The 57,671-nt window shown below is 52.7% G+C and carries 54 protein-coding genes and 4 tRNA genes (2 of these 58 cut by a window edge); 21 read left to right on the top strand and 37 right to left on the bottom strand.

From position 1 onward, the window contains the following. From motB to cspE, 7 genes are all read right to left on the bottom strand, one after another. Positions 1-71 carry the beginning of a flagellar motor protein MotB gene (gene motB, locus X965_RS14170; protein WP_036418548.1) on the bottom strand. It extends 931 nt beyond the left edge of the window, so 71 of the gene's 1,002 nt are visible here — the first part of the coding sequence; it begins with the start codon at positions 69-71; its stop codon lies off the left edge, out of view. Between the two features lie 7 nt (positions 72-78). Further along, positions 79-966: a flagellar motor stator protein MotA gene (gene motA, locus X965_RS14165; RefSeq protein ID WP_004240017.1), complete on the bottom strand. Its 888-nt coding sequence runs from the start codon at positions 964-966 to the stop codon at positions 79-81. A gap of 99 nt (positions 967-1,065) precedes the next feature. Then, positions 1,066-1,647, bottom strand: coding sequence for a flagellar transcriptional regulator FlhC (gene flhC, locus X965_RS14160; protein ID WP_004236866.1), 582 nt, complete (start codon positions 1,645-1,647; stop codon positions 1,066-1,068). Between the two features lie 5 nt (positions 1,648-1,652). Continuing rightward, a complete protein-coding gene (flhD, locus tag X965_RS14155) occupies positions 1,653-2,006 on the bottom strand; it encodes a flagellar transcriptional regulator FlhD (protein ID WP_004240016.1) in 354 nt (117 codons plus the stop codon). Positions 2,007-3,719: 1,713 nt separating this feature from the next. After that, positions 3,720-4,415 carry an MgtC family protein gene (locus X965_RS14150; protein WP_004240015.1) on the bottom strand — a complete coding sequence of 232 codons (696 nt, stop codon included), beginning with the start codon at positions 4,413-4,415 and terminating at the stop codon, positions 3,720-3,722. Between the two features lie 349 nt (positions 4,416-4,764). Continuing rightward, positions 4,765-4,959 (bottom strand): protein DsrB, encoded by a 195-nt coding sequence (dsrB, locus tag X965_RS14145; RefSeq protein WP_015422621.1) that lies wholly within the window; start codon positions 4,957-4,959, stop codon positions 4,765-4,767. Positions 4,960-5,062: 103 nt separating this feature from the next. Beyond that, positions 5,063-5,275, bottom strand: a complete 213-nt coding sequence (gene cspE, locus X965_RS14140) for a transcription antiterminator/RNA stability regulator CspE (protein ID WP_004240014.1) — start codon at positions 5,273-5,275, stop codon at positions 5,063-5,065. A gap of 460 nt (positions 5,276-5,735) precedes the next feature. On the opposite strand from cspE, the gene X965_RS14135 reads away from it, so the two are divergent. The 5 genes from X965_RS14135 to X965_RS14115 all read left to right on the top strand — a co-directional run bounded on the left by X965_RS14135 (position 5,736) and on the right by X965_RS14115 (position 7,304). Then, the gene (locus X965_RS14135; RefSeq protein WP_004240013.1) at positions 5,736-6,245 is read left to right on the top strand and encodes a YlaC family protein; all 510 of its coding nucleotides are present in this window, start codon (positions 5,736-5,738) and stop codon (positions 6,243-6,245) included. A gap of 129 nt (positions 6,246-6,374) precedes the next feature. Beyond that, positions 6,375-6,450 (top strand) — tRNA-Asn (locus tag X965_RS14130). A gap of 157 nt (positions 6,451-6,607) precedes the next feature. Then, positions 6,608-6,683 (top strand) — tRNA-Asn (locus X965_RS14125). 243 nt (positions 6,684-6,926) lie between these two features. Next, positions 6,927-7,002: transfer RNA gene (locus X965_RS14120), tRNA-Asn, on the top strand. Positions 7,003-7,228: 226 nt separating this feature from the next. Further along, positions 7,229-7,304 (top strand) — tRNA-Asn (locus X965_RS14115). Positions 7,305-7,353: 49 nt separating this feature from the next. On the opposite strand, the gene X965_RS14110 is transcribed toward X965_RS14115, so the two are convergent. Continuing rightward, positions 7,354-7,656, bottom strand: coding sequence for a helix-turn-helix domain-containing protein (locus X965_RS14110; protein WP_036418546.1), 303 nt, complete (start codon positions 7,654-7,656; stop codon positions 7,354-7,356). Positions 7,657-7,880: 224 nt separating this feature from the next. Between X965_RS14110 and pyrC the strand changes: the two genes are divergently transcribed. Both pyrC and bssS read left to right on the top strand, forming a co-directional pair. Then, entirely contained in the window at positions 7,881-8,933 is a 1,053-nt protein-coding gene (pyrC, locus tag X965_RS14105; RefSeq protein WP_032098583.1) for a dihydroorotase, read from the top strand. Between the two features lie 233 nt (positions 8,934-9,166). Beyond that, positions 9,167-9,424, top strand: coding sequence for a biofilm formation regulator BssS (gene bssS / locus X965_RS14100; protein ID WP_004236879.1), 258 nt, complete (start codon positions 9,167-9,169; stop codon positions 9,422-9,424). Between the two features lie 144 nt (positions 9,425-9,568). On the opposite strand, the gene ttrA is transcribed toward bssS, so the two are convergent. From ttrA to ttrB, 3 genes are read right to left on the bottom strand one after another with little or no spacing between them, the layout of a single operon-like run. Beyond that, a complete protein-coding gene (gene ttrA, locus X965_RS14095; protein WP_036418543.1) occupies positions 9,569-12,649 on the bottom strand; it encodes a tetrathionate reductase subunit TtrA in 3,081 nt (1,026 codons plus the stop codon). After that, a complete protein-coding gene (gene ttrC, locus X965_RS14090) occupies positions 12,642-13,706 on the bottom strand; it encodes a tetrathionate reductase subunit TtrC (RefSeq protein WP_036418542.1) in 1,065 nt (354 codons plus the stop codon). Before ttrC ends, ttrA begins: the two co-directional genes overlap by 8 nt. Continuing rightward, entirely contained in the window at positions 13,706-14,443 is a 738-nt protein-coding gene (gene ttrB, locus X965_RS14085; RefSeq protein WP_004236883.1) for a tetrathionate reductase subunit TtrB, read from the bottom strand. The genes ttrC and ttrB overlap by 1 nt, the downstream gene beginning before the upstream one ends. A 220-nt stretch (positions 14,444-14,663) precedes the next feature. On the opposite strand from ttrB, the gene ttrS reads away from it, so the two are divergent. From ttrS to X965_RS14060, 5 genes are all read left to right on the top strand, one after another. Next, positions 14,664-16,418, top strand: coding sequence for a tetrathionate respiration histidine kinase TtrS (gene ttrS, locus X965_RS14080; protein ID WP_036418540.1), 1,755 nt, complete (start codon positions 14,664-14,666; stop codon positions 16,416-16,418). After that, positions 16,409-17,020, top strand: coding sequence for a tetrathionate respiration response regulator TtrR (ttrR, locus tag X965_RS14075; protein WP_036418538.1), 612 nt, complete (start codon positions 16,409-16,411; stop codon positions 17,018-17,020). The genes ttrS and ttrR overlap by 10 nt, the downstream gene beginning before the upstream one ends. A 91-nt stretch (positions 17,021-17,111) precedes the next feature. Next, complete coding sequence (locus X965_RS14070) at positions 17,112-18,053, top strand: Kdo(2)-lipid IV(A) acyltransferase (protein ID WP_004236886.1); 942 nt, start codon at positions 17,112-17,114, stop codon at positions 18,051-18,053. Between the two features lie 24 nt (positions 18,054-18,077). Continuing rightward, positions 18,078-19,310 (top strand): multidrug efflux MFS transporter MdtG, encoded by a 1,233-nt coding sequence (mdtG, locus tag X965_RS14065; RefSeq protein ID WP_024473894.1) that lies wholly within the window; start codon positions 18,078-18,080, stop codon positions 19,308-19,310. Between the two features lie 394 nt (positions 19,311-19,704). Beyond that, positions 19,705-21,228, top strand: coding sequence for a peptide MFS transporter (locus X965_RS14060; protein WP_004236888.1), 1,524 nt, complete (start codon positions 19,705-19,707; stop codon positions 21,226-21,228). Between the two features lie 38 nt (positions 21,229-21,266). Here X965_RS14060 and X965_RS14055 read toward each other — a convergent pair whose 3' ends face one another. From X965_RS14055 to X965_RS14045, 3 genes are all read right to left on the bottom strand, one after another. Further along, a complete protein-coding gene (locus X965_RS14055) occupies positions 21,267-21,986 on the bottom strand; it encodes an AraC family transcriptional regulator (protein WP_036418535.1) in 720 nt (239 codons plus the stop codon). A 43-nt stretch (positions 21,987-22,029) separates the two neighbouring features. Next, positions 22,030-22,371 (bottom strand): tRNA-binding protein, encoded by a 342-nt coding sequence (locus tag X965_RS14050; RefSeq protein ID WP_004241460.1) that lies wholly within the window; start codon positions 22,369-22,371, stop codon positions 22,030-22,032. Between the two features lie 116 nt (positions 22,372-22,487). Then, positions 22,488-23,189, bottom strand: coding sequence for a FecR family protein (locus X965_RS14045; protein WP_004241462.1), 702 nt, complete (start codon positions 23,187-23,189; stop codon positions 22,488-22,490). A 651-nt stretch (positions 23,190-23,840) separates the two neighbouring features. Here X965_RS14045 and X965_RS14040 point away from each other — a divergent pair. After that, positions 23,841-24,488, top strand: a complete 648-nt coding sequence (locus X965_RS14040; protein ID WP_004236892.1) for a LysE family translocator — start codon at positions 23,841-23,843, stop codon at positions 24,486-24,488. Positions 24,489-24,492: 4 nt separating this feature from the next. Here the strand turns inward: X965_RS14040 and X965_RS14035 are convergent, their stop codons facing one another. Beyond that, on the bottom strand, positions 24,493-25,077 hold the full coding sequence (locus X965_RS14035) for an NAD(P)H-dependent oxidoreductase (protein WP_004236893.1): 585 nt from the start codon (positions 25,075-25,077) through the stop codon (positions 24,493-24,495). Positions 25,078-25,204: 127 nt separating this feature from the next. Next, complete coding sequence (locus tag X965_RS14030) at positions 25,205-26,092, bottom strand: AraC family transcriptional regulator (protein WP_004236895.1); 888 nt, start codon at positions 26,090-26,092, stop codon at positions 25,205-25,207. A 368-nt stretch (positions 26,093-26,460) separates the two neighbouring features. On the opposite strand from X965_RS14030, the gene X965_RS14025 reads away from it, so the two are divergent. From X965_RS14025 to X965_RS14010, 4 genes are all read left to right on the top strand, one after another. After that, the gene (locus X965_RS14025) at positions 26,461-26,847 is read left to right on the top strand and encodes a YkgJ family cysteine cluster protein (RefSeq protein ID WP_004236896.1); all 387 of its coding nucleotides are present in this window, start codon (positions 26,461-26,463) and stop codon (positions 26,845-26,847) included. An 82-nt stretch (positions 26,848-26,929) separates the two neighbouring features. Further along, the gene (locus X965_RS14020) at positions 26,930-27,112 is read left to right on the top strand and encodes a DUF2526 family protein (protein WP_004236897.1); all 183 of its coding nucleotides are present in this window, start codon (positions 26,930-26,932) and stop codon (positions 27,110-27,112) included. Between the two features lie 399 nt (positions 27,113-27,511). After that, the gene (locus X965_RS14015; protein ID WP_004236898.1) at positions 27,512-28,087 is read left to right on the top strand and encodes a class I SAM-dependent methyltransferase; all 576 of its coding nucleotides are present in this window, start codon (positions 27,512-27,514) and stop codon (positions 28,085-28,087) included. Positions 28,088-28,157: 70 nt separating this feature from the next. Further along, on the top strand, positions 28,158-28,610 hold the full coding sequence (locus X965_RS14010; protein WP_004236899.1) for an acetyltransferase: 453 nt from the start codon (positions 28,158-28,160) through the stop codon (positions 28,608-28,610). Positions 28,611-28,614: 4 nt separating this feature from the next. Here X965_RS14010 and cysM read toward each other — a convergent pair whose 3' ends face one another. From cysM to X965_RS13975, 7 genes are all read right to left on the bottom strand, one after another. Beyond that, positions 28,615-29,496 (bottom strand): cysteine synthase CysM, encoded by an 882-nt coding sequence (gene cysM / locus X965_RS14005; RefSeq protein ID WP_036418534.1) that lies wholly within the window; start codon positions 29,494-29,496, stop codon positions 28,615-28,617. A gap of 78 nt (positions 29,497-29,574) precedes the next feature. Next, positions 29,575-30,657 (bottom strand): ATP-binding cassette domain-containing protein, encoded by a 1,083-nt coding sequence (locus X965_RS14000; RefSeq protein WP_036418531.1) that lies wholly within the window; start codon positions 30,655-30,657, stop codon positions 29,575-29,577. Next, positions 30,647-31,489 (bottom strand): sulfate/thiosulfate ABC transporter permease CysW, encoded by an 843-nt coding sequence (cysW, locus tag X965_RS13995; protein ID WP_036418529.1) that lies wholly within the window; start codon positions 31,487-31,489, stop codon positions 30,647-30,649. Before cysW ends, X965_RS14000 begins: the two co-directional genes overlap by 11 nt. Continuing rightward, positions 31,482-32,309 carry a sulfate/thiosulfate ABC transporter permease CysT gene (cysT, locus tag X965_RS13990; protein ID WP_004236904.1) on the bottom strand — a complete coding sequence of 276 codons (828 nt, stop codon included), beginning with the start codon at positions 32,307-32,309 and terminating at the stop codon, positions 31,482-31,484. Before cysT ends, cysW begins: the two co-directional genes overlap by 8 nt. 1 nt (position 32,310) lies before the next feature. Beyond that, positions 32,311-33,342, bottom strand: coding sequence for a thiosulfate ABC transporter substrate-binding protein CysP (cysP, locus tag X965_RS13985; RefSeq protein WP_036418526.1), 1,032 nt, complete (start codon positions 33,340-33,342; stop codon positions 32,311-32,313). Between the two features lie 380 nt (positions 33,343-33,722). Then, complete coding sequence (locus X965_RS13980) at positions 33,723-34,619, bottom strand: Dyp-type peroxidase (protein ID WP_036418524.1); 897 nt, start codon at positions 34,617-34,619, stop codon at positions 33,723-33,725. Between the two features lie 102 nt (positions 34,620-34,721). Further along, entirely contained in the window at positions 34,722-35,315 is a 594-nt protein-coding gene (locus X965_RS13975; RefSeq protein ID WP_036414390.1) for an RpoE-regulated lipoprotein, read from the bottom strand. A gap of 183 nt (positions 35,316-35,498) precedes the next feature. On the opposite strand from X965_RS13975, the gene X965_RS13970 reads away from it, so the two are divergent. Further along, the gene (locus X965_RS13970; protein ID WP_004236908.1) at positions 35,499-35,912 is read left to right on the top strand and encodes a YgiW/YdeI family stress tolerance OB fold protein; all 414 of its coding nucleotides are present in this window, start codon (positions 35,499-35,501) and stop codon (positions 35,910-35,912) included. Here the strand turns inward: X965_RS13970 and X965_RS13965 are convergent. Next, positions 35,909-36,340, bottom strand: a complete 432-nt coding sequence (locus X965_RS13965) for a GNAT family acetyltransferase (protein ID WP_036418522.1) — start codon at positions 36,338-36,340, stop codon at positions 35,909-35,911. The two genes, X965_RS13970 and X965_RS13965, sit on opposite strands and share 4 nt — an antisense overlap. Before the next feature lie 113 nt (positions 36,341-36,453). Between X965_RS13965 and hemF the strand changes: the two genes are divergently transcribed. Together hemF and X965_RS13955 are read left to right on the top strand one after the other, a co-directional pair. Next, on the top strand, positions 36,454-37,359 hold the full coding sequence (hemF, locus tag X965_RS13960) for an oxygen-dependent coproporphyrinogen oxidase (protein ID WP_036418520.1): 906 nt from the start codon (positions 36,454-36,456) through the stop codon (positions 37,357-37,359). 101 nt (positions 37,360-37,460) lie between these two features. After that, positions 37,461-38,561: a M4 family metallopeptidase gene (locus tag X965_RS13955; RefSeq protein ID WP_004236911.1), complete on the top strand. Its 1,101-nt coding sequence runs from the start codon at positions 37,461-37,463 to the stop codon at positions 38,559-38,561. Positions 38,562-38,609: 48 nt separating this feature from the next. Here X965_RS13955 and der read toward each other — a convergent pair whose 3' ends face one another. The 8 genes from der to X965_RS13915 all read right to left on the bottom strand — a co-directional run bounded on the left by der (position 38,610) and on the right by X965_RS13915 (position 47,424). Continuing rightward, a complete protein-coding gene (der, locus tag X965_RS13950) occupies positions 38,610-40,115 on the bottom strand; it encodes a ribosome biogenesis GTPase Der (RefSeq protein WP_015422614.1) in 1,506 nt (501 codons plus the stop codon). 148 nt (positions 40,116-40,263) lie between these two features. Then, positions 40,264-41,436, bottom strand: a complete 1,173-nt coding sequence (gene bamB / locus X965_RS13945) for an outer membrane protein assembly factor BamB (RefSeq protein WP_004236914.1) — start codon at positions 41,434-41,436, stop codon at positions 40,264-40,266. 14 nt (positions 41,437-41,450) lie between these two features. After that, positions 41,451-42,068 carry a tetratricopeptide repeat protein gene (locus X965_RS13940; RefSeq protein WP_004241983.1) on the bottom strand — a complete coding sequence of 206 codons (618 nt, stop codon included), beginning with the start codon at positions 42,066-42,068 and terminating at the stop codon, positions 41,451-41,453. Positions 42,069-42,078: 10 nt separating this feature from the next. Further along, positions 42,079-43,359 carry a histidine--tRNA ligase gene (gene hisS / locus X965_RS13935; RefSeq protein ID WP_015422613.1) on the bottom strand — a complete coding sequence of 427 codons (1,281 nt, stop codon included), beginning with the start codon at positions 43,357-43,359 and terminating at the stop codon, positions 42,079-42,081. 148 nt (positions 43,360-43,507) lie between these two features. Next, a complete protein-coding gene (gene ispG, locus X965_RS13930; protein WP_004236917.1) occupies positions 43,508-44,632 on the bottom strand; it encodes a flavodoxin-dependent (E)-4-hydroxy-3-methylbut-2-enyl-diphosphate synthase in 1,125 nt (374 codons plus the stop codon). A 79-nt stretch (positions 44,633-44,711) separates the two neighbouring features. After that, on the bottom strand, positions 44,712-45,680 hold the full coding sequence (gene rodZ, locus X965_RS13925; protein ID WP_036414380.1) for a cytoskeleton protein RodZ: 969 nt from the start codon (positions 45,678-45,680) through the stop codon (positions 44,712-44,714). Between the two features lie 143 nt (positions 45,681-45,823). Beyond that, positions 45,824-46,174, bottom strand: coding sequence for a tetratricopeptide repeat protein (locus X965_RS13920; RefSeq protein WP_036418517.1), 351 nt, complete (start codon positions 46,172-46,174; stop codon positions 45,824-45,826). Between the two features lie 71 nt (positions 46,175-46,245). Further along, positions 46,246-47,424: a bifunctional tRNA (adenosine(37)-C2)-methyltransferase TrmG/ribosomal RNA large subunit methyltransferase RlmN gene (locus X965_RS13915; protein WP_004241977.1), complete on the bottom strand. Its 1,179-nt coding sequence runs from the start codon at positions 47,422-47,424 to the stop codon at positions 46,246-46,248. Between the two features lie 297 nt (positions 47,425-47,721). On the opposite strand from X965_RS13915, the gene X965_RS13910 reads away from it, so the two are divergent. Next, positions 47,722-48,165, top strand: coding sequence for a universal stress protein (locus X965_RS13910; protein WP_004236922.1), 444 nt, complete (start codon positions 47,722-47,724; stop codon positions 48,163-48,165). An 86-nt stretch (positions 48,166-48,251) separates the two neighbouring features. Here X965_RS13910 and ndk read toward each other — a convergent pair whose 3' ends face one another. The 5 genes from ndk to pepB all read right to left on the bottom strand — a co-directional run. Then, positions 48,252-48,677 carry a nucleoside-diphosphate kinase gene (gene ndk / locus X965_RS13905; protein ID WP_004236924.1) on the bottom strand — a complete coding sequence of 142 codons (426 nt, stop codon included), beginning with the start codon at positions 48,675-48,677 and terminating at the stop codon, positions 48,252-48,254. 212 nt (positions 48,678-48,889) lie between these two features. Then, entirely contained in the window at positions 48,890-51,199 is a 2,310-nt protein-coding gene (gene pbpC / locus X965_RS13900; RefSeq protein ID WP_004236925.1) for a peptidoglycan glycosyltransferase PbpC, read from the bottom strand. 116 nt (positions 51,200-51,315) lie between these two features. Further along, positions 51,316-56,340: an alpha-2-macroglobulin gene (locus X965_RS13895; protein ID WP_036418515.1), complete on the bottom strand. Its 5,025-nt coding sequence runs from the start codon at positions 56,338-56,340 to the stop codon at positions 51,316-51,318. A gap of 141 nt (positions 56,341-56,481) precedes the next feature. Continuing rightward, on the bottom strand, positions 56,482-56,904 hold the full coding sequence (locus X965_RS13890) for an enhanced serine sensitivity protein SseB C-terminal domain-containing protein (RefSeq protein ID WP_004236928.1): 423 nt from the start codon (positions 56,902-56,904) through the stop codon (positions 56,482-56,484). A gap of 102 nt (positions 56,905-57,006) precedes the next feature. Further along, a protein-coding gene (gene pepB, locus X965_RS13885; protein WP_015422612.1) for an aminopeptidase PepB crosses the window boundary here: on the bottom strand, positions 57,007-57,671 show its 3' portion. It continues 631 nt past the right edge of the window; 665 of the gene's 1,296 nt are visible here — the last part of the coding sequence; its start codon lies off the right edge, out of view; the stop codon is at positions 57,007-57,009.

The following is a 57,671-nucleotide window of genomic DNA, read 5'->3' as shown; positions in this document are numbered from 1 at the left end:
CCGTGTCCGCCGCCGTGCCCGTGACCGCCCCGCTTTTTGACGCGGATAACATGCGTATTGCCCGGTTTCATCGTCGGTTTACTCCCCGTCCTGTGCTTCGGTACGGTGGCTGACTTTTACTTCACGGACTTTGTCTTCCAGCTCGGTAAAGGAAGGACGGTCGGCGCTGAACAGGACTTTACGGCCGAATTCAACCGCGATTTGCGGCGGATAACCCTGTAAGGATGAAAGGAAAGTGACTTTGATACATTCCAGCATTTTCAGCTGTTCACCACTGCGCAGACGAATCAGTGACGCCAGCGGTAAAATAAAGCCATACGCGACGAGAATACCGAGGAATGTCCCGACCATCGCATGCGCAATCAGCGCCCCCAGCTCACCGGCCGGACGGTCAGCAGAACCCAGCGCATTAACCACCCCGAGAACGGCGGCAACAATACCGAATGCCGGCATGGAATCCCCGACCATATTCAGGCCGGAAGCCGGCACTTCGCTCTCCTGACGGAAGGTTTCCAGTTCCTCATCCATCAGGGCTTCAATTTCGTGGCTTTGCAGGTTACTGGTGATCATCAGACGCAGATAATCCACCAGAAACATCAGTGCAGCCGGATCTTTGAGAATGCGCGGGTACTGGGAAAAAATATCGCTTTCCTGCGGATTTTCGATATCTTTTTCCAGGGCAAGCAGCCCCTGCTGGCGGGATTTATTGAGCAACTGGAACAACAGCGCCATCAGATCCATTGACATCGCTTTGTTGTAGGAGGAGCGCCGGAACAGACGCGGCAGTACTTTACCCAGGGCAACAATGGATTTTCCGCTGTTACCGACGACAAATGCACCAAAACCGGCACCTAAAATAATAACAAATTCAGCGGGTTGATAAAGTGCGCCCATATGGCCGCCAACCATCAGATAGCCGCCGATGACCGTGCCCGTAACAATGATGTATCCGATGAGTATTAACACACTATTCCCTTTAACTCAGTTAGGTATCGGATGGCAGTCAAAGGGAATTTTCAGGAAGGACAGGCAAAACGGATTTGCCTGTTTACCAAATCAATCCAGTCACATTACCGCTTTGGCAATGCCATCCTCTCGATATAGCGTAATATCGGCGGGAAGCGCGGAAAGTTTACGTTTTTTTATTGCCCGTGACGGCGGCTGGCACAAACTGCAGGTAAAACTGTTTTCAGGGATGTGCGCGTAGGTAACAAATGACCCGCTGCAGCAACTGCAGACCGAGCGCTGAAGCATCCCGCTCTCCACAAAACGCACCAGGGTCCAGGCGCGGGTCAGTGCCAGCAGCGGCTCTTCACCGGGCGCCGGAGGACACTGCTCCAGGTACAGCCGGTAAGCCTTTACTATCACATCAACACCGGTGCACTGTCCGCTGTTCATCAGAAACTCATAGGCGTTATAAAACATGGAGGCGTGAATATTTTGTTCCCACGTCATAAACCAGTCGGTGGAAAACGGCAGCATACCTTTCGGGGGCGGACATCCGCGCAGCTCTTTGTAGAGGCGGATCAGGCGTCCGCGGCTGATTTGCGTTTCGCTTTCCAACATCTGAAGACGAGCACCCAGAGAGATTAATTCCATCGCGAGACGGATATCCTGAGCCTCTTTGATGATACTTTTTTCGGCCATGATACTTATCTTTTTCTTGCGTGTGAGTCAGTGCCAGCCGCGCCGTGCGTTTGCAGCAGACGGGTTGACAGTAAAATTCCGGTATGAACCTGTTGTAATTCATCCACGCGGGAATCGCGTGTAAGTTTTTCAATGGTTTCGCTGCTTTCAAATCTGAACTGACAGATTAGCTGGTTGGTTTCCGCTAATTTGACCAATTGAGAGAGCGTAAGGTTTGCTAACGTAGTTGCCATTGCATCGTTAATGCCTAAGCGGAACATGGCAGAAGCTTTTTCCTGAGCAATAAGTTTTTGGGCTAACAGCAGGTATGAGAGGTTAATATCATAAATATGCTTCAGAAAATCAGTCGTCTGGCTCATTTTTTTTCCTTTCCGAATATCAGCAGCAACAAAGTACAGCAGAAACTATCTCCGGCGCTGTGTGATACCGGAGATCCTGTTTTACGTAATGTAATAAATACCGGAGAAGCTCATTCCATCGTTTACTGCCAATCCATATAAATATCCGGCATGCGTACGAAACACACAAAAGTAAACTTAAATTAAATACATATCAGGAATACCTGTAAACAATAAAGGTAACGATTAAAATCAGCACCAGCTTATTTAATGTCTGAATCATCTTATATCATTTATAGACGTTATTTATTATGCACCACAAAATTAACTATTCAAGCCACTGATGTTTGTTTTTGGCAGAGAAAGATAAACATCCCACCATGCATTAGTACAATTTTACTATTAATTATATTTTGTCTCACCATATCCCAAATACTCACCGTGCTTATCACTCCCATAAGTCAAATGTCAATAATCTTCAGGCGAATACGACTCAAAATGTGTGTGACTCAAGTCCATTGCACCAATCATATAATGTGACTGCCTATATTGATCCAGATCAATGAGCTTTATTGGGAAACTCTGCTTTACCCTATCTATCGAAGGTATACTTAGCAAAAATAGCGGTACAAAACTCTTATTTTTCACCTAAATGGTTATATAAAGTTCGATTTTGTTCATTTTCACCCGGTTTATGACCCTGCAATAACAATGTGAAATTGTGAGCATTACATAACATCCCCGCTGATCAATGTTTAGTTATTTTTAACAAAAAATAGCCATTCATGATGATAAATCATAAGATAACTTTATGTTATAGCCAAGGGGTTATTTGGAAGGAAGGTAACTGAAGATTAAATGAATTTAATTCATTGTTGTGGTTTTCAATTCAGGCTGTCTTTATTTCTTTTTAAAAATAATGGCTCTCTCTTTTTATATGCTCACTTATTTGTCTTTCCGGAGCTGATAAGGTTATGTATATACCTTCGGATGATACTTTTATAAACTCGCCGCCTCTTTGATAAACCGGTTACTGTTCTGAAAAACACACTGACATGCTTCTGTCACAGAAATGGCATCATACCATCACAATCCCGGCATTTTCCTATTAGCAAAGTCGTTAATTAAATGTAGCATTAAAAGATAGGATCGTGTCTGAAGTAATAACCTACAATATAGTAACATATAGTTACTATATACTTTTGTTTTTACAAATTAAAAGTGTATCGCAGTCATGTGACGATTCAGGGTAATTATTTCACGCTATTCAGTCCCGCAGAACAGTGCTCTTTATCCCGCAGCACTGAAAATCAGTAAGCAGATCAAAATTTGCGATCCTGCGCTTTTTATACCATCGCCTGATTAGCGATAAAATGTTATTAAATTGTGATTGTCATCACGGTTTATTGCTGATTTTCTGAAAAGTTTCTGAAATCCGGGCCGATATTTATGACAGACGTCACGCTCTCCACCCCGTAACCTCACTTTACTGCCACAAAAAATCTGCCGTAGTGTGACACTAATCCGGCACTTTCCATCAAGCGGATAGCTGAAGATTTAGTTCTTTATTCTTAAAATAAGCTAAAAATCCTCTGCCTCTTCCATCAAAAATTATCACTAAATATAAATATTCTGTTGATACACAGAATAAAGCCGGTGGAATAACCACCGGCACAAACCTTAAGACTTTATTAAAAAAAGATCGATAATTGCTGACCCATGCACAAAAAGGCATCAGACCGGCAGTTCAGAGGCAATCATCCAGTTGACCGCACTGACACTTCTCTCCAAACTGACCCGGCAAACAATGCCTTCTATCTCCTTCTGCTCTGCCGGTGTGGCACGTACTTCCGCACAAACCTCCAGTTTTCCGCCGGAAGTATCCGCACTGCTGAGAGAGTGCAGCCGGACATGTGAACCATTCAGCGCCTGAAGGATCACGGTTCTGACCAGAATTTCATCTTTTTCATGACAAACGGCACGAATTTTATAGTCCTGCACCAGATCCGTGGCGTGAATGACCGGACGGGCATTGATGCGCTGCGCAGCTTCCCGCAGCAAAATATTGGCACATAAGATAACCAGTGCCGCCGTCACTGCCGGGCCAAATTCCCCCAGTCCGCACAGCACACCTATGCCGGCTGAGCACCATAATGTCGCGGCGGTATTCAGTCCACGGATATTCATGCCTTCACGCATAATAACGCCGGCCCCGAGAAAACCGATGCCGGAAACCACCTGTGCAGCTATACGTCCCGGGCTGTCCGGTGATGTGGTCACCGAACTTAAGATAAATACAGCGGCACCTACTGCCACCAGAGCATTGGTGCGCAGACCTGCCATCCGCTGACGCCACTGGCGCTCCGCACCAATCAGGGCGCCAAGTGCCAGCGCCGCCAGTAAATTGAGTAAATAAGGAATTGCAAACATAGTAACCTCCACCCGAAAGACGCAATGGCGTCAGGTGTTAACAGCAGAAAAAGTAAAAATGACTGAAAATTCTGCTCAGTAACCAGGAGGAAAGAGTGCGTGAGAAACAATAAACATACTGCATACCTGTAGCAGTGATACGACCGGGAACCGGCGGATCATCTGTATCAATAAAAAAGTGCAGTACCGCAGGAAAGGTGCTGCCCGCCATTATCATTCCGGCAGACAGTTTCAGAAGAGAAAGGTGTGCCGGATCAGTTAATTGAGTTATAACTGTGACTGTCCAAATCCGGGTCCTCTGTTCAGAAAAGATGCGCGGAGTATAGGATGTCCGCGAAAATATGTAAAGTCAGAAATTATTTTTCGGCGTGATGAATACACCATCCCCGCCCTCTTTTTCATTAAAAAACCAAATTCCCTCCGGATATTCCGGTAACGCCACCAGATACATCACACCTTCACTGAACGGTTCGATCAGCAATATCCGGCCTTCACGCGGCTCATCCGCATCGGTTTTGACATAAACTGTGTCGTCAATCTGCATCATCCGGCTCCCGGTCGTCACGATAGTGTGATTAGCATAAAAATTAAGTATAAAAAAAGCCCGCCACTTACGCGGCAGGCTTGGAATTCGGTTTGGCTATATCTTACAGCGGAGTTACGTTAGCTGCAGCCGGGCCTTTAGCACCATTCTCGATGGTGAATTCTACTTGTTGGCCTTCGCCCAGGGTTTTGAAACCTGCGCCCTGAATGGCAGAGAAGTGAACGAAAACATCTTTGCTGCCATCAGCTGGAGTGATGAAACCAAAGCCTTTAGATTCGTTGAACCACTTAACTTGACCTTTCATTTTGTCAGACATGTGACTTTCCTATATATAAATAAATGCATTGCCATTTTGGCAGGTACTGGCCGGAAGCAAAAACTAAATGGAGGCACACAGCATATGAAACGGTCAAAGGCTATCCTGGATAACACTCAACTTAAACGCTCAAACTCAGTTGTCATACATAAAGCTGCTCTTTTTAGGGCCGCAAGCATTAACTCATGAGTGGGGATGAATAGCAACTGATTTATTGCCGTGAATTTTAAAAAAAGTGAAAGAGCTCATATTTATTAACTTTTGTTTGGTTAATTGTCTGCGATTTCAGCGTATTGAACTGACAATCAGGCCAGACTTAAGCCAAATAAGACTATTCTTAATAATCCCCGCATCATAACAGTTATCCCTCACAAAGCCCGTAACTGTTCTGCGCGGTTGTGTACCGGATATGTTAATATAATGTATCAGAATAGTCAGCAGACCTGCGGAGGTCATTCATATGGATGTCGTCAGAACACTTATTACCGGCGCTCTTGATAATATCAACCAGCGTGAGAAACGGGACGGAAAACCCCGTTTCAGCAGTCATTTTATCCGCACCTATCCTTATTTATGTCTGGCGATGGTGGTGTCCTATCTTGTTCTGGGTGTTCTTATTTATTATGCACCCTACTTCGGCTTTTACTGGCTGCTCGGTTTCAGTGCTCTGTTCCTGGTAATGGCTGCGGTTCTGCTGTTTGAGGTCAGACCGGTTTACCGCTTTACGGATATCGGCGTGCTGGATCTGCGGGTGTGCTACAACGGCGAATGGTTTGTCAGTGAAGTTGTGCCCCCGGAAACCCTGGCGGCATTGCTTGACCACCCGCAGGTCAGTGATTCACTGAAGCAGGAGATCCGCCATATGACAGAAACAAAAGGTACTGTGTCATTTTATGATCTGCATCTGATGGCGTACCCGGAAGCGCATCCGGAAAAACCGCGCTCTCACTGGATGAAAGGTGCGGCTTAAGCCACTGTTTATGCCTGTTTTTCACTCACCCGGGTTACTTGCTGAGCAAACAGAATAAAATTGCCTTTTTCCCGTTGACACGACCGGGACACCCCGTTAATATGCGCCTCGTTCCCAAGGGAACACGCTTCCTCCATAGTTCAGTCGGTAGAACGGCGGACTGTTAATCCGTATGTCGCTGGTTCAAGTCCAGCTGGAGGAGCCATATTTAAGAGCCCGCTCACTGAGCGGGCTTTTTCGTTTTTGTCCCTGCTTATCCGCAATTGCTCAAGCCTTAGCCACTCAGTCATTTTTTTGCATTTTGCCCTTTACAAGCTGCCGCAGGATAGCTATGATTCACCCCGTTCTCACGAGAACGCGATTCCTCCATAGTTCAGTCGGTAGAACGGCGGACTGTTAATCCGTATGTCGCTGGTTCAAGTCCAGCTGGAGGAGCCAAATTTAAAAGCCTGCTCACTGAGCAGGCTTTTTTCATTTCTGCTGTTCTTCTTTTTCCGCACGGCTTCTGATGAATTCCCTGAGGGTGAAAATCCGGATTTATACCTGTTAACCCCGTGATTTTGATGATTATTCCGCCGGAATGCTCATAAGTACGGCAAACAGATCACAATCTCTGATTTTCGCTTTGACAATCCGTTCTGACCACATTACTATGCACCCCGTTCTCACAGAGAACACGCTTCCTCCATAGTTCAGTCGGTAGAACGGCGGACTGTTAATCCGTATGTCGCTGGTTCAAGTCCAGCTGGAGGAGCCATATTTAAGAGCCCGCTCACTGAGCGGGCTTTTTCGTTTATGCCATCCGGTAATTTCTGTCTGCCTGTTTTTATTTTTCATGACTGACTGATTTACAGGCAGAAATTATGCTTTTTGCTGTTATTTCCTGCAAAGTGATCACAAACAAAGCAAACGATTCAAAAAGTCATTTTTCATTTTGACAAACCGGCCCCGCCGCACTACTATGCACCCCGCGTTGAAGATGTTCCTCCATAGTTCAGTCGGTAGAACGGCGGACTGTTAATCCGTATGTCGCTGGTTCGAGTCCAGCTGGAGGAGCCAACGTTTACCTCTCCTGTTTATTTCTCTGTTTTATCCTCAGTATCCCGTATCAGACCCGGAACATATAATGCGTGCCGTCCGGTAGTTCAACATCAATATTCAGTTTTCCGCCGATGGCATCCACATAGCGTCTCAGCGTGGATAACTTGACATCACGCCCCCGTTTTTCCATCCCGGCGACTGTCGGCTGTTTTATTCCCAATGCCTGCGCCATTTCCACCTGTGTTTTCTTCACTTTCTCCCGCAACTCCGCCAGATGGATATTCAGCAGGATCTCATCTGCCTGAACCCGTGCAGCCGCTGCGACTTCCGGCTTTTCCTCAGTCAGCAGTTGTCTGAGTGACTTTCCCATTGTTAACTCCTGTTTTTGCAAACCACGCTGCAAAATTATCTGTTGTGACTATCTTCCGCACGTTATGTCCCTCCAATATAGATCAGATGCTATATAGGTGCAAAGCAATAAGCACCACAGAGCGCAAATTAACATGGTATTTACCGGCGAATCGTTCTATCATTCTTTTCCGGCTTATGGCACCCGCCATCAGGTTATCCTTTACTTATTTCGGAGCCGGTTCAATGACTCATCCTGTTACTTCCCTGAAAATCCGCCGCCCTGACGACTGGCATATCCATTTCCGTGATGGTGCGATGCTCGGTACTGTTGTGCCTTTCACCAGTGAATTTTTCGGGCGCGCCATTGTGATGCCGAACCTGGTTCCGCCGGTCACCACAACCGATGCCGCCATTGCGTACCGTGACCGTATTCTGGCCGCCGTACCGCAGGGGCACAGTTTCACCCCGCTGATGACCTGCTATCTGACCGATGACGCAGACCCGGCTGAGATTGAACGCGGTTTCCGCGAAGGTGTGTTTACCGCCTGTAAGCTGTATCCGGCGAATGCGACCACCAACTCCGCACACGGCGTGTCAGATATCCGCAATATTTATCCGGTGCTGGAGATGATGTCCCGCAATGGTATGCCGCTGCTGGTACACGGTGAAGTGACACACGCCGATATTGATATTTTCGATCGCGAAGCCCGTTTTATTGATGATGTGATGATCCCGCTGCGCCGTGATTTCCCGGCGCTGAAAGTGGTGTTCGAGCATATCACCACCAAAGAAGCTGCTCAGTATGTGCTGGACGGGGATGATAATGTCGCCGCCACACTGACACCGCAGCATCTGATGTTTAACCGCAACCATATGCTGGTCGGCGGTGTGCGTCCGCATCTGTTCTGCCTGCCGATCCTGAAGCGTAATGTGCATCAGGAAGCACTGCGTCAGGCAGTGGCCGGCGGCTGCAAACGGTTCTTCCTCGGTACGGACAGCGCCCCGCATGCCCGTCACCGCAAAGAGTCCTCCTGCGGCTGTGCCGGGGTGTTCAATGCCCCGACCGCGCTGGCCGCATATGCCACGGTATTCGAGGAGCTGAACGCGCTGGAGCACTTTGAAGCATTCTGTTCACTGAACGGCCCGGCGTTTTATGGTCTGCCGGTCAATGACGGCTTTATCGAATTAACCCGTCAGGAAGTCATCACCCCGGAAACCATTAACGGTGCAGAGGATGTTTTAGTGCCTTTCCTGGCCGGAACCGATGCCCGCTGGGATGTTAAAATCTGTCGTTAAGCAAAATAAACCAGGTATAAACACTCAGACCTTTAGTGCAATAAGGTAAAACCATCTTATTGCACTACTATTATGTTCAGAGAAGGCGTTTTTGCCGTTTTTTGCATAATAAAAGTCTGATCCCCCCTTTTTACTTTGCGAAAAGACCTTATACTGATATCACCCGTTGTTAACGGGACGTTAGCTCTTAGTCAGAGATACTTAACCATCTTGCCGTATGATTAGGAGGTTCCATGAACGATAAAAAAACCGTGATCCAGACTCATCCGGTTATCGGATGGGATATCAGTACCGTCGACAGTTACGACGCCATGATGCTGCGCCTGCATTATCTGCAGGATCAGTCCCAGTCTCCCGAACATGCAGAAGTGGATAAAACTATGTGGCTGACGACTGATGTCGCCCGCCAGTTGATTGACATACTTCAGGCCGGTATCGATAAAATTGAGTCCGGCGAATATTATAATCAGTCAGATAATATCAGACACTGACACGCAAAGACTGCACAAGAGGGACACCATTTGGTGTCCTTTGTGTTTTCTGCGGCAAAAAAAAAGACCACCCGGAGGTGGTCAGAGGTATTGCATTACGACTTATTATAATTGTTGGATGATGGGTTGAGGCAGACAGTGTTATCAGGCTGCGGAAATCCGTTCCACTTTCGCCGGCAATCCCTGCCGCACAGACGCTCCGGTTACCCAGTCCAGCCAGGTGTTAGCCACCTTGCGGGTCGGGTCAGCGAAGCCGAGGTCGTTGATATTAATGCCGGACGCGATGCGTTTATCCATCGCCAGCGCTTCGCCGTCAAGATAGTGCTGACGTGCGCCCATTTCGTGATGTCCGTAACCGTGTTCAATCGCCACCACACCCGGCATCACACCGGTCAGCAGGCTGATCTGCGCTTCGACACTGCCGCCCGGCGTGGTGATACGCACCAGATCCCCGTGCTGCACGCCGAACTTCTCGCCGTCCGCCGGGTTGATCGCCACCAGGTTTGACGGTTTCACATGGTGCAGGCGCTCAATCATGGTGGTTGAACTACTCATCACATGGGATTTAAAGGACATCAGTTTCAGCGGCCAGCTTTCCGCCGGATAGACGCGGTCAATATCGCTGCCGTCCGACAGACGCGGCGGATAATAGGCCGGACACCCGCTGAAACGCTCGCCGGTGATGGCATGGCGGTTCTGCGCCACTTCCGCGTTCCAGATCTGCAGCGGCTGTTTCCACTGCGGCCCGGTTTTCTCCCCGTCCCAGCCTTTTTCATACGGCGCAAAACGGCCGCCGCGGCTGAAGAGATAAGCAACACGGCTGATTTCTTCTGCTTTCAGCACCTGCTGCATAACAGGCATGATGCGATCCACCCCGGACAGACGGATATCCGCCTCTTTGGCTTCCGGCCCCGGTTTTTCGCCCATAAAGGCGGTATTGGCCGCCACACGCAGATAGTAATCCTCCGCCGTGTTCAGCGGATAAGTGTTGCCGTCATTGTCCGCGATAGCATTATCACCGAATCCCGGCAGGTTCAGGGCTTTCGCCACCGCAATACAGAAGGATTCCATCGCTACCGGCTGACCATCCGCCGTTTTTGCCACACGCGGCGCAACAACCGGCCAGCGGGCGGTGGTGGCTTTGGTCTGTACACCGGACCACGGCGCACTGAATCCCCAGCTTTCAAAGTTGTGGGTATCCGGCACAATGTAATCCGCCAGCGCGGTGGTTTCATTCATAAAGGCATCGATACCGATAATCAGCGGCAGATGCGCCGGGTCTTTCAGCTTCTCTTCCATCACCTGACGGATCCCCGCAATGCCGTACAGCGGGTTGGTCATATTGGTGATCCAGGCCTTCAGTTTGTGCGGATACCCTTCCAGTGCAGAGCCGAGCTGCTCGGTCAGCTGACCGGCTGCCAGCGGATACCACGGTGCTTTGGCCGGATACGGGTTCTGACCGGCGGAAACCTTGTTTTTGTATTCATCGGATTTTTCATAGACCGACTTGCTGCGCGCCAGGTTCATGCCTTTCGGCTTCACTTTGCCCGGGAAGCTGTCCATTTTGTAGCACGGCCCGTCATTGGCACCGTTAAACTTGCCGCCGCCGACAGACACACCGCCTTTCAGGTTCATGTTACCGATCAGCGCATTCAGCATGATCACCGCCCAGGCGTTATAGAATCCGTTACCGGACATCATCCCGCCGTGCGAAATGACCGCCGCCTGACGGCCGTATGAGGTTAGTGTTTTCGCCAGTGCGGCAATCGTTTCTTCCGGCACACCACAGCGGGCGCTGTATTCTGCCGGGGTAAAACGTTGTGCGGATTCTTTCAGCAGCAGGAAACTGCTCTTCAGATTCACCGTGGTGCCGTCTGCCAGCGTGACCGGCTGGCTGACTTCAAGTACCGCACGGTCACAATTGTCCGCCGGAACCAGCTCACCCTGCTCTGTCAGTACCATATACACCGGCTCTTCGGATGTTTGTCCGCTCAGGGCTTCGGCTGTCAGATGCTGACCGGCCAGCGGATGCGCATCATCGGTGATGACAAGATGAGTCGCGTTTGTCCAGCTGCTCTCACCGACACGCTTCATGGAGGCTTCCCCCGGAACGGCGAGATACTCCGCGTTATAGCGGTTATTCTCAATCATCCAGCGGATCATACCCATGACCAGCGCGGAATCGGTGCCCGGTGTGATTGGGATCCAGTGTCCGTGGTCATTGGCAAGCGTGGTGGTCAGCGGCAGTGCCGGTGAAACCACCGCATAGTTAAAGTTGTCACGTATCCGTGCATTAGCCAGCTGACGCCCCTGGCGTTTGAACGGGTTACCAGACTGCGCCGGAGAGGTGCCGAGGAACAGGGCAAACTTCACATAATCCCAGTCCGGTTTGACGTGGGCGTTTTTGTCCAGGTCGTTCATCAGCGCACCGGAGCCGGCGCGATAGGCCAGTCCGCAATAAGCGCCGTGTGCGCCGAAGTTTTTGCTGCCGAAGGCGTTCTGGGCAAAACGGCGGATAAAGGTATCGCGCCCGTCATCCCCGGCGTTGGTCACCAGTAACTGGTTTGCCACCGGGCCGAGTGCAGGCTGTGCCGGGTCAATCAGCGTATCGAGGTCACGGATAGCACGCAGCCCGTCCACATGACCTTCGCCGAACAGATCACCGCCTTCCGTCACTTCTTTTATCAGCTGTTCAAAGCTGATGCGCTGCCATTTACCTTCGCCGCGTTTACCAACGCGCTTCATCGGTTCGAGGATACGCAGCGGGCTGTGCAGCCCTTCCATCAGTGTCGCACCACGGGCACAGGCGGTGGAACGTCCTTCCAGGCCGCTTTCGCCGCCCATGTTTTTCAGGGCTTCCGCCAGTGGCGTGTTATAGGCGATGTGGTGGTCGTGAGAGAGCGGATGATACGGGTTACCGGCAATGCGGATCACCTGATTGGTTTCGCGGTCAACACGGGCACGGATCCCGCACTGCGTCCAGCAGCCGAAGCACTGGGTCATCGATACCGCCTGTGCGTTTTCCGCCTGCCAGCCTTTCAGGGCATTCCCTTCCGGGATCAGCGAGTTACCGTTAATGCGGTGCAGAGTCACTTTACCGGAAGTACCGTTCATCAGCCCGTCGACGGCGCGTTTCGCCACATCGCGGTAACTGTAACCGAACGCTGCCAGTCCGCCGATCGCCAAACCTGCTTTTAACCACTGACGTCTTGTTGACTTAGCCATGTTGTACACCCCCGTCCTGCGCGACTTTCTGTTGATTCTGTACTTTGTTATTAACCCAGCGGATACCTTCACGGAATATAATCACCAGAGCTATCCATAAACCGATCGTGCCGATAATGGCCTGAATACCATCCGTGCCCATCGGCAGGCTGTACGGATTGTGCATGACATTGTATTTCGGCAGCGTCTGTACCTGCATCAGCAGCAGCCAGCGCAGCGACCAGGTCAGGAACAGTGTCAGCAGCGCATGAACGGTGATATACGCGACTGAGCCACGGTGGGTCAGCAGACGGACCGCCAGCACCATCAGCGCAATCCACAGAACGATTTCCCCCATCGCCAGTGTCCACCCGGTTGTGCCGAAACGGAGCTGGGCGCGGATAGCGGCACCGGAAATGGTGTCACCGGCGATCCAGAATCCCATACACACCGCCAGCAGCAGTAACGAAACCACCTGCAGACGCGCCAGTTGCGCCTGATACTGCGGCTCACGGCGGGCACCCAGCATCATCAGGGCAGGCAGTGCCTGTAATGCACTGAAGAAGAGCAGCACCGGGATCCAGTAACTGAACCAGATCGGATGCGCACGCACCACTGAAACCTCACGGCCGGTATACAGCAGCAGGCCGATGGCGAATGCGGCACTGCCGAGTGCCACCCAGCGGGTCAGTTTAAATTGCTTATGCCAGATTTTGTCCGCCACCAGCGCCAGGAAATAGAGACCGATACAGCCGGTAAACGCCGGCAGGAACAGAGCGCCCCACGGCATCCACGACCACGGCGTCGGATAAGCATAGAAATGCCAGACACGGGCGGTCTGATGCAGATCCGCTGTCAGTGCCATCGGCGCGGCGATCCCGAGGGTGATGCTGATAAAGACCGCGAGCATCTCAAGGCGGGCATCCCGTTTGTCTCCCCGCCAGCGCTGCCAGCAGGCATACAGGGCGGCACAGGCGGCGATCCCTATCATAAAGAAGTATTGCACCGCCCACGGCAGCCAGGTGATTTCCTGCGGCCGGGCCAGCACTTCCTGAATTAACATCGCTTGTTCAGTCATCAGTGGATCTCCTGCCATAATGCGGGCTGTCCGCGGTTTTCCAGCGGATGAACGAAAGCCTCATCCAGTCCCAGATAGAACACCTGCGGCAGTGTGCCGTTTTCCGGTTTCAGCACTTTAATCGCAGCTTCATGCTCTCTGAGCATTTTGCTGATGGTGCCGGACGGATCTTTCAGGTCACCGATAATACGTGCGCCGCCGACACAGGATTCCACACAGGCCGGTAACAGCCCCGCTTCCAGACGGTGGGCGCAGAAGGTGCACTTATCTGCGGTCTGTGTGCTGTGGTTAATAAAGCGGGCATCGTACGGACAGGCCTGCACACAATAGGCGCAGCCGACACAGCGGGTGTTATCCACCACCACAATGCCGTCTTCGCGCTGGAAAGTGGCCTGCACCGGACATACCGGCACACACGGCGGGTTATCACAATGGTTGCACAGACGCGGCAGAAGCACGTTGGTGGTCGCCTCTTCATTGCGGATCTGAATCTGATACTGGCTGACACTGGTGCGGAACTGCCCCTGCGGGCTCTGGTTTTCAACTGAACAGCTGACGGTACAGGACTGACAGCCGACACAGCGGCGTAAATCAATCAGCATACCGTAGCGCTTTGACGGGTCGCCTTCACGGCGGGTCGGCGAAAAATGCAGACCTGCCTCCGCCATCGGAACCAGGGCCGTACCTGCTGTCAGGACGCCCAGGTTTTGCAGAAATTTTCGTTTGCCAAGATCCATACTGCTCTCCGGTGTATTTGGAACTTCATTGCTCGTCGTATTCAAACTCAACCAAAAAGGAATAAACATGTTGTTGAGTAAAGGGATATGTCATTATGGGGATTGTAAAAATTGCCGGAGACTCCCCCTATTGTGGTTAACCACATAACGGGGAATACATTGATCTAAAACAACAGATTTTTCTCTGAAAACAGACACAGGACGCACTGCCCGGGGACACATGCAGATGGCCGCACGCACAGGTTTGCTGACCGCACTGTTATTTTTCACCTCTTTTTCATTTGCCGCACAGTGGACCATCGGTGTGCTGGCACTGCGGGGGGATGCGCCGACGCGTCATTACTGGGAGCCGCTGACAGAGCAGCTCAACCGCGCCCTGCCCGGCGAACACTTCACCCTGCTGCCGCTGACACTGGATCAGATGCGGGAAGCGCTGCACAATAACGAGATTCAGTTTGTCCTCACCAATCCGGCACAGTTTATCCAGCTGGACAGCAACTTTCCCCTGCGCTGGCTGGTCTCCCTGCGTTCGGCTTATGAGCCGGATAACGCCACCCGTAATGTGATCGGCAGTGTGCTGCTGGTGCGCAAAGAGAGCCCTTATCAGACTCCGGCGGATCTGACCGGTAAAAAAGTCGGGGCAGTCGCGCCGGATGCCTTCGGCGGCTATTTATTAGGCTATAAAGCCTTGCGTGATGCGGGTATCGACCCGCCGCGTGATTACCATCTTCAGTTCTCCGGCTTTCCGGCTGATGCCCTGCTTTATCTGCTGCGGGATAAGGCGATTTCCGGTGCGATTGTCCCGGCCTGCCTGATTGAATCCATGGATAAAGAGGGACTCATTCACCAGGATGATTTCCGGCCGCTTCTCGGACGGGACAGCACCATTCCCTGCTGGACCAGCAGCGAGCTATACCCGAACTGGTCATTTGCGGCGGGCAGCGGTGTACCGGACGAACTGGCGGATGAAGTCACCCGGGTGCTGCTTAACAGCCACGGCGAAAAAACCATGCGCTGGGGTGCGCCGTCATCCACCCGCCAGGTGGAAAATCTGCTGAGAGAAGTCAATCAGCACCCGCAGCAGCGGCAGTTCTGGCAGGAGATTATCAGCTGGAGCCGGAAAAACAGCTGGCTGTTGGGCTCGGTTGCCCTGGTTTTTCTGCTTCTCGGTATCAATCATGTGTGGATTGCTTTCCGGGTGCGCCGCCGCACCCGCCAGCTGGAAGCCGCCCATTCACAGTTACAGCGCCAGCAGCAGGATCTGGAAAAAGCCCAGCAGCTCAGTGTGCTCGGGGAGATGGCCTCCGGTTTTGCGCATGAGCTGAATCAGCCGCTGTCCGCTATCCGCCATTACGCCCAGGGCTCGCAAATCCGGCTGGAGCGCGAAGATCCCGCACACCCGCTGCTGCCGGTCATGTCGCAAATTGACAGCCAGGCCGAACGCGGTGCCAGTATTATCCGCAACCTGCGGCTGTGGGCGGGAAACAGCCCGTCCTCCCCGGAAGGTGCGCCTGTGCCGCAGAATGTGGCGGTGGTGCCGGATCTGGTCTGGAAACTGCTGCGGGTTACGGAACGATATCCTTCTGCGGTTTTATATAACACCGTTGCTCACGATGCCGTATTACACTTACCGCCGGCACTGCTGGATCAGGTGCTTTCCAACCTGTTCAGTAACAGTTTGCAGGCCGGGGCGGACTGCATCCTTGTGATGCATCACCACACCCCCGGCGGACAGATTCTGGTGGTGCAGGATAACGGCGGCGGGATGGATGAAACGCAGCTGACACAACCTTTTGCCCCGTTCCGCTCCACCAGGCCCGAAGGACTCGGGCTCGGGCTGGTGATCTGCCAGCGCCTGATGCGCAGCCAGGGTGGTGATATTCATATGGAAAATTGTTCCGGCCCGGACGAACAGCCCGGCTTATGTGTTACCCTTATCTTCAGTGAACCGACAAAGGAATCCCCATGCCCGTGATCCACCTGGTTGATGATGATGTTGCTGTGACACAGGCGTGTCAGTTTTTGCTGGAGAGCCTCGGTTATGAGGTGTGTGTCTGGAATGACAGCCGGGCATTTGTTGCACAGGCGCCGCTGCACACTTACGGTATTGTGTTACTGGATATGCGCATGCCGCATTTTGACGGCTGCCGTGTGCATCAGATCCTTCAGGAGCAGCACAGCACACTGGCAGTGATATTCCTGACCGGCCACGGTGACCTGCCGATGGCGGTTGAGCAGATGAAACTCGGTGCGGTGGATTTTCTGCAGAAACCGGTGGCCACACAACCGTTGCAGGCAGCACTGACCCGCGCCGCCGCGGTAACCGGCAAAGCCGTGGCCTGTGCCCGAATCCGTGACCGTTTTCAGACTCTGACGCCGAAAGAGCGTCAGATCGCCGGTTTTGTCGCACAGGGGCTGATGAACCGGGAAATCGCTGATATTGCCCATGTTGCGGTAAGAACCGTCGAAGTGCACCGCGCCAAAGTGATGGAAAAAATGGCGGCGGGCAGCCTCGCGGAGCTGGTCACGCAGCTCAACAGCATTACGGACGCTGAAAACAGCACCGCAGAGCACTAACATCTGCAACCGATACCACGTATAATTTAGTGTTATATCATTTACATGAACCCGCATCTGCTGATGCTTTAAACAATAACGATGTCTGACTATGATTACAGCTCCTGAATTTCAACGCTCGTTTCTGCATCCCCGCTACTGGCTGACCTGGCTTGGCCTGGGTGTACTGTATGTGCTGGTGTTGCTGCCGTATCCGGTGATTTACCGGCTGGGCACCCGTCTGGGTCGTCTGTCCATGCGTTTTCTCAAACGCCGCGCGGAGATTGCTGACCGCAATCTGCAGTTGTGCTTTCCGGATATGCCGGAAGAAAAGCGCAAAGCGATGGTGGTGGCAAATTTTGAATCCGTCGGCATGGGGCTGTTTGAAACCGGCATGGCCTGGTTCTGGCCGGACTGGCGGGTAAAACGCTGGTTTAAGGTGGAAGGCCGCGAACATATTCAGAAAGTACAGGCATCCGGACAAGGTATTATCGTGATAGGCATCCATTTCCTGACCCTGGAACTGGGCGCACGGATTTTCGGTATGCTCAATCCAGGCATCGGGGTTTACCGTCCGAACGATAACCCGGTGATGGACTGGATGCAGACCACCGGTCGTTTGCGATCCAACAAATCCATGCTCGACCGCAAGGATGTCAAAGGGATGATCCGCGCCCTGCGTGACGGACAGATTTTGTGGTATGCACCGGATCACGATTACGGCCCGCGCAAAAGTGTGTTCGCACCGCTGTTTGCCGTGGAGAAAGCCGCCACCACCACCGGTACGTCTATTCTGGTCAAAGCCGGTCGTGCAGCACTGATCCCGTTCACACCGCGCCGTCTGCCGGACGGAAAAGGCTATGAACTGCTGATCCAGCCCCCTGCGGACGGTTTTCCGGAAGATGATGATGTGGCTGCCGCAACCTTTATGAACCATGTTGTGGAAAAAGAAATTTTACGCGCCCCGGAACAATATATGTGGCTGCATCGGCGCTTCAAAACACGGCCGGAAGGTGAACCGTCCCTCTATCATGACCGGGACAAAGTCCATTAAAAAAGGAATTAAATTACTACCCTGATGCAGAACAAAGCCCCCAACCGTAACTGGAAACGAAATCTTTATGTTGTGTGGTTCGGCTGTTTTCTGACCGGCGCCGCCTTCAGCCTGATCATGCCCTTTCTGCCGCTCTATGTGGAAGAGCTCGGGGTGACAGACCATGAGGAACTCAATCTGTGGACGGGGGCGGCATTCAGTATTACCTTCCTGTTTTCCGCCATCGCTGCCCCTTTCTGGGGCAAACTCTCTGACCGCAAAGGCCGTAAGCTGATGCTGCTGCGCTCCGCGCTCGGTATGGCGATTGTCATGCTGCTGATGGGCTTTGCACAGAATGTCTGGCAATTGCTGTTCCTGCGCGCCCTGCTGGGGCTGCTGGGCGGCTTTGTGCCGAATGCCAATGCCCTGATTGCCACTCAGGTACCGGTCAAACGCACCGGCTGGGCGCTGGGCACACTCTCCACCGGCGCTGTCAGTGGTGCACTTATCGGTCCGCTTATCGGCGGTTTTCTGGCGGATCACACCGGACTGCGTCCCGTCTTCTATATCACTGCCAGCGTTTTGTTTATCTGCTTTTTTGTGACACTGTTTTTTGTCCGCGAAAACTTCACGCCGGTGTCACGCAAAGATGCGCTCAACACAAAGCAGGTTTTTGCGGCGATAAAAAATCCGCGCCTGGTGATCTGCCTGTTTTTCACCACCATGTGTATTCAGATTGCGGCGGGCTCGGTCAGCCCGGTTATCACCCTGTATATCCGCGAGCTGGGCGGACATACTGAAAACCTGGCGTTTATCAGCGGGTTAATTGCTTCTGTGCCGGGGCTGGCCGCGCTGATCAGCGCCCCGCGCCTCGGAAAACTGAGTGACCGGATAGGGCCGGATAAGGTACTGATCGCCATGCTGGCAGTGTCTGTGTTTGTTATTCTGCCGATGGCCTGGGTCACCCATTACTGGCAGCTGGGTGCCCTGCGTTTTCTGCTCGGCGCCGTCAATGCCGCTCTGCTGCCCGCCGTCCAGACCCTGATTATTTATCATATCACCCATGAAATTGCCGGACGGATTTTCAGCTATAACCAGGCACTGCGCGACGCCGGTAATGTTACAGGACCGTTAATGGGCGCCTGGGTGGCTGCGCATTTCGGCTTCGCATCTGTCTTTTATTTCACCGCTGCGGTTGTACTGTTTAATCTGTTTTATTCGTGGTGGTGCATAAAATCGCAGAGCGCCCCGAAAATTAAACCGGCCGATATCGGGTAGATATCGCCGGTTTTCATCCGGTTACTTTTCGCTGTCAGCAATTTGTTACTGAAATTTCATCTTTCCGTTATGAGTCAACTTTAACTGGTTGATTTAAAATAATTTTGCAAATATACGTAAGCCTCATAATCCACATCTTCTGTCAATAGACCTCATCACATTTTGTATAAATAAGTCTTGTGAAATGAGATTTTTGTCGACATTTCATCTAAAAAATGGTTTATAAAATAGAAAACGTGCTTTAAGTGAATACGATTCACGATAAGTGTGTTAATAATACTTTAATAAGACAGGATGTTTATTGATACACAAAAGTATCATTTTGTTAACAGGAACTGTTTATCCTTACCATTTTCAGGCTTATTCTCCGGAATAAACCTTTGGGAAATTACAGATGCAATCAACAACAAACAAAAAACGTACTTTCTTCGGGCACCCTTACCCGCTCAGCTCGCTGTTCTTTACCGAGATGTGGGAACGCTTCTCCTTCTACGGTATCCGTCCGTTACTGATCCTGTTTATGGCAGCCACCGTCTATGAAGGCGGGATGGATATTCCGCGTGAACAGGCTTCCGCTATCGTCGGTATTTTTGCCGGTGCGATTTACCTGACCTCCCTGCCGGGCGGCTGGCTGGCGGATAACTGGCTCGGACAGCGCATGGCGGTCTGGTACGGCTCAATCATTATTGCACTCGGTCACCTCTCGATTGCCCTGTCGGCAATCTGGTCACCAAAGCTGTTCTTTGTCGGTCTGCTGTTTATCGTTATCGGTACCGGGTTATTTAAAACCTGTGTGACGGTCATGGTCGGTACGCTGTACAAACAGGACGATACACGCCGTGACGGCGGTTTTTCCCTGTTCTACATGGGGATTAACATGGGCTCCTTTATCGCGCCGCTGGCGACCGGCTGGTTAGTCCCTAACTTCGGCTGGCACTGGGGCTTCGGTATCGGTGGTCTGGGGATGTTAGTGGCCCTGCTGGTGTTCCGCTTCTACGCGGTACCGCTGATGCGTCAGTATGACGGTGAAGTGGGTCTGGACTCCAGCTGGGATCGCCCGACTGTCGCGCGCAAAAATGTCGGTAAGTGGGTTGGCCTGGCGGCTGTGGTTATCGCCGCTGTCACTGTCCTGATCGCCTCCGGCGTTATCCCGTTCAACCCGATGCTGGTTGCCACCAACATGGTTTACCTCATCTCCGGGATGGTTATTCTCTACTTCATCTACCTGTTTGTGTTTGCCGGTCTGGAAAGCAGTGAACGCATCCGGTTATTTGTCTGTTTTATTCTGTTAGTCACCGCCGCCCTGTTCTGGTCTGCGTTTGAACAGAAACCGACGTCATTCAATCTGTTTGCGAAGGATTACACTGACCGTAACCTGTTCGGTTTTGAAATCCCGACTGTCTGGTTCCAGTCCATCAACGCCCTGTTTATCATTATACTGGCCCCCGTGTTCAGCTGGTTATGGCCTGCCCTGGCGCGCCGTAATATGAACCTGAGCAGTATCACCAAGTTTATGTTCGGTGTCCTGTTCGCTGCGGGTGGTTTTGCAGTGATGATGATGGCGTCCGAGCGCGTGATTGAAACCAGCGCCGGTGTCTCCCCGATGTGGCTGACCTTCAGTATCCTGCTGCTGACCCTGGGTGAACTGTGCTTAAGCCCGATTGGTCTTGCGACCATGACACTGCTGGCGCCGATGAAAATGCGCGGCCAGGTGATGGGTCTGTGGTTCTGTGCCAGTGCGCTGGGTAACCTTGCAGCCGGTATCATGGGCGGTAATGTCCGTCCGGATCAGCTGATGAACCTGCCGGGCTTCTTCTCACACGTTTCTGTTGCCCTGCTTATCTGTGCCGCAGTGCTGTGTGTGCTGATTGTGCCGGTACGCAAAATGCTGCAAAGCGCAGACAACAAATCTGCCTGATTGAAATAATGTACAAAAGCAAAAGGGTGAGCTCCGGCTCACCCTTTTTTTATGCGCAGACTGGCCGGTGTATCGCCGTAAAAGCGGCGGAAAGCACTGGTCAGGGAAGATTGGGTACTGTAACCGCAGCGCAGGGCAATTTCCGGCAGTGTCAGCGGGGTATGGCAGATAAGATGATGTGCCCGGCGCAGACGTATTTCAGTCAGAAAAACCGCCGGGGTTTTACCGGTGGCCGTCAGCAGACGGCGCTGAAGAGTACTGGCCGATAGTGCACAGCATGACGCCATTTCACTGACCGTCCACGGGTAATCAGGACGCGCGGTCAGCTGTTGTGTCAGAGTATGCAGCCAGCGCCTGTCCTGCCCGTCCGGCTGCAGTTGCGCCGCAAGCTGCTCTGCCAGCAGAATACGCGCACTTTCCGGATGCTGTTCAATCATCTGCGGATAACTGATAAGCCAGTCCACATAAGCACGGGTGGCATCCGGCAGCACAGACCACAGAGAATCAGGGGAAGTGAAGAAGAGGCTGTCCGCAGGCAGTTCAAGTACCACCTGGCGGTTATGACCGGTGCCGCAGAAACGGTGGTGATACCCCGGCGGGATCGCCGCCATCCGTCCCTGCTCCACCGAACCGCTGTCGCTGCCGACAGTCAGTTCCATTGCGCCGCTGCCGCCCAGCACCAGTTGCCACATGTCATCATGACTGTGCTCCAGGGTTTCCTGCCGGTAGGTACGTAATGAGATAACAGGTCGTTTCATGGAATACCCCCTGAGAGTACGGAAAACGACAGGCGGCAGGGTGTTACATCAGGCGGTGACCGGCGGGTACCGGCAGGGAAAACTCCGCAAGAACGATATCTCCGTCCGCATTAGCAGCGCCGGTTATCAGCACTTCTGATTTCACGCCGGCCACCCGTTTCGGGGCAAAATTACACACACATAATACCTGACGCCCGATTAATTCTTCCGGTTTATATAATGCGGTAACCTGTGCGCTGGAGGTTTTCACACCGTACTCCCCAAAATCCACAGTAAAGATATAGGCGGGTTTGCGGGCTTTCGGATTAAGCTCTGCGGTCAGTACCACACCGACACGCAATTCCACTTTTTCAAAATCGGCCCATTCAATTTCTGCTGATGTCATCGGTCTCTCCGGCTGCTGTACAACGGTTAATCAGGGTAATATTCCGCATCATTATACCGGTGATCAGACACCGCCGCTGTTGCCGGACAGTCAGATTTTATCGCCGGACAGGCAACTCAGCGGTAAGCCTCTGAGCCCGGCAGCGATTCACGGGTCAGCCCGAGAGAGCGCATCATCTCCTCAACCTCTTCATCCAGACGGCTGAGATGCAGCACACGATCCACAATAATGTCTTTCTTATCATTATTCAGCAGAACCACCGGCACCGCGCGGTAGCTGTTGATCATCTCAATCGCTTCTGACAGCGGGATATTATTCAGCACCAGTGAGCCGGATAACCAGTCGATATCGGTGTACTGGCGCTGAAATACTTTTGCCCGGCCTTCCGGCAGAATTTCCAGACGCTGTCCCGGCCCGACCGTTTCGGTTTTACCGTTAAAAAACGTGGTTACAGTTTCATCCAGCGGGCAGACGGAGACTTTATTATCCGCAATATCCACCACAAAGTTGCCGTTACCGGACTCCACCCGCACACCATTGGCGGTGACCCGGAACGGACGCTGTTCCTCACGGTTTTCGCTGACGGCAAAACGCGCCCGTCCGGACAGCAGTTCTACCGCCCGGCTGCCGTTATCATAGGCCACCACAGCACGGGATTCGGTATCCAGCTTCAGCTGGCTGCCGTCACGGAGAGAATACTGTTTAATCTCTCCGCGGTGAGTGTAATGTTCTTCAACGCCTTTTGCCTTCATCAGAATGGCGTTGTATACCCCGTAACCTGCCAGAATCGTCAGGAAAACAAGTAATATGATGAGCAAACGGCGTCGCCGTTGTCTGAAAAATAGGCGTTTCAACTGCAATCTCCTGCGGATTGTAAGCGCCGGAATCTGTTTTTCCGGCGTCACATATATCGTCGGGTAACCGACGGCTTCCGGTCACCCGTTGATAAGAAATTCCGATTAATCACTGCCGTTATTGTCACAAATCAACGGTATCAGGTTGTTATTATTGTTTATCCGCATAAACCGCGCATACAGTGATAAGTATCAGATAATTATCATTTACAATGAAAAATAAGTTCGCAGATATCCGGCGATATCCACAATAAAAACAAGGCCAAAAGTAAAATATCATCTTTTAATTCAGCTAATTAATTGATGATACGGTACCATTGGTGCAGCTGAGTATAATACACTTTACCGGATGTAAAGCCGTGCTTTTACGTTTTGTTACACTATCTGCCATCCGGAAACACTCTTTTGATGCGTACTCTTTTTCCGCCCGTTTTTTAACACTGATAAATTATAAAGTGAGTAATTCATTATAAATATTGAACAAGTTTATATAATTCAGCAAATCAATATACGCGTATAAATAACCGGCAAAAATGTCATTTGCCAGCGGATCATACTTAATGGCATTATATCCGCCATAATATAACGTTTTCTCTGACTCCGGAGGGCTGTCACATGCTGGATATTATCCATTACCCGCTGTTTTTACTGTCCGTTTTTATCTTTGCGGTAACGCCGGGGCCGGATATTGCCTATGTACTGGGACAAAGCCTGGCCAACGGCCGCAAAGCCGGTATTTTGTCCGCGCTGGGGGTGATGCTCGGCAGCAGTGTGCATGCTGTTGCCGGGGCTGTCGGGCTGGGGGCGATTATTGCCGCATCGCCGACACTGTTTACCGTGATTAAGTATCTCGGTGCGCTGTACCTTGCGTTCCTCGGCGCCAAAATGATCCTCGGTACACTCAGAAAGCGCGGGCAGACCGCTGATGATAATGAAGAAGTGGTGATTCAGAAGGCAGCCGCAAAATCGATTCTGATCCGGGGGTTTATCACCACACTGACCAATCCGAAAGTGCTGCTGTTTTTTATTGCCTTTTTCCCGCAGTTTATTGCGGCAGGCGGCAGTTATTATGCGGAATCTTTCCTGCTGCTCGGTGCAACCTATGCTCTGCTCGGGTTCTGCACTGATACCACGCTGGCACTGATTGCCGGGACACTGGCTGCACGGATCTCCGGCAGCCCGAAAGCGCATTACTGGATTGACCGCCTCGTCGGTACCACCTTTATCGCTCTCGGTCTGCGCCTGGCATCAGTGGCCCGCTGAGGGTTCAGCCTGCGATATTCACATCCAGGTGAGCCAGATAGCGGCAAATATCCGCATCAATATGCGGGTTTTTAACCACATCAAAACAGGAAAATGTCGGCAGTGATGTCATCCCGGTAAACTGATTGGTTTTGTGGAGCGGGAAATACACACTGTCGATACCCCGCCCCTCAAAGAACTGCTTTTCATCCTCAAAGGCTTCCTGCGGTGCGTTCCAGGTCACGGATAACATGTATTTTTTACCGGTCAGCACACCGCCGGAGCCGTATTTTTTACTGCTGTCACGGCGGCTGCGCCCGTCATTAATATGAAAACGGTCATCAGACTGTGTAAATACCTCATCAATGTATTTTTTCACAATCCACGGCCCTTCCATCCACCAGGCCGGCATCTGGTAAATAATCACATCCGCCCACAGGTAATTCAGTACTTCCTGTTCATCGTCATAACCGTCATCAATACGGGTAACACGGACATTCATGCCTTTTTCTGTCAGATGGCGGCGGGCGATATCCGTCATGTGATCGTTCAGTTTGCCGTCAGAGCCGCCGAATTCTTTTGAACCGTTAATAATAAAGATGTTTTTCATTGTGTTACTCACTCAGGAATGATGTCGTCAATCCCGTTATCCTAACCGGCCTGTCCCGCAAATACGTTAGCCTGTCCGCTCTGATGTTTGCCTGATCCTGTCATTTTGCCCGGAAATCACACACCGGTCAGAGAAGAACCCGCTTTTTATCCTGTCCGGGAGGTAACCCGAATAACCGCCGGTATTCACGGTTAAACTGAGAGGCACTTTCATACCCGACACGAAAAGCCGCTTCCGAAGCATCCGCCGATTCCACCAGCAGCAGACGGCGGGCTTCATTAAGTCTCAGCCATTTCTGATATTGCAGCGGGCTCATCCGGGTGACCCGGCGGAAATGGCGGTGAAAAGAGGATTCGCTCATCTGAGCCCGGCGGCAGAGTGTCTCCACCGACACCGGCTGATCAAAATGCGCTTTCAGGTAACTAAGTACGCCGCTTATCTGGCGGCACTGTTTATTATGTGCGGCCATCAGCTGGAGCCGTGCGCCCTGGCCGCTTTTCAGCAGGTAATAGAGAATTTCTTTATGGATAAGCGGAGCCATGACCGGGATATCGTCCGGTTTTTCCAGCAGCGCCACCAGGCGGCAGACCGCACTGAGCAACGCTTCTGTGACCGGACACACTGCCTGCGGTACAGCGGGTTCTGAAGTCAGCAGCTGAAAACCGCTTTCCTGCATCAGTACCGGAAGGTCGCTGAGGTTAAGACTGACCAGCAGAGCCAGAAACGGTGCCTGCTCTGATGCCTCACAGACCTGCGCAATCGCAGGGATATCCACGGATGTCAGCAATACATCCCCGGGGCGGTAACAATAGGTGTTATCTCCGAGTGTGATCCGTTTTGCGCCCTGAACCGCAAGTGCGATACCCGGCTCATAAGTCCAGGTTTGCGCCTGTGACGGAGCCGTCCACCGGCACAATGCGAGACCGGGAACGGTCGTATCCCACCCGCCGCTGCGCTCTGCGGTGTAAGTCTGTAACAACTGTTTCAGGCAGCGCAGGCGATCATCCGTTTCCATTATATTCTCAGCGACTGATTAACAGGGCTACAGCATAACGGAAAAGACCGTACCGTGCTGTATTTTGCATTACGGTACCGGTTATCAGACTCAGCAGCATATCGTGCAGAGAGAGACCGCCGGAGGGATATTTACTTTATCTTTTAAAAACAGAAATATACCTTTATATGCAGTAAATTATTTTTCCTGTCTTTCATAAGCAGAATTATTATTTTAATTTCATTCATTATTTTGTGATCTGCTGCTGTTTATTTTTATTGAATTTGCGCGGCAAAATAAAAATAATAATCCGCCCTGAGAGCTTATTCAGGACAAAACTCGGCCTGCGGTGAAATAATCACCGCGTTTGCATAATGTGGTTAACTATCATGAGCAATGTAATTGCGTTTACTGATGCGGACACCAATCCCTGTATGCAGTGCGGGGCGTGCTGTGCCTATTTCCGGGTCTCGTTTTATCACGGGGAAACGGACAGTACGGGCGGCGTGGTGCCGGCAGAGATGACAGAAAAAGTGAATGACTTTATGGCCTGTATGAAAGGCACTGATCAGAAATCCCCGCGCTGTATCAATCTTCAGGGGGAAGTCGGTCAGTGTGTAGCGTGCAGCGCTTACGCACAGCGCCCGTCGCCGTGCCGCGAGTTTGATCAGTCGTGGGTCAGCGGTGTACACAATGCCGCCTGTGACCGGGCAAGAGCCGCACACGGCCTGCCGCCGCTGGAGCCGCCGTCCCGCCACAATGATCACGCCGCCTGACCACCGCCGTTTTGCACTAACGCTTTTACCGCTGTTCAGGTAGGATAACCGCATTATTATCAGACTGAATAAGGACAGCCGTATGAGCGATTATGCACAGAGTGTTGCTGATGTGGAAAAAGCCATTGAGAGTAACAGTATCACTGAAATGAACGAAATGATGGTCAGCCTGGGTGACAGCAACCCGCTGCCGTATGAACAGCGTTATGAATTACAGCAGCGCCTCCGCCAGGCGATAATGGATCACGGAAAAATACATCACTAGTTAATTCTTATTCCGTACCGGCTTATTGTCAGAATAATATACCGGTACGGAGTGTCATGTTTATTCCGTTAATGTCAGCTTTTGCAAAAGTCGCGTTCATTCCTGTACTAACCGCCTTTTAATCCGCTATGCTTTCCCTGTCAGCTATCTCATTCATTCATCTGATTATTGTTTATAACAAATCAATCTTATCTGCCTGTTAATTAAAAACTAAAATAAAACACCCTATTGTTTTGTTTTATATGACAGTTTTATGAACTTTTTAATTTTTTCACCGGCTGAAAAATTCCTTATTTATCTGTAGAGGAAAGAGAATAATCGGCATATGATATTGAATACATTTCACTGACGTGACTATTTACACGTGCGTTGTATCCGGGTTTGTAAGGAATGCTTATTATGGAAGTATCAAACTATTCACCGTTACTGAGCTATTACGCGTACATCAAAAAGTTTATTGCATCGCCGGCCACGATGGGAACAATTACCCCTTCATCACGCTGGCTGTGCCGTGCAATGGTTCGTCACGTCGACTGGAGCGGTGTGCAGCATTTTGCTGAGCTGGGTGCCGGTACCGGGGTAATTACCCGTCAGATTCTGGATCAGATGGATCCACTGGCTAAACTGGATGCCTATGAAATTGACCCCTATTTTGTCAGCCTGCTGAATAAATTTCAGGATGGCCGGCTGGGGATTTTTTCTGACTCAGCAGAGAAACTGAACCGCCCGTATAATGTGATTTTCTCCGGTCTGCCGTTCCTGTCAATTGACCGCCGCACCGGGCTGCGTATTCTGAAAGCAGTGCGTGACAATATCGAACTCAGCGACGGGCAGTTTATTCTGTTTCAGTACACCACCAAATTTGAGAAATATCTGCGCCGTTATTTCCATTTCCGCAAAGAGCGTGTATTGTTCAACGTTCCGCCAGCCTGGGTGTATATCTGCACCCCGAAGAGACGTTATACCAATAACTGATCACCCGCAGCGTGTCCCGGGATACCGGGACACCGGCCATTCTCAGTATCCTCTGTTTACGGATTTCTTTATGTTAATTATCACCCCCGCCAAACCGGATCATTTCCCGCGCCTGGTTGCCATCTGGGAATCATCTGTCCGCGCCACTCACGATTTTTTATGTGAGGCTGATATTGAAAAACTGCATCCGCTGCTGCTCAATACCTATCTGCCGAACCTGAATGTGGTGGTGGCGCAGGATGAAAACGGTGTGATCCTCGGTTTTCTCGGCACAGACGCGAACCGGATTGAGATGCTGTTTGTGGATGCGGCTATTCGCGGTAAAGGCACCGGTAAATTCCTGCTGAATTATGCTGTTGAGCAGTTACAGGCAGATGAGCTGGATGTGAATGAACAAAACCCGCAGGGTGTCGGTTTTTACCGCCATATGGGTTTTACACAGACAGGCCGTTCTGAACTGGATGGGGAGGGAAATCCGTTCCCGCTGCTGCACATGAAATACACCGGCAAAACAGCGGGATAATGTCTCAGCCGAAAACGCCGGTCGAGAGATAACGGTCGCCGCGATCGCAGATTACGGCGACAATCACCGCTCCCGGGTTCGCTTTTGCAATTCTCAGTGCACCGGCCACCGCGCCGCCGGAACTGACCCCGCAGAAAATGCCTTCCTGTTGTGCCAGCTGGCGCATCGTATCTTCTGCTTCCTGCTGTGTGATATCCAGAATATCATCCACCAGCTGCGGCTGAAAAATCCCCGGCAGATACCCCGGTGACCAGCGGCGGATCCCCGGAATCTGACTGTTTTCCGCCGGTTGCAGACCGGTGATATTGATCTGCGGTGCGACCTCTTTCAGATAACGCGCCACCCCGGTAATGGTGCCGGTAGTGCCCATAGCTGAGACAAAGTGCGTGATACGCCCGTCCGTCTGCTGCCAGATTTCCGGGCCTGTTGTCCGGTAATGGGCCAGCGGGTTATCGGGATTATTAAACTGATCAAGCACATAACCTTCCCCGTCCGCTGCCATCTGCTGCGCCAGGTCCCGCGCCCCTTCCATGCCCTGTGCCCGGCTGACCAGCACCAGCTCCGCGCCGTAAGCTTTCATGGCGGCCTGACGTTCGGCACTCATATTTTCCGGCATCAGCAACTTTAATTTATAACCGCGAATCGCTGCGATCATCGCCAGCGCAATACCGGTGTTACCGCTGGTGGCTTCAATCAGCGTATCCCCGGGACGGATCTCCCCGCGCTGTTCAGCACCTTCAATCATACTTTTCGCCGCACGATCTTTTACAGAGCCGCCGGGGTTATTACCTTCCGGTTTGACCCAGATTTCTGCGCCACTGCCTTCACCCAACCGTGCAAGCCGGAAAAGCGGGGTATTACCGATCCCATTACTGATAGATGCCACGTTGTTCTGCCTCCTGAGCCATAAACGGAAACCATACCGCCGCCGCAAGGCAGTATGCAACCGGAATTATTTTCATCTTTATGCGCACTGTGCCTGCGGCAGCAGCGCCAGTTCGTCTTCGCCGCGAAACAGCCGTAACTCCCTGATTGTCAGCCAGACAGAATCACCGGCGGCGGCACGGGTGTCCGGCGGTAATATCACCGTCACTTCATCTTCAGCCGCTTCCGTGGTTACCACCGCAGTGCGGTAATGCCCGTGTGAACGGATGGTCACAACCCGGGCAGCAACCGCATCGGCTGAAAAAGTGTGCTGCAATGTCAGCGACCAGGGGCGCACAAATACCGATACCGGCCCGAAACCGGCTGTCAGTGCGGCAACCGGCTGGCGCACACCGCCAATCCGCACCCCGCCATCCGTACCGATATCACCACGGAAAATATTTATCTGACCGAGGAATTCTGTTACAAAGCGGTTGCTGTCATCATTGCCGAGGCTTTCAGGTACCGCGACCTGCTCGATATGTCCGCCACGCATCACCACGATGCGGTCAGCCACCTCCAGCGCCTCTTCCTGATCGTGTGTCACAAACACAGCGGTAAATCCCAGCGACTGATGCAGCTGACGCAGCCAGCGGCGCAGTTCGGTTCTCACCCCTGCATCCAGGGCACCGAACGGCTCATCAAGCAGCAGAATACGCGGCTCTGCCGCCAGCGCTCTGGCCAGTGCCACCCGCTGTTGTTGCCCGCCGGAAAGCTGTGCCGGATAGCGATCCGCCAGGTGCGGCATCTGAATCTTTTCCAGCAGTGACATCACTTTAGCGCGGATTTCTTTTTTTGATGGCCGTGTTTTACGCGGCAATACCGTCAGCCCGAATGCTATGTTGTCAAACACCGTCATATGCCGGAACAGTGCATAGTGCTGGAAGACAAACCCGGCCCGGCGCTCGCCTGCCGCCAGCCCGGAAACCTCTTCCCCGCTGATATACAATTCTCCGGCGCTATGAGGGGTCAGCCCGGCAATAATCCGCAGCAGCGTGGTTTTCCCGGAGCCGGACGGTCCCAGCAGCGCCACCATTTCGCCGTCCGCCACCGACAGCGAGATATCCTGTAATACCGGCTCCGTACCGAAATGGTGTGTCAGATGACGGATTTCAATGCTCATATTTCCTCCGGGATCCCTGATATGCCATCACGCCGTGGCGGATACACAGGGTCACAACAGCCATCAGCGCCAGCAGACCGGATGCGGTAAATGCCGCCACGGTCTGATAATCCTGATGCAATAATTCCACCTGTAACGGTAAAGTGAAGGTTTCTCCCCGAATTGCGCCGGAGACCACTGACACAGCACCAAACTCCCCGATAGCCCGGGCGTTGGTCAGGATCACGCCGTAAAACAGCGGCCAGCGGATATTCGGCAGTGTCACCCGCCACCAGATCTGCCACGTACGGGCTCCCAGCAGCACGGCGGCCTCTTCTTCCTGTGCGCCCTGACTGAGCATCACCGGCACCAGTTCCCGCACCACATAAGGACAGGTTACGAAAATCGTCACCAGCACAATTCCCGGCAACGCAAACATGATTTGGGTATTCAGCGAGTTTTCGAGAAAGCCACCCAGCCAGCTGTTTGAGCCGTACAGCAGCAGATACAACAGCCCGGCAATCACCGGCGATACTGCAAACGGCAGATCCGCCAGTGTCAGCAATAACTGGCGGCCGGGAAAATGAAACCGTGTTACCAGCCACGCCAGCAGTGTGCCGAAAATCAGATTCACCGGCACGGTGATCAGCGCTACGATCACTGTCAGCCAGATAGCATGCAGCATATCCGCCTCCGCCAGTGCACGGATCACACCGCCGATACCATCAGACAGCGCGGTCACAAAAATCCACACCAGCGGAATAACCAGGATGAAAAATGTCAGCAGCAGCCCGGCAGAAATCAGCAGCCACTTCTGCCACGGGAAACGCCGGCGGCGTAGTGTATCAGCCATGAGACCTCCCGGTACGCAATCCGGCGCGGCTCTGAATAATATTGACCGCCAGCAATAACACCAGCGAAGTCATCAGCACCACCGAGGCAATCGCCGCAGCCGCCGGGTATTCAAACTCCTGGAGGCGGACAAAAATCAGGAATGACACCACTTCCGTCTGCCACGCCAGGTTACCGGCGATAAAAATCACCGCACCGAACTCACCAAGGCTGCGGGTAAAGGACAAAACGGTTCCCGCCAGTGCTGCCGGGGCGATTTCCGGCCAGATCACACGGCAGAATATCTGAAAACGCGAAGCACCCAGCGTTTCTGCCGCTTCCTCATACTCCGGTTTCAGAGTTTCCAGCACCGGTTGTACCGTGCGGACCACAAACGGGATACTGGTAAACATCATCGCGACCGCAATACCAATCCAGGTATTCACCACGGTGATATTAAACGAATCAAAAAAACGGCCGTACCAGCCGTTCGGGGCAAAGAGAGTGGCGAGTGTCAGCCCCGCAACCGCCGTGGGCAGCGCAAAGGGCAAATCCATCAGGCCGTCGAGAATACGGCAGCCGGGAAAGCGGTAGCGGGTCAGGATCCAGGCCATCAGCACACCAAACACTGCATTAAACAGACTGGCAGCAAGCGCGGCGAGCAGTGTGACTTTATAAGCGGCGACCACCTGCGGGCCGGTGATCACCTGCCAGTACTGCGCCCAGCTCATCTGCGCCAGCTGTAATACCAGTGCAGTGAGGGGCAGCAGCAGGATCAGTCCGCTGTAGAGCAGCGTAAACCCGAGGGACAGGCCAAATCCCGGCAACACCCGTCTTGCCATATCAGCGTCCCTGAGCCATCAGGGTGTCAAATTCACCGCCTGAATTGAACCGGCTTGTCATTACTTCAGACCATGAACCGAACTGATCTTCCACTTTAAATAAGGTCACCGGCGGGAAATGGCCTTTATTGGCGGCCATCACATCCGGATCAGTCACCCGGTAATTAAACTGCGCCATTTTTGCCTGCGCCGCCGGGCTGTACAGGAAAGTCAGATAGGCATCAGCAACAGCCTGTGTGCCGTTCTTTTCCGTGTTTTTATCCACCCGCGCCACCGGGAATTCTGCCAGGATATTGGACGCCGGGACGATAACATCATAATCATCCGCGCCATATTCATTGCGGATATTATTCACTTCTGATTCAAAACTGATCAGCACATCGCCCAGCCCGCGATCAATAAATGACGTCGTGGCTCCCCGACCGCCGGTATCAAATACCGCGACATTGCTGAGGAATTTTTTCATTTGTTCCTGTGTTTTAGCACTGTTTTTACCGTTTTTCTGCTGCCAGAAACCTTCCGCAGCCAGATAGGTGTAACGACCGTTACCGGAAGTTTTCGGGTTCGGAAAAACGATTTTCACATCATCACGCAGCAGGGAATCCCAGTCTTTGATCTGCTTCGGATTGCCTTTGCGCACGAGGAAAGCCATGGTGGAATAATACGGAGAACTGTTATTCGGCAGACGCGCCTGCCAGTCCGCTGCCAGCAGATTACCTTTATCATGCAGAACCTGCACATCGGTCACCTGGTTATAAGTGACCACATCCGCCCGCAGTCCCTGTAATATCGCCAGCGCCTGTTTTGAGGACCCCCCGTGAGACTGGCGGATAGTCAGCGGATCGTCCGGATGTTCCGCGTTCCACTGTTTTTCAAACAGCGGGTTGATTTCCGTGAACAGCTCACGGGCAATATCATAGGAGCTGTTCAGTAACTGAGCAGCACCGGCAGCGCCGCTCCATACAGCAGAAAGGAGCAGCAGACCGGCAGGTAATACAGCGTTGACAGACAGTTTCACGGCGGAGAACCTCATTATGATGATGCGTTTCAGGTAACTCCGGCCAGTGTGCATATATCCGTAAAGTGACACAAGCCATTTACTTATATCATTATGGAATTATATATAGTGATTATTTACTTCACGATATTATGCATCGATATGTTTCTTCTCTTCCTGTGTTGTGTATACACGAAGGATAGAGGTTGCCTTCAGGGGAAGGTACAGAGGAATAAGGATAAAAACAGACACAAAAATGTGCATCACTGCGGGAAAAGTATGACGGTGATAACGGGCAAAGGAAACGAAAAGCATGCGCGCTACGGATGGCGCGCCTGAGCTTACAGGGATGTATTCACAGCGACTTTTCGTTTTTGCCCGTTATCAGCCGGTTCCGGGCTTAAAGTGACACCCTCTTACAGCGCACTCAGTTGTTCCAGCGACGGCGCATAATAATAAGCCCCGGTTTTCGGTTTACTGAACCGCAGCAGATCATCAAATTTACCGTCGGTTTCACCGAACATACTCAGCAATTGCTGCTCAATATTGTGCAGACGACCGCAGTACGCGATAAAGAACAGGCCGTGCTCACCGCTGGCAGTGCCGTACGGCAGGCTCTGGCGCAGAATGGAAAGCTCTTCGCCCTCTTCCTCAATCACCACGCGGGAAACATGAGAGGTTACATTGCGCACATTTTCATCCAGCTCTGTGCTGTCTGCTTTGGTGCGGCCAATCATTTTTTCCTGCTGCTCTTCAGAAAAACGGGTCCATTTATTCAGGCTGTGTGCCCAGCGCTGAGTCAGGATATAACTGCCGCCCGCATCTTCCCCTTCTGCGATCAGTGCCACGTCCGGGCGCTCATCCCCTTCCGGGTTTTCGGTGCCGTCGATAAAACCGCTCAGGTCACGCTCTTCCGTCCAGCGGAAGCCGTGGGTTTCGCCCTGAATCTCAACCGCATCCGCAAATGCCGCCACCGCTGCCTGTGCCAGCGAGAAGTTGATATCATGACGCTGAGAATGAATGTGGATCAGTAAATCATATTGTGTGGCCGGCGCCAGGCCGCGCCCCAGTTCACGGAAGTTTTTCAGCTCCGGTGCACTGCTCTGACTGCCCAGCTGACGCCACAGGTCATGACCGAATGCCACCGTGGCACTCAGTTGATCAGCCGCAAACTGTGTCTGTAACTTTTTCAGAGCTGCCAGGAAAACCTGACAACCACGCCGGATCGCCGGTAAATCACCTTTGGTGTTTGCTTCAATAAAAATACCGAAACGGCAGTGTTCCGGCAGAATACCGCTTTGTACTTGTGACATATTGCTCCCTTTGCATCGTCAGTCTGATCAGGAAATGGCCTTATCATAAATCACTGACGCGGAATTACTTTGTTATTCCGCAAGTTCATTTATTTTTCCGGATTATTTATTGGCCCAGACGATATAACTGACTGTCCAGTTTTTCAGAATATCATCTGACGGCATCAGGGTTTCAGGGCCGTTCCAGGTTCCGCGGAAAACATAAGAAACACGCGGGGTTTGCGGTGAACGGCAGATAACCTGTGCGCTGTCATCAAATTCAGTGGTCAGGGTACAGGCACCGGCAACGGCCTGCGGATAGATGTCCGAAAAGAGGGTTCCTGTTTTGGTGTCCCATTCCGTGCGGATATCCGCATCATTGGCAACAATGCGCTGCACAGTGCCATTTTCCGGCCCGGACAGACGGATAACCGTTTTATCATCTTTCCGGCCTTCAAAAATTTTAACGATCTGCCCCTGCTCGGTCTGCATACCACCGCGCAGTGTGTATTTATCGTCCAGTCCCTGACTGATCGCCGTTTCGGTCATGGCCGTCTGATTATTCACACCACCGACGCCCTGTGCCGTTACCGTCAGCCCACTGCTGCTGAACCAGCTTACCGGCGATAATGATGACCATGAAAACGAACTGCACCCGTTCAGCATCAGTACGGCACCGGCCGCGGCGGCCAGCTTCATTGCCTGATAACACTTCATTCATTGCTCCTTTGCATTCGGTTCAGATATCAGACTCCGGAATTGACAAAACATTCATTCTGAATTATTACATCAAATAATTTTAACGAAATAGGTATGTTTACCAATTCAGTAACGTAACATTTCCGATAAGATATCTCCTGGTATATAACCGACATTTTTCATTTACCGGCGTCGTAAGCTATGGCTGAAATGACATTCACATCATCGACTTTTTACCTGTTTTCAGCGGTTGTTCTGACAGGTACATTCTGGTTTCAGCCTGCTGCGGCTCTGCCGTCATTTTCTGCCTATGAGTATCATCAGAGCACAGTAAAATGTGAAACACCACAGCGCTTTATCATCAAACAACTGCCCTATCTGCAGGATAACAGCCGGGTGATTCTGGAAGGTAATATTCAGTCTCAGATTTCAGCGGAGCACTATCTGCTGGGGGATTACAGCGGTATCGTCGAGGTAAAAATTCCGGCGGAATTATGGGGGAAAAAGATTATCACCCCTAATGATACCATCCGCATTGAAGGCGGAATGGAAAAAGACCGCCATGCGATTGTGGTAACCGCCGATACACTCAGTGTGGTCAACCCCGGCAGTTAATATTCCGGGTCGGTGATCAGCCGTTTGCTGTAGGTCAGGCTGTCCTGCTGACACTCGTCGTAGGCCAGCTTGTCAAACATGCTCAGCGTGGCGGTATTATCATCCGGAATCGACAGCAGCAACTGCGGACATCCCCGCGCCAGCAGTTTTTTTTCCAGCCTCGCCACCATAGCATTGGCAATCCCCCGTCCCTGAAATTCCGGATGTACTGCCAGATAATAGGCATAGCCCCGGTATCCGTCATAACCGCCCAGCAGTGTGCCCACCACTTCGCCGTTGACTTCCGCCACCAGGAACAGGGCCGGATCATGTGCCATTTTCCGCTCAATCACGGTTTCCGGGTCATCCGGGGGGATGACCAGATCACAACGCTCCCAGAGCGCAACAACCTCTTCAAAATCACCTTGCTGAAATGTGCGAATGTCCATACCGTTACCTGTCTGCCGGTTGTCTGCCCGTGTCCGTGACGGAACGGGTGTGATATCTTATAAAAACAAAATGATATACTAAAGTTTATCAGCAGCTCAATGGTCGTGATGTAATGAATATCCCTGATAGTGACAGTGTTAAAGATTTTTTTCTCAGATTACAGGATTCCCTCTGCGGACAACTCGCCGCCTGTGACGCCGGTGCTGAGTTTACCGAAGATAAGTGGCAGCGGGAGTCCGGCGGCGGCGGACGCAGCCGGGTACTGAAATCCGGTGCACTGTTTGAACAGGCCGGTGTTAATTTTTCACATGTCAGCGGGGAAAGCCTGCCGCCGTCTGCCACGGCACACCGCCCGGAACTCGCCGGGTGCCACTATCAGGCCACGGGGGTTTCGCTGGTGCTTCATCCGCATAATCCGTATGTCCCGGCCGCACACGCCAACGTACGCTTTTTTATTGCCGAAAAAGCCGGCTGTGACCCGGTCTGGTGGTTCGGCGGCGGTTTTGACCTTACTCCTTTCTATCCTTTCACAGAAGATGCCGTACACTGGCACAGTGTCGCCCGGGATATCTGCACGCCGCTGGGCGAAGATGCCTGGCCGCGTTATAAAAAATGGTGCGACGACTATTTTTATCTGAAACACCGCAGCGAAGCGCGCGGTATCGGCGGCCTGTTCTTTGATGATCTGAATAAACCCGGTTTTGAGGAATGCTTTACCTTCACACAGGCTGTCGGCAACGGCTTTACCCGGGCTTATCTGCCGATCGCGGAAAAACGCCGTTCCATCCCTTATGGTGAGCGCGAGCGCCAGTTTCAGCTCTACCGGCGCGGCCGTTATGTGGAGTTTAATCTGGTGTGGGATCGCGGCACATTCTTCGGTTTACAAAGCGGCGGGCGGACCGAGTCCATCCTGATGTCAATGCCGCCGCTGGTGCGCTGGGAATATGACTACCAGCCGCAGCCCGGTTCTCCGGAAGCCGCACTGAGTGATTTTCTTATTCCCCGTGACTGGGTCTGACAACCCTTCACAGTGTGCTGACTGAAAAGCAGGCTGATAGTCTGCTGCGGTAAATATTTTTCTCCGTAAAGATGGTCATTCCAACCACAGGAGAACCGCCTATGTCAGCACATGCCCCGCGCTATTCATTTTTACCGCCCTGGATCCTGAAAAAACGCCTGCTTCATGAAGGGGATCACGAAGAGACACAGTTATGTTATCAGCATATGCAGCGGTTGCTCGGTTACCGACGCCTGCCGGAAACAGAAATGATGCCTCTCAGTTATGCTGCTCTGCCGGAATCCGGATGTACTTCGCAGGCACACCGCCGGGTGATGCATCTGAAAAACCTGACCACCGTTCCGGACCTGTATTACCGCGAAGACCGGAAAGCAGAAAACCCACAGCCACATATGCCTGTGCGGCAGGATACAGATACCGATAATATGTTTGAGTATCTTGATATCATTTACGGTTTTTTTGATGATATCTTTGATTACAAATCCTTTAATGACAACAATGCCACTATCTCCGCCATGACACATTACGGACGCGGCTACTGCAATGCCTTCTGGAACGGCGCACATCTGGTGTTTGGTGCCGGGGATGCCGGAATGAGCGTCACTCCCCTGTTTCTGAGTTTTGCCCAGCTGGATATCGCCACACACGAATTTTCCCACGCTGTGATTGATCACCTTTCCCCGCTGACTTACAGCCATCAGTCCGGTGCTCTGAATGAATCGGTCTGTGATGTGTTTACCGTCATGCTGGGTCATTACCACCGCCGTCACGCCAGCCATCAGGGGGACTGGCATATCGGCAGAACATTGTTTAATAAACAAAGCGGAATTAAAGCACTGCGCTCCCTTTCGTCACCGGGAAATGCCTATAATCACCCGGTGATCGGCAAAGATAAACAGGTAGCACATATGAGAGATTATATTGAGCTGCCGGATGACCCGGAGAATGATAACGGCGGCGTTCATTGTTACTCCGGCATCCCGAACCATGCATTTTACCACTTCGCCTCCGCCCTCGGCGGGTACAGCTGGGAAGTGGCCGGACAGATCTGGTTCGACACGCTGCGCAGAGGCAACCTGCCGCCGGAATGTAATTTCCTCACCTTCGCCCGCGAAACCCTGACTATCGCTGATGAGAACTATGATGAGGAAGTGACTGCTGTGCTGATGAACGCATGGAAAGCCGTCGGGCTGGAGCCGTAAAATGCCGGAAAATAAAAAACCCGCATTAAAAAATGCGGGTTTTCCTGATTAACGGCCTTTTTTGATATGAGACATCAGGCGTTTACGTTTCCGCAGCTGGGTCGCTGTCAGCACGTTTTTCTTATCCGCAAACGGGTTTTCACCCTCTTTAAACTGGATGCGGATAGGCGTTCCCATCACTTTCAGTGACTGACGGAAATAGTTCATCAGGTAACGTTTATAGCCATCCGGTAAATCCGAAACCTGGTTACCGTGGATAACAATAATCGGCGGGTTATAACCCCCTGCATGCGCATATTTCAGTTTGACACGGCGGCCGCGAACCAGCGGCGGCTGGTGATCTTCCGCTGCCATTTTCATGATGCGGGTCACCAGTGCGGTACTGACACGGCGGGTCGCGCAGTCATACGCTTCCTGCACCGAGTCAAACAGGTTACCGACACCGCTGCCGTGCAGCGCGGAGATAAAGTGAATACGGGCGAAATCGACGAAGCCGAGACGCAGTTCCAGCATATCTTTGACGTGCTCACGATCGTCTGCGGTCATGCCATCCCATTTGTTGATGGCGATAACCAGAGAACGGCCGGCATTGAGGATAAAGCCCAGCAGTGACAGATCCTGGTCTGAAATCCCTTCACGGGCATCAATCACCAGCAGCACCACGTTCGCATCCTCAATCGCCTGCAGTGTTTTGATAACGGAGAATTTTTCAACCGTTTCAGTCACTTTACCGCGTTTACGCACACCGGCAGTATCGATAATAATATACTCACGTCCGTCGCGTTCCATCGGGATATAGATACTGTCACGGGTGGTACCCGGCATATCGTAAACCACTACACGCTCTTCACCGAGGATACGGTTGGTCAGCGTGGATTTCCCGACATTCGGACGCCCGACAATCGCCATTTTAATCGGCTGATCAATCGGGTTGAAATCATCTTCCTCTTCGCTGTCTTCCGTTTCTGCTGCCTGTGCCAGGGCTTCCTGCTCTGCCCAGTAAGCGGCGTTAGCCTCTTCTTCGGTTAACTCGCGATCATCATCCTCACTTTCCGGCTCGCCGTAGAACGGCACCAGTGCGCGGGTGATCAACTGACTGACACCACGTCCGTGCGAGGCGGCAATAGGCACCACTTCACCCAGACCCAGGCTGTAGAATTCACCCAGCGCCTGATCCTGATCGATACCGTCGATTTTGTTCGCCACCACAAAGGTGGTTTTGTTATCACGGCTGCGCAGATGTTTGGCAATACCGCTGTCCGCCGGCATCAGGCCGGAACGGGCATCCACCATAAACAGCACGATATCGGCTTCTTCAATCGCCAGCAGCGATTGTGCGGCCATGTGGGTTTCAACGCCCTCTTCCGTGCCATCAATACCGCCGGTATCGATAATAATAAATTCCTGTCCCTCAACCTCTGCACGACCGTACTTACGATCCCGCGTCAGGCCGGGGAAATCAGCAACCAACGCATCGCGCGTACGCGTTAAGCGGTTGAATAATGTGGACTTCCCGACATTGGGACGCCCGACCAGAGCAACGACAGGTATCATGCTTTTACTGCCTCATAACACTGAAAAAATCCCCTGCACCATACAGGAGATTAAAGACGAAACGGCCCCTGTCATTCAGGAGCCGTCAATGAAACCACTCCGCAGTCAGTTACCCTGCCGGAGTGATGCCGGAAACAGCGGTTTACTGTCAGCGGCGGAGCAGGTACAGGCGTCCGTCACGGGCCTGCACCATCAGTTTATCACCGGCAATCGACGGACGGCTGAGAATACCGGAACTGTTCAGTTTATTCTGCGCCACGAACTGTCCGTTGGAGGTATCCAGCCAGTGGAGATAACCTTCACCGTCACCCACGACCAGATAGCCGTTAAAGATTTCCGGTGCGGAGAGATTACGGTGCAGTAATTTATCCTGTGACCACATGGTGACGCCATCCGCTGCGCGCAGACCATAGACGTTATCATCCTGGTCAACAACATAGAGGGATTCGCCATCCAGCACCAGTTCGTTGACTGAACCGAAATCGCGTTTCCACAGAATCTGACCGCTGCGCATATCCATCGCCACCAGATTGCCGTTATACGCGATAGCGTAAACACGACCGTCAGCAACAACCGGGGTCATATCCACGTCATTCAGACGGCTGATTTCGGTGGTACCGGTTGTCTGGGAAATACGCTGCTGCCAGATAATCTGACCCTGGCCGAGCATAACCGCACTGACACGACCGTTGTCACCACCGACAAATGCCGCACCCATGGCCACAGCCGGGGCTGATTCACCACGGACAGACAGGCTTGGGGTATCCAGGTTCAGGCTCCAGCGCTGTTCGCCGGACGCGGTATCAAATGCCTGTAACAGGCCGTTACCGGTATGCACCAGCACCAGGCCGTCACTGACTTCCGGACGGGACAATACTTCACCACCGGCGTTGGCTGTCCATGCGATTTCACCGTCGTTCGCGTTCAGGGCGATCAGCGTACCGCGCTCTGTACCCACATAAACGTGTTCACCGGAAACGGTCAGACCGCCGGATAACATCGCCGGGATATCCGCGGATAAGAAACCGGTTTTTTCCGCCAGATTCACTGACCAGATTTCAACACCGGAATCGGTATCCAGGGCTTTGACCAGGCCATTGCGGTCAGCCGCATAGACACTGGATCCTTCCCATGCCGGGGAAAGATGAGAGTAGTATTTACCGACACCGTCACCGACGGATTTATCCCACACGGTTTCCGGGGTGAACTGACTTGTCACTTCCGGCAGTGGTGACATCACGATAGTATCCTGTTCACTTGAACAGCCGGCCAGCAGCACAGAGGCGACTAATCCTACCAGCAGTGTTTTACGCAGTTGCATTATCGAGAGTCCCCTCACCCGGCTAAGTTATCGAGTTTGAATGTCATAACGGATTTGATAGTCCCGGCACCTTCACTCTGAATACCGGTGGTGTAGGCTTCCTGCGCGCCTTTCACATCCCCTTTCTGTAACAGGGCGTCACCGCGGATATCCTGTGCGTAAGCCGCCCAGCCTTTCCCTTTCACTGCCGCAACGGTCGCCAGCGCGGCATCCGGTTTTTTCTGACCCAGCTGTACACGGGCCAGACGTGCATTAATCAGATCTTTTAAATCTTCATTATCGGTTTTTGTCAGCGCCTGGCTCAGGGCATTTTCTGCCGCCGGGAGGTCGTTGCTGTCAACCGCTTTCATCGCCAGATCAAGACCGGCGATAGCACCGTAGTTGTTATTGGCTTCTTTCGCAAAAGCCTGCAGACGGGCGGTCTGCTCCGCCGGAGTGCCTTTTGCTGTGATCGCCGTTTCATAGGCAATCGCCGCATCCTGTAATTTGCTGACCTGGTGAGACTGATAGTAGTTCCAGCCGGCAATACCGCCGATACCGATGATCAAACCTGCCGCGATTGCTTTGCCGTTTTCGACAAAGAAATTCTTCAGCGCTGATACCTGTTCATTTTCTGTGGTATAGACTTCCACACGTCTCTCCTTAACCTAAAAGTTCGCTCAGACGAGCGGAAAGCCCGCTCTGTGCCAGCGTCTGCTGCTCACCGGTGGCCAGTTCTTTGACAGTGACTGTCCCGTTGGCAATTTCATCCTCACCTAAAATCAGGGCGATGCGCGCACCGTTTTTATCCGCACGGCTCAGCTGACGTTTAAAGTTGCCGCCGCCGTAGTTGGTCATGATACGCACATCCGGCAGGCTGTCGCGGATCTGTTCCGCCAGCATCATTGCCGCAACCTGGCTGCCTTCACCGAAGGAGGCCAGATAAATATCGGTCACTGCAGTTTCGCTCACAAAGTCCGGATTGACGGACTGAACCAGCAGTACCATACGCTCCAGACCCATGGCAAAACCCACCGCCGGGGTATTATGACCGCCGAGCTGTTCAACCAGCCCGTCATAACGGCCGCCCGCGCAGACAGTTCCCTGCGAACCCAGTGCGGTGGTCACCCACTCAAACACGGTGCGGTTATAGTAATCCAGACCACGGACCAGACGCTGATTGATGCGGTACTGAATACCGGCAGCATCCAGGATGGCACACAGGCCGTCAAAGTGGGCTTTTGATTCTTCATCAAGATAATCAAACAGTGCCGGTGCATCGTTCAGGAGTTCCTGAACAACTTTGTCTTTGGAATCCAGCACACGCAGCGGGTTGGTGTACATCCGGCGTTTGCAGTCTTCATCCAGTTTGTCTTTGTGCTGTTCCAGGAAGGCAACCAGTGCTTCACGGTAGTTTGCACGCGCCTGTAACGAACCGATTGAGTTCAGTTCCAGGGTAACATGCTCCGCAATGCCCAGCTCACGCCACCAGCGGGCGGTCATCATAATCAGCTCAGCATCGATATCCGGACCGCTCAGGCCGAAAACTTCCGCACCCAGCTGATGGAACTGACGATAGCGGCCTTTCTGCGGACGCTCGTGGCGGAACATCGGTCCGATATACCAGAGGCGCTGTTCCTGATTGTACAGCAGGCCTTTCTCGATCCCGGCACGAACACAGCCCGCTGTTCCTTCCGGCCGCAGTGTTAAGCTCACATTTTCTTCGCGGTCCTGAAAAGAGTACATTTCCTTTTCAACAACATCAGTCACTTCACCGATGGCGCGCTGAAACAGGGGGGTATGCTCGACAATCGGCGTACGGATTTCACTGATCCCGTAGCTTGTCAGAATGCGTTTAAGCGTGTTTTCAATACGCTGCCATACCGCAGTATCAGCAGGCAGATAATCATTCATACCACGAACAGATTGGATTTTTGTCGCCACGTTAATTCTCTTAACTCAATGAAATATGTTTCCGATTATAAAAGCGACCCTGTGCGGGTGCAATATCGGGAGGCGGATATATCGTCTTAAAACAGCATATCTGTCAAAACAGACAAAACCGGCTCATCAATAATGAGCCGGTCCGCGATTATTCTTTCTCAACCAGACTGATATCAATCCGGTTATTCTGATCCAGCATGGCCGCTTTGGCACGGATTTTCGCTTCCAGCTGATCAATCATATCGGTGTTATCCAGGCGCTCTTTCTGACGGACACCATCTTCATAGAACCCGCTGCGGGTTTTCGCACCGGTCACACCCAGTGTGGAGACTTCCGCCTCGCCCGGACCGTTAACCACACAGCCGATAATCGACACATCCATCGGAGTGATGATATCTTCCAGCCGTTGTTCCAGGGCATTCACGGTGCCAATCACGTCGAACTCCTGACGGGAGCAGGTCGGACAGGCGATAAAGTTAATGCCGCGCGAACGGATACGCAGGGATTTCAGGATATCAAACCCGACCTTCACTTCTTCCACCGGATCCGCTGCCAGCGAGATACGCAGCGTATCACCGATACCTTCCGACAGCAGCATACCTAACCCGATAGCGGATTTCACAGAACCGGCACGTGCGCCGCCCGCTTCGGTAATACCCAGGTGCAGCGGCTGATCAATTTTCTGTGCCAGCAGACGGTAAGCACCGACTGCCAGGAACACATCTGACGCTTTTACACTGACTTTAAACTGGTCAAAATTCAGGCGATCAAGAATGTCCACATGACGCATGGCAGATTCCACCAGCGCTTCCGGTGTCGGTTCGCCGTATTTTTCCTGGATATCTTTTTCCAGTGAACCGCCGTTAACCCCGATACGGATAGGGATATTATAATAACGGGCGCAATCCACAACCTGACGGATACGCTCCTCGCTGCCGATATTACCCGGGTTGATACGCAGACAATCCACGCCGTATTCCGCCACTTTCAGCGCAATGCGGTAGTCAAAGTGAATATCCGCCACCAGCGGTACAGAGACCTGCTGTTTAATCAGTTTAAATGCTTCCGCCGCATCCATGGTCGGTACTGATACGCGGACAATATCCACGCCGACGCGTTCCAGGGATTTAATTTGTCTGACGGTCGCCTCAACATCCGTTGTCCGGGTGTTTGTCATTGATTGTACGGCGATTGGTGCACCATCACCGACCGGCACATTTCCCACGTAAATTCGGGTGGATTTGCGTCTTTTTATCGGGGATTCATTATGCATAAGTCTTTCTCCGGAACATCCTTGTGTCCTTAATCATTGCTGTGTTTATTGTGTAGTAAAGATTTAATTTATAAACCAATTATTCACCGGCTTTCGGCACACTCAGGTTTGCCACCCGGTTTGCCTTAACAAAATGACTCAGGTCAACACTCTGACCTTTGAACTGCACATCCACGGCAGCCGGTGCGCCGATTTTCAGACGGTAAGGTTCTGCGCCCGCAAATTCCAGGGTATCCCCTTTCTGTTTGGTGCCGCTGAAAATTTTTGTACCTTTGTTATCTGTCACTTCCAGCCAGCAGGTGTTTTTAAAGGTCAGAACCAGACCATCCTGTGTCTGTGTGGTGGTCGGCAGCGTGCCGCCTTCACTGTCTACGGCACGGTTAACAACCGCCGGTACGCGGTCACTGCCCGGCAGCGGCACAATCTTGCTGCTGTCAATTTCCTGATCCTGCGGGGTGGCTGCCGATAATTCCAGTGCAGCGGTATTGGTATTACCGGCCGGAGCGGTGTCCGGCGTCCCGGCAGGGGCATTCAGTGTCTGTGGTGCGGTGCTGTCTGCCGGATCGGTACCCGGAACATCTGCCGGAGCATTCACGGTGACATCATTCTGTTGTGCCAGTGAAGCAATATCAGCCTGTTGTGCCTGATACTGCTGCCACCACCACACGCCAACCAGCGCCAGAACCACCAGCAGTACCAGCCAGGTGAACTTCATCAGCCAGCCTTCGCGTTTTTTACGCTGGCGGCCGATAGTCACACTTTTCATCGGCTGGACTTTGGTCATCTGAGCGGGGGCGATTTTATCAAGATAAGGCATGATCGCAGATTCAGGGATCTGCAACAGCTTGGCATACGTACGGACATAACCGCGGATAAAGGTCGGGTTGCCTTCTTTCAGTGCATCTTCTTCGATTTCACGCACTGTAGTCAGTTTAAGACAAAGTCTGTCGGCGACTGTTTCCCGTGATAACTGAAGTTGTTCCCGACGTTGTGTTAAGAATTGGCCAAGAGTGAGTTGGAGATTATCTTGAGATTGAGAGTTATTCATGAGTTTCAGGACACAAACAGTTCTGGTTACGAGAAAGCGCGGAGATCTGCCCTTCCGCGCACCGAAGTTCCGTATTCCGGCATACTGCATGCCACCCGTAATGATAAAAATAATCCTGAAAACAACATCACTTTTATATTGTTTTACAGACTGTTATCCGGCGGACACTCATAAGCCAAAATGTACTGTACCACACTATCACTGCCTGACGGGGAATTCACGGCTAAATTCAGGTATTTTTCCGCAATTTCAGGCTGCTGATCGCATTTTGCACTCAGCGCCGCGCCTGTCAGCGCACCGGTATGCTGCGGCTGTGCTTTCAGTACCCGGTCAAAATGATACCGTGCAGCATCATACCGGCCGGCCTGAAGATAAGACTCACCCAGTGCAAGACGGGTACCGGTCGCAGCCGGTACGGTCTGTGTCACGGGTGCTGTCCGGCATCCTGCCAGCAGCATTACTGCAATTAATCCCGGGGAATACGTCCTTATCATACTGCCTCCTTGTCTGTAAGGCAGGTATATTAACGTAAACAGTCACCGGGGAGTGTTACTTAATATTACTGTCAGACTGCTTTGACAGAGATTGGTTCACCGGCCATGCGTTTTTTCAGTGTCCGTTTGGTCCGGTCGATAACATCACCGGCCAGCTGTCCGCAGGCAGCGTCAATATCATCACCGCGTGTTTTGCGGACAATGGTGGTGAATCCGTATTCCATCAGTACCTTGGCAAAACGGTCAATCCGGCTGTTTGAGCTGCGCCCGTAAGGGGCGCCCGGGAACGGGTTCCACGGGATCAGGTTGATTTTGCTCGGCGTGTCTTTCAGACAGGCCGCCAGCTGATGCGCCTGATCAGTGCTGTCATTGATATGATCCAGCATGACATATTCCACAGTCACACGGCCGCCGTTCGCATTGGATTTTCCGAGATAACGGCGCACAGATGCCAGGAATGTCTCAATGTTATATTTTTTGTTGATCGGCACGATTTCATCACGCACATCATCCGTCGGTGCGTGCAGGGAAATAGCGAGCGCCACATCAATCATATCGCCGAGTTTATCCAGCGCCGGAACCACACCGGAGGTGGAAATCGTCACGCGGCGTTTGGAGAGCCCGAAACCAAAGTCATCCAGCATGATTTCCATCGCCGGGACAACATGGGTCAGGTTCAGCAGCGGTTCACCCATCCCCATCATCACCACGTTGGTGATAGGACGGCGGCCGCTGGATTTCAGGGAGCCGATGATTTTCGCGGCACGCCAGACCTGGCCGATAATTTCAGAGACGCGCAGGTTGCGGTTAAAACCCTGCTGCGCGGTTGAGCAGAATTTGCATTCCAGCGCACAACCGACCTGGGAAGAGACACACAGAGTAGCGCGGTCATCTTCCGGGATATAGACGGTTTCCACTTCCTGGTCGCCGACACGGATAGCCCACTTAATGGTGCCGTCCGCAGAGCGCTGTTCTTCTGACACTTCCGGGGCCCGGATTTCCGCCACCGCTTTCAGTTTGGTGCGCAGCACTTTGTTGATATCGGTCATCAGATCGAAATCATCATAGCAATAGTGATAAATCCACTTCATCACCTGATCAGCACGGAAAGGTTTCTCACCCATATCGGCGAAAAACTGGCGCATTTCTTTGCGGGTCAGGTCGAGTAAATTAATTTTTCCGTTGATTTTTTCAGGAGCAATCGGTGCGGAGCCTGTTACACAGGCGTCTTGAGTGGTCAGTTCTGACATTGTTAACATTGCCTCGTTGTTACACTTTCGGCGGTGACACGCGGCGCGCATCACAGATACAGGAATAAGGATAGCCGCTGAAACGGACTGCGTCACGGATACGGCGGAAATATAAAAGCCCCGTATCATAACGGGGCGCGGCATTGTACAAACATTAATGGTGATATGGCAAATTAAAACACGTAAATGTAAATCGATTTATTGGATAATAGTACTTGTTTAAATCATTTTTTCAGATATTAATAATATTAACACTCATCTTTTACAGGTCATTTAATCTGAAATAAAGGAGTTGTTATGCATAAAATTATACTGGTTCCGATCGATCTGAATGCCGGTGCGTTATCTCAGAACGTCATTACTGAGATTAACGACTATGCCAAAGATAAAAATGTGAAATTTCATTTCGTTACGGTAATTCTTCCGTCTGAACAGCTTTTTGACTATGGTCTGACATTCCCTGTGATGACCGAAAATGCCAAGTCAGAAGACCAGCGCATCAAAGCTCTGCTTGCAAAACTGGATGCCGCCACCGAAAAATTTGCTGTACAGAAAGAACAGATTTCCACCGGTGTACTTATCGGAAGTGCGGCAGAGGCCATTCTTGATAATGCAGAAAGAATTAAAGCCGACCTGATTGTTATCGGTTCCAAAAACCCGACCATGAAAAGCCGTTTCCTGGGCTCCACCGCGTCCGCACTGATCCACTACGCCAATATCTCAGTCCTTGTTGTCCGGTAAAAAAGCAAAAGCCCGGATTACCGGGCTTTTGAGACTGAATTCACTGATAAAGCAGGATAACACAGGTTTTTTCCTGCTTTGTGTTATCAGCGCGGGCAGATTTCATCTTCAGTGAAGAAATAGGCAATTTCACGGGCAGCGGATTCTTCCGCATCAGAGCCGTGTACGGCGTTTTCAGTGAAACTGTCGGCGTAATCTGCGCGGAGTGTACCGGCCAGGGCGTTATCCGGATTGGTGGCGCCCATCAGATCACGGTGACGCTGCACGGCATTTTCCCCTTCCAGTACCTGTACCATAATCGGGCCGGATGTCATAAATTCCACCAGACCATCAAAGAACGGGCGGCCTTTGTGCTCAGCGTAGAATCCTTCCGCCTGTTCGCGGGTCAGGTGCAGCATTTTGGCGGCGATAATACGGAAACCGGCGCTTTCAAAACGGTGATAAATGGCCCCGATAGCATTTTTCTTTACGGCGTTTGGCTTAATGATAGAAAATGTGCGTTGTACAGACATGAATTGACCTCATTGTGCGCATGTGCGCTGTTGTCATTGTTATTTGCGGCTGACGGCAGACCGGTCCACACCTTGTGGTAAGGCAGTGATTATACGGGCTCACCTCTGTTTTTCCTACAGTTACGCAACATTTTTGCAAAGTATTCCGCATAACAGATCACAGATTTTCCGTCTGTATCACACTTTTTCCGCTGCGGTTCCCGCCGTTTCTGCTATTTCAGGGTAAAACTGACTGAACTGACCTGGCCGCTGAGATCCAGCACCGTCAGCTGATAACGCCCCGGGGTGTCCAGCGTCAGCAACAGCGGCTCACCGGACTCAGTACTGCCCGCCTGGTCGCCGTTAAGAAACCACCACTGAGTGCCCTCTCCGCCCTGCGTCACCACCCGCAGATCGAGGGTTTTCGCCAGCGGCAGACGGCGCAGCACATCCCCTTCGCGGATCCCGGAAATCAGCAGCGGAGCCGCTTCCACCCGCAACGGCGGACAGGTTTTACTCACCGGCGGCAGACGGTGGCTGCGGCGTTCACCCGGCGGCAGCCAGCTCTCCAGCGCAATCGGCCACAGCGCCACGGTTTTCTCCTGTGCATCCGGACAATCCGGCGACACCCGTTCCCCCTGTCCGTTAACCCAGATCACCGCATTGGTGCCGGACAGGCTTTCCTGCCCTGCGGACGGCAGTGTCGGCGGCACAGTATTGTCCAGCACCAGCGCTATCCGCTGCTGACGGCAGTTCGGATCCTGTTTGTCCGCCGCCAGCCCTGACGGCCAGCAAATCATCTTACTGCTGACGCTGATGGGTTTCGGATCCGGCAATTTTTTGCCGCCGCGTGCCCGCAGATAACTGTCCACCTGATACAGGATCGGGATCGCGGTTGCAAACCCGGCCTGGCCGGCCACCGGCGTACCGTCCGGACGGCCGACCCACACCCCGATGGTGTAGCGGTTATTCACCCCCAGTGCCCAGGCATCACGGTAGCCGTAACTGGTGCCGGTTTTCCACGCCAGCGGCACATCCTGCGCCAGCCGGTCATCTGCCAGCGGCCGTGTCTCTCCGGCCATCACCCGGCGCGTGATCCACGCCGCGCCCGGGGAGATCAGCTGCCGCTCTGCCAGTGGATCTTCCGGACGAAAACGCACCGGTGCCACTTTGCCCTGACGGGCAAACGCGCTGTAGGCCGCAATCAGCTGATCCATCCGCGCCCCGGTACCGCCCAGGATCAGCGACAGGTTCGGATCACTGCCGAGCGGAAAACGCAGTTCCAGACCGACGTTACGCAGTTTGGCACTGAACCGTTTCGGACCGTAAACATCCAGCAACTGAACCACCGGCAGATTCAGAGAACGGCGCAGTGCCTCACTGACACTCACCGGCCCGCTGAACCCGGTATCAAAGTTGCCCGGCCGGTAATCATTAAAACGGCGCGGCACATCCTGTAACAGAGATTCGCTGTGGATCAGCCCCTCATCCATCGCCAGGGCATATAAAAACGGTTTCAGTGTGGAACCCGGTGAACGCCAGGCACTGTTCACATCCACATGGCCGAAACGGGTGTCATCAGAGAAATCGATAGAGCCGACATAGCCCTTCACACTCATATCGCGGTTATCCACCACCATAATGCCGAGCGAGGTTTTTTCCGGCAGCTGATATTTGCGGTTGCGGGCCATCTCCTCCAGCTGACGCTGAATGGCCGGATTGATGGTGGTGCGGATCACCGGGTCTTTCACCCCCTGCGCCACACGCCGTGCCAGCAGCGGCGCGGAATGCGGCACCTGGCGCGGTGCCAGCCAGATACTCTCCTGCTTTAAATCATTCACTTTTGACTGCGGCCACACCTCAAATTCGGCCAGCCGGTCAAGCACCTTATTACGGGCTGCTTCCGCGCGCTGCGGATAACGATCCGGCCGCAGACGGCTTGGTGCCTGCGGCAGTACCGCCAGCAGTGCCGCTTCCCCGGCAGTCAGTTCCGACGGCGGTTTGCCGAGATACATCCAGCTCGCCGCACCAATACCCTCCACCGTGCCGCCGTACGGGGCGCGGTTAAGATACATCTCCAGAATCTCATCTTTGGAATAGTGCCACTCCAGCTGAATGGTGCGGAAAACCTGTTTCAGTTTGCCGGTCAGGGTGCGGTCATGGGGGTCGAGCAGACGGGCGACCTGCATGGAGAGCGTGCTGCCGCCGGAGACAATACGTCCGGAAGTCAGATCCTGCAACGCCGCGCGGCCGATAGCCACCGGGTTGATGCCCGGGTGCTGATAGAAATAGCGATCTTCGTATGTCAGAAGCGCTTCAATAAATTCCGGTGATACATCCTTCAGTGTGACCGGGTAGCGCCACACGCCGTTACTGTCAGCGAAACGCCACAGCGGTGACCCGTCCTCAGCCGTAACCGTACGCGCCATCACCACCTCATCCAGCGGTAAAGGCCAGATTTTATCGGCCAGCCAGAGCAGCGGCGGTGTCAGAACAATTGTTATCAGGCCGGTCAGCGCGAGACGTTTAAACCACACTTTCATGTATCAAACCGCATTATCAGAATTCTTAAGATAAAAATGCCCTTATAGTTTGTTATAAGGGCATAAAACATATTTTGCTGCCGCAGCCCGGAGGCTGCGGACAACAAACGGTGCTGTTAACGAACCACTTCCAGTGTCGCCGGTATCACACCGGTGGCACGCCAGGACGGAATATACATCGATTCCACCTGTGGTGCAGGAACACTGTATTTACCCGGTGTAACCGCGCGGGCCAGATAGACCAGCGTCACCGGACGGTACTCTTCCACCGCCACCTGGGAGACAAACCGATCATCGCGGTACTCGGTATGACGGATATTGGCCTGCTGCATATCCCGGATAGCTTCAGCCAGGTTCGGCGCACTGTCCGCCAGACTTGCACTGGCTGCCGCCAGGTTCTGGTTTTCCAGCTCCAGACCGGCCGGTAACAGATCCACCACCAGCGCATCCGGCACGTTGCGGTCAGCCTGAATATCCAGACGGACTGCCACCAGGTCACCACTGCTCAGACGGTCAATACTGATCGGATTACCGTTCAGATCCATATACGTCCGCTTGATCTTCAGCACTTCAGATGACGGGTGCGGTGCCTGTAACGGATAGCCGGTGATATTCACACGACCGAACAGCTCCGCATCCCCGCGGTTCGCGACACTGATGCCGTTGTTCAGCTGTGCCGCGGTGAGGATTTCACGCAGTGCGCTGTCACGGCTGACCGCCGGGGCCTGTCCGTTGATCAGGGCAGACCACGGTTTTTCGCTCTGATTAATGTACTGACGGCCTGCCAGATACAGGGCGTTGCTCTCCTGAGTGGAGAAGTAACGGTTATTCTGTATCTCCGCAGAGAGTGCCTGCAACTTGCCGTAACGCTGATCCGCATTGGAATCCGCCTCACTCAGCAGCGCAATAATCATCGCATCATCACGGATGGTGCTGCCGTAATCGCCGGTGTAGACGCTGTCACGGTTCTTCATCACACCCAGACGGATGGCTTCGTTACCGCGATCCGCATCCCCCATTTTCTTCAGGGCGATACCCAGCTGTACCAGTGCCAGTCCGCTTGCGGCATCATCACGGCGCTGATAGACCTGACGCAGTGCACCGAGCGGTGCTTTCTGCTGCTGTGCCAGCACATAACCGGCATACGCCTGTACCGCAAAGCGCATCTGATCGCTGTTACCGTAATAGTTGCTGCTGATCACCGAGCGATCCTGCAGATAACGCAGCAGGCGGTTATTGGCGTTACTCAGGGCATCCGCCGGGACATCAAACCCGCGCTGTCCGGCACGGAACAGAAAATCTGTCGCGTATGCGGTCAGCCACGGCTCTTCCGCGCCGCTGTTATCCCACAGGGAGAAACTGCCGTCACTGCGCTGCATGCCGAGCAGATGCGGGATACCGGTCATCACCGCCTGACGGCGTCCGGCGTCCGTCTGGGTTTTGATGCCCAGTTTTTTCAGCTCAGCCTCAGAGGAGTACAGAGACGGATACAGCCCGCTCACTGTCTGCTCCAGACAGCCGTACGGATAGGCATAGAGTTCACGGATGTAACGCGAGATATCCAGCGGCGGACGGCTGGTCAGCGTCATTTCACCGGACACGGTACCGGCATCCAGATAACCGATTTGATCTGCCGGTAACGCCCATTCCCCGCCATTGCCGAGTGACATGGAGTAAGAAACAGTTTCAGCCGGGTATGCCGGACGCACACCGATTTTCCAGCTGTTTTTGTAGGTGTTGCTGCTTTCATCAGGCAGTTTCAGCCCTTTGACCGTCATGAACACCTCGCCCTGACCAAAGCCGTTGGCAGCTTCAACCGGGACATTCACGGAGGTGCGCTGGCCTTTCGCCAGGGTGACTTCTTTCTCTGCCGCCCCTTTGAGATGCACCATGCCGTCCGCACTGAAATTCACGGTCAGATTCTGTGTTTCATCGGTCAGGTTGGTCAGATCCAGCGTCAGCTGTGAACGGTCACCACCGGCCATAAAGCGCGGCAGTGCCATCTGACTGATCACCGGTGCAGCAACAATCACTTTATTCTGCGCATGTCCGAAATCTTCGTCCGTCCAGGCCTGAGCCATCAGGCGCAGTTCACCGTTGAAATCCGGAATCGGCAGAGTAACAGTCCCTTCGCCCTGCGCATTCAGTTCCACCGGTGCCGCCTGCTGCGCGATAATCTGCACTTCGGTCAGCGGTTTCAGGCCGCCGCGATCGAGATCATCGCCGCCGTCACCACCAAACCGCAGTGTGCCGAGACGACCACTGCCCTCAATCAACTGTCCATAGACATCATACTGGTCCACGCTGTAGCGTTTGCGGCCGAAGAAGGCGTCATACGGATCCGGCGTTTTATAGTCGGTGATATTGAGCACACCGGTGTCCACGGCGGAAATCAGCACATTCACTTTTTCCGGTGCTGCTTTGCCGTCCTGTGCTTTTGCTTTGATTTTAACGGTCAGATCCTGATTCGGACGGATGCGGGCCGGCGTATCCAATGTCACATCAATCTTACGGGCCGGATCGGCCATCGGGATATGCAGGATACCGACCGCGCGTTTGACGGTCGCCTGACGGGAGCTGTCGCCCGGGCGGACAACCACCGCAGTCGCGTACAGGTCGTGGCGTGTCCACTCTTTGTTCAGCGGGACTTCCACATCGATGCCGCCTTCCGGCACATCCACTTCCTGCCACCACAGCGGGCCGTCACTGGATTCCAGAAGCACATAGCCTTTACCGGCCTGCGGTGCAGTCACATTCAGTTTAACTTTATCACCGGCGTGATAATTTGGTTTATCCAGTTTCAGTTTCACCTGGTCCGGGCGAACCGCACCGGTACCGCCGGTGTTATCCTGCCAGGAATAGCCCGCCCAGAAACGCACACTGCTGGTCAGCCCGGTAGACGGATCCACCACTTCCAGACGGTATGCCCCCCAGGAGACCGGGACGGTCACTTTTGCGGTACCGTCTTTGGCGATACTGATTTTGTCATCAGACATCACGAGGTCTTTCTGATCATAACCGGATGACCAGCCTTCGGAGTCGGACCAGCGCCAGTAATAATCACGGCGCTCATAAATCAGACGCGCATTCAGATCATCCGCTTTTAACTTATTACCCTGACGGTCGGTATAGACAATTTCGAATTCAGCCAGTGAATCTTCATCCATGCTGTACTGCGACACATATTTGTCAGTGCGGTAGTCGTAAACCTCTTTTTTGGCGAAGACCGGACGAATACCGGTCATTTTCGCGGCTGGCCATACCGCGACATCCGCACGGCGGGTCACCGGACGGCCGCCGGTTTCCATCAGGCTTGCCTGGAGGATTAATTTAAACGGCGATTTCACCTCTTTCCAGTAATCATTACTGATGGTGAAAGCCAGTTCGCCGCCGTCATCCATGGTTTCGTCGAACTCATCCAGGGTGCGGGTCAGGCTCTCTTCCTGAATATCACCGAATTCAAAGCCCGGCAATTTGGCGGATGCCTCACGATCCGGACGCATAAACAGCTGCCCGGTCAGCTGATTACCGGCAGCAGGCGCTCCATAGAGATAATGGCCTTCAATTTCAAAATCAGCGGATTGCTGTGTGGTGATCGGCTGTTTGTCGGTTTTGATTTCCATCGCCATGCGCTCAGGCATGAAATCTTCCACATTGACGCTGTAGAAGCGCGGTGTGTTATCCCCGAGGTCAAAACGCAGTGTCAGCTTACCGGTCTCAATGTTTTCCGGAATCGCATACTGGTACTGATAAAGACCGTTTTCCGGCTGCCAGACGAAGGTGGAAGCCACCTGACCGTCATTTTTCAGCACATCCACTTTGACAGGCTGATCTTTAACCGGATGGCCATCGCCGTCGCGCAGCAGGCCGTTAATTACCAGAGTTTCCCCCGGACGGTACAGATCACGCGGACCAAAAACGAAGAATTGTTTTGCATAGCCCTGCGGACCGGCGATATCAAACTCTGCCAGGTCAAGCGCCGGGTTTTTCAGGTCGATCATACTGGTCTGGCCGTTATTAATCGCCAGTAACAGCGCGGCATCCGCCCCGCGATCCAGTTTTGCATGACCGCTGCTGTCGGTTTCTGCTTTGCCCAGAAGCTGACCTTTGCTGTCGAGCAGACGGATTTCCACGCCTTTCAGTGCACTGCCTTTCGCCAGCGACTGAGTAAATACATCCAGCTCATTAAGATAGCTGTGCATGGAAACGCCGATATCACTCAGGGTAAAGAGTGTGGCCGGCATGGTGTAGCTGTAACGCCCGGCCTGCTGCATCACCGCCAGATACACGCCCTCTTCCTGTAACGGCTTGATATCCTTCAGCGGGATCTGCATATTTTCACGGGTGTTTTTCTGCGGATTGAGATCAAAACGCCCGGTATAGACCAGATCAGTGTTATTCAGCAGGTCATCAGAATTCCAGTACTGGAGATTGTTGCCGTACTGCCAGCTGGCGAGGAAAGACGCCAGGGAATCCGGTTTGATGCGGTAAAAATTGACATCAATACTGTCCACGTTCAGCGCGAATACCGGCAGTCCCTGCAGGACATCAGCCGGGAACAGCGAGCCGCGGCTGGCAAAACCGACACTCGGTACCACATCCGCAGTGGTCAGTTTTAAGTCATAACCATTAACCAGTGTGCGCTCATTGATACCGCGCACGCCGCGATCGATACTCAGCTGCAATTCCCGTGACGGCGGCAGATGGCGCATGCGCAGTTCCATCAGGTTATCCGACAGCTCCCAGGCACCTTCCAGCTTGCCGTTTTTCACGTCCACCAGACGGGCAAACTGACTGAAATCCTGGTTCGGATCCAGCGGAACAGAGAAGGTCACCACCATCGCATTTGCGCCGTCGAGCTGGATCTCAGAGGCGTCGATGATAGTCACATCTTTCCCGGCGTAGCGCTTACTCAGCTCTGCCAGTGATGCGGCATCCTGTGTTTTTTTCGCAGACGGAGAGGAAGCAGATGAAGAAGACGAGTTTTCTTTATTATTATTGGCCGGCGCGCTGTCATTGCTGCCCGCCGCCGTGGTTTTACTGCCGGTGTCATCACAACCCATGAGCGCCAGCGCTGATGCAAGAAGCACTGCAATGCAGCGTTTTTTGCCGGGACCCTGTCCTGCAATCGGAGAACGCATAATCAATCCTTTCTGGTGAGCCCGGAAAACGGGCACTTGTTCGGTATTATTTCACGAAGTGTAAACAAAGCCTAAACAAGCGTATAGTGCATTATTCTGAATATATGCACTACACATATTCACCATCCGGATAAATTATTGTTACGCTTCTGTTACCGGAATGGCGTTACGCAGCCAGCCACCGAGACGGCGCTGATAGAATGCCTGAGTGTGCTGTGTCAGGAAGTGCGTCAGCCCGTCATTTTCATCCGGATTTAACAGACAAAAATCAATATGCTCCCCGTCAGCAAGGTGCTCCATCGCAGCCTCAGCCGCCTGACGGATCACGGTATCCACTTCCTGCTCTTCATTCAGCTCCAGCACAATCAGCAGCACCGGTTCATCCGGGACAGTATTGTTTTTTTCGGCAGCCATTACCCAAAATGCACGGCGCACCGGTTTGTGCTGTTTAAACACGCCGGTCAGCGCATCAAGCACCGCGTCCGGTTTGTTTTCCGGTACGCTGAGCAGCAGTGCGCTGCCCTGTTCAATCATCACTTCCTGTACCGGGAGTATATCCGCCATTACAGAACTCCTTATTTCAGCATCTGTCTTCGTAAATATCACAGAAAAACGGCCACATGTTATGTGACCGTTTTACAGCAGAATCAGCAGGGCAATACCCGGTTACTGTCCGGCTTTTTTCAGCAGCAGTGCCGCCACAGTGCGCACACCGTACCCGGTTGCACCCGCAGACCATAAGTCTGACGGCGCTTTGCGGTAAGTGGCTGAGCAGTCAATGTGCAGCCAGTTTTTACGGTAATCTTCCACAAAATGAGACAGGAATGCCGCAGCGGTACTTGCCCCGGCAGTATTCGGTGCCCCGGTGTTGCTCAGATCCGCAAAGGAGGACGGCATCTGACGGCGGTGGAATTCTGCCAGCGGCAGGCGCCAGAACATCTCTTTTTCCTGATCAGCGGCTGACATCAGTTCATTGTACAGCGCATCATCGAAGCTCATCACAGAGTGATAGTCGTTACCGACGGCAGTTTTCGCCGCCCCGGTCAGGGTCGCTGCATCAATGATAAACCCGGCGTTATCTTTGTCCGCTTCAATCAGACCATCCGCCAGTACCAGACGCCCTTCCGCATCAGTATTCATGATTTCAACGGATTTACCGTTGCTGTAACGGATAATATCACCCAGTTTGAAGGCATTACCGCTCACCAGGTTATCCGCGATGCACAGGTACAGTTTGACGCGCTTTTGCAGGCCGCGGCTGATAGCCATTGCCAGTGCGCCGGTCAGGGTGGCTGCGCCGCCCATATCGGATTTCATGGAGTCCATGGAGG

The organism is Morganella sp. EGD-HP17 (assembly GCF_000512315.2).
In the GTDB taxonomy this organism is placed as follows: Bacteria; Pseudomonadota; Gammaproteobacteria; order Enterobacterales; family Enterobacteriaceae; genus Morganella; species Morganella morganii.
Note: the sequence above shows the minus strand (reverse complement) of the source record. Positions and strands in the feature narration are given on the sequence as shown.

What these genes read in the sequence shown, in the direction of transcription:
- flhC (WP_004236866.1), bottom strand. Translation starts at nt 1,647, where the DNA reads ATGGCCGAAAAAAGTATCATCAAAGAGGCTCAGGATATCCGTCTCGCG.
- flhD (WP_004240016.1), bottom strand. Translation starts at nt 2,006, where the DNA reads ATGAGCCAGACGACTGATTTTCTGAAGCATATTTATGATATTAACCTC.
- X965_RS14150 (WP_004240015.1), bottom strand. Translation starts at nt 4,415, where the DNA reads ATGTTTGCAATTCCTTATTTACTCAATTTACTGGCGGCGCTGGCACTT.
- dsrB (WP_015422621.1), bottom strand. Translation starts at nt 4,959, where the DNA reads ATGCAGATTGACGACACAGTTTATGTCAAAACCGATGCGGATGAGCCG.
- cspE (WP_004240014.1), bottom strand. Translation starts at nt 5,275, where the DNA reads ATGTCTGACAAAATGAAAGGTCAAGTTAAGTGGTTCAACGAATCTAAA.
- X965_RS14135 (WP_004240013.1), top strand. Translation starts at nt 5,736, where the DNA reads ATGGATGTCGTCAGAACACTTATTACCGGCGCTCTTGATAATATCAAC.
- X965_RS14110 (WP_036418546.1), bottom strand. Translation starts at nt 7,656, where the DNA reads ATGGGAAAGTCACTCAGACAACTGCTGACTGAGGAAAAGCCGGAAGTC.
- pyrC (WP_032098583.1), top strand. Translation starts at nt 7,881, where the DNA reads ATGACTCATCCTGTTACTTCCCTGAAAATCCGCCGCCCTGACGACTGG.
- bssS (WP_004236879.1), top strand. Translation starts at nt 9,167, where the DNA reads ATGAACGATAAAAAAACCGTGATCCAGACTCATCCGGTTATCGGATGG.
- ttrA (WP_036418543.1), bottom strand. Translation starts at nt 12,649, where the DNA reads ATGGCTAAGTCAACAAGACGTCAGTGGTTAAAAGCAGGTTTGGCGATC.
- ttrC (WP_036418542.1), bottom strand. Translation starts at nt 13,706, where the DNA reads ATGACTGAACAAGCGATGTTAATTCAGGAAGTGCTGGCCCGGCCGCAG.
- ttrB (WP_004236883.1), bottom strand. Translation starts at nt 14,443, where the DNA reads ATGGATCTTGGCAAACGAAAATTTCTGCAAAACCTGGGCGTCCTGACA.
- ttrS (WP_036418540.1), top strand. Translation starts at nt 14,664, where the DNA reads ATGCAGATGGCCGCACGCACAGGTTTGCTGACCGCACTGTTATTTTTC.
- ttrR (WP_036418538.1), top strand. Translation starts at nt 16,409, where the DNA reads ATGCCCGTGATCCACCTGGTTGATGATGATGTTGCTGTGACACAGGCG.
- X965_RS14070 (WP_004236886.1), top strand. Translation starts at nt 17,112, where the DNA reads ATGATTACAGCTCCTGAATTTCAACGCTCGTTTCTGCATCCCCGCTAC.
- mdtG (WP_024473894.1), top strand. Translation starts at nt 18,078, where the DNA reads ATGCAGAACAAAGCCCCCAACCGTAACTGGAAACGAAATCTTTATGTT.
- X965_RS14060 (WP_004236888.1), top strand. Translation starts at nt 19,705, where the DNA reads ATGCAATCAACAACAAACAAAAAACGTACTTTCTTCGGGCACCCTTAC.
- X965_RS14055 (WP_036418535.1), bottom strand. Translation starts at nt 21,986, where the DNA reads ATGAAACGACCTGTTATCTCATTACGTACCTACCGGCAGGAAACCCTG.
- X965_RS14050 (WP_004241460.1), bottom strand. Translation starts at nt 22,371, where the DNA reads ATGACATCAGCAGAAATTGAATGGGCCGATTTTGAAAAAGTGGAATTG.
- X965_RS14040 (WP_004236892.1), top strand. Translation starts at nt 23,841, where the DNA reads ATGCTGGATATTATCCATTACCCGCTGTTTTTACTGTCCGTTTTTATC.
- X965_RS14035 (WP_004236893.1), bottom strand. Translation starts at nt 25,077, where the DNA reads ATGAAAAACATCTTTATTATTAACGGTTCAAAAGAATTCGGCGGCTCT.
- X965_RS14030 (WP_004236895.1), bottom strand. Translation starts at nt 26,092, where the DNA reads ATGGAAACGGATGATCGCCTGCGCTGCCTGAAACAGTTGTTACAGACT.
- X965_RS14025 (WP_004236896.1), top strand. Translation starts at nt 26,461, where the DNA reads ATGAGCAATGTAATTGCGTTTACTGATGCGGACACCAATCCCTGTATG.
- X965_RS14020 (WP_004236897.1), top strand. Translation starts at nt 26,930, where the DNA reads ATGAGCGATTATGCACAGAGTGTTGCTGATGTGGAAAAAGCCATTGAG.
- X965_RS14015 (WP_004236898.1), top strand. Translation starts at nt 27,512, where the DNA reads ATGGAAGTATCAAACTATTCACCGTTACTGAGCTATTACGCGTACATC.
- X965_RS14010 (WP_004236899.1), top strand. Translation starts at nt 28,158, where the DNA reads ATGTTAATTATCACCCCCGCCAAACCGGATCATTTCCCGCGCCTGGTT.
- X965_RS14000 (WP_036418531.1), bottom strand. Translation starts at nt 30,657, where the DNA reads ATGAGCATTGAAATCCGTCATCTGACACACCATTTCGGTACGGAGCCG.
- cysW (WP_036418529.1), bottom strand. Translation starts at nt 31,489, where the DNA reads ATGGCTGATACACTACGCCGCCGGCGTTTCCCGTGGCAGAAGTGGCTG.
- cysT (WP_004236904.1), bottom strand. Translation starts at nt 32,309, where the DNA reads ATGGCAAGACGGGTGTTGCCGGGATTTGGCCTGTCCCTCGGGTTTACG.
- cysP (WP_036418526.1), bottom strand. Translation starts at nt 33,342, where the DNA reads ATGAGGTTCTCCGCCGTGAAACTGTCTGTCAACGCTGTATTACCTGCC.
- X965_RS13980 (WP_036418524.1), bottom strand. Translation starts at nt 34,619, where the DNA reads ATGTCACAAGTACAAAGCGGTATTCTGCCGGAACACTGCCGTTTCGGT.
- X965_RS13975 (WP_036414390.1), bottom strand. Translation starts at nt 35,315, where the DNA reads ATGAAGTGTTATCAGGCAATGAAGCTGGCCGCCGCGGCCGGTGCCGTA.
- X965_RS13970 (WP_004236908.1), top strand. Translation starts at nt 35,499, where the DNA reads ATGGCTGAAATGACATTCACATCATCGACTTTTTACCTGTTTTCAGCG.
- X965_RS13965 (WP_036418522.1), bottom strand. Translation starts at nt 36,340, where the DNA reads ATGGACATTCGCACATTTCAGCAAGGTGATTTTGAAGAGGTTGTTGCG.
- hemF (WP_036418520.1), top strand. Translation starts at nt 36,454, where the DNA reads ATGAATATCCCTGATAGTGACAGTGTTAAAGATTTTTTTCTCAGATTA.
- X965_RS13955 (WP_004236911.1), top strand. Translation starts at nt 37,461, where the DNA reads ATGTCAGCACATGCCCCGCGCTATTCATTTTTACCGCCCTGGATCCTG.
- der (WP_015422614.1), bottom strand. Translation starts at nt 40,115, where the DNA reads ATGATACCTGTCGTTGCTCTGGTCGGGCGTCCCAATGTCGGGAAGTCC.
- bamB (WP_004236914.1), bottom strand. Translation starts at nt 41,436, where the DNA reads ATGCAACTGCGTAAAACACTGCTGGTAGGATTAGTCGCCTCTGTGCTG.
- ispG (WP_004236917.1), bottom strand. Translation starts at nt 44,632, where the DNA reads ATGCATAATGAATCCCCGATAAAAAGACGCAAATCCACCCGAATTTAC.
- rodZ (WP_036414380.1), bottom strand. Translation starts at nt 45,680, where the DNA reads ATGAATAACTCTCAATCTCAAGATAATCTCCAACTCACTCTTGGCCAA.
- X965_RS13920 (WP_036418517.1), bottom strand. Translation starts at nt 46,174, where the DNA reads ATGATAAGGACGTATTCCCCGGGATTAATTGCAGTAATGCTGCTGGCA.
- X965_RS13915 (WP_004241977.1), bottom strand. Translation starts at nt 47,424, where the DNA reads ATGTCAGAACTGACCACTCAAGACGCCTGTGTAACAGGCTCCGCACCG.
- X965_RS13910 (WP_004236922.1), top strand. Translation starts at nt 47,722, where the DNA reads ATGCATAAAATTATACTGGTTCCGATCGATCTGAATGCCGGTGCGTTA.
- ndk (WP_004236924.1), bottom strand. Translation starts at nt 48,677, where the DNA reads ATGTCTGTACAACGCACATTTTCTATCATTAAGCCAAACGCCGTAAAG.
- pbpC (WP_004236925.1), bottom strand. Translation starts at nt 51,199, where the DNA reads ATGAAAGTGTGGTTTAAACGTCTCGCGCTGACCGGCCTGATAACAATT.
- X965_RS13895 (WP_036418515.1), bottom strand. Translation starts at nt 56,340, where the DNA reads ATGCGTTCTCCGATTGCAGGACAGGGTCCCGGCAAAAAACGCTGCATT.
- X965_RS13890 (WP_004236928.1), bottom strand. Translation starts at nt 56,904, where the DNA reads ATGGCGGATATACTCCCGGTACAGGAAGTGATGATTGAACAGGGCAGC.